Origin of the sequence: Kitasatospora sp. NPDC015120, from assembly GCF_043080305.1 — a bacterium.
GTDB lineage: Bacteria > Actinomycetota > Actinomycetes > Streptomycetales > Streptomycetaceae > Kitasatospora.
This window is the reverse complement of record NZ_JBIBVJ010000015.1, coordinates 1-57,671: the sequence shown is the minus strand read 5'-3', so window position 1 is coordinate 57,671 and position 57,671 is coordinate 1. Positions and strand designations below refer to the sequence as shown.

Annotated in this window: 42 protein-coding genes and 1 rRNA gene (1 of these 43 running past the window's edge); 11 read left to right on the top strand and 32 right to left on the bottom strand. The window is 74.6% G+C overall.

All coding sequences use genetic code 11. From position 1 onward, the window contains the following. The 5 genes in view from ACF1AK_RS27445 to ACF1AK_RS27425 are tightly spaced (at most 14 nt apart) and all read right to left on the bottom strand, a layout consistent with a single transcriptional unit that may run on beyond the window. Positions 1–407 carry the start of an ATP-dependent DNA helicase gene (locus ACF1AK_RS27445; protein WP_391501498.1) on the bottom strand. The gene continues 1,726 nt to the left of window position 1, outside the view, so the window shows 407 of its 2,133 coding nt (coding positions 1–407); the start codon lies at positions 405–407; its stop codon lies beyond the left edge, outside the window. Between the two features lie 12 nt (positions 408–419). Further along, positions 420–2,246: an IucA/IucC family protein gene (locus tag ACF1AK_RS27440; RefSeq protein ID WP_391501497.1), complete on the bottom strand. Its 1,827-nt coding sequence runs from the start codon at positions 2,244–2,246 to the stop codon at positions 420–422. After that, positions 2,224–3,612, bottom strand: coding sequence for a lysine N(6)-hydroxylase/L-ornithine N(5)-oxygenase family protein (locus tag ACF1AK_RS27435; protein ID WP_391501496.1), 1,389 nt, complete (start codon positions 3,610–3,612; stop codon positions 2,224–2,226). The genes ACF1AK_RS27440 and ACF1AK_RS27435 overlap by 23 nt, the downstream gene beginning before the upstream one ends. A 14-nt stretch (positions 3,613–3,626) precedes the next feature. Next, complete coding sequence (locus ACF1AK_RS27430; protein WP_391501560.1) at positions 3,627–4,328, bottom strand: GNAT family N-acetyltransferase; 702 nt, start codon at positions 4,326–4,328, stop codon at positions 3,627–3,629. Next, positions 4,220–6,061 (bottom strand): IucA/IucC family protein, encoded by a 1,842-nt coding sequence (locus ACF1AK_RS27425; RefSeq protein ID WP_391501495.1) that lies wholly within the window; start codon positions 6,059–6,061, stop codon positions 4,220–4,222. The genes ACF1AK_RS27430 and ACF1AK_RS27425 overlap by 109 nt, the downstream gene beginning before the upstream one ends. 327 nt (positions 6,062–6,388) lie before the next feature. On the opposite strand from ACF1AK_RS27425, the gene ACF1AK_RS27420 reads away from it, so the two are divergent. Next, positions 6,389–7,579: a trypsin-like serine peptidase gene (locus ACF1AK_RS27420; RefSeq protein ID WP_391501494.1), complete on the top strand. Its 1,191-nt coding sequence runs from the start codon at positions 6,389–6,391 to the stop codon at positions 7,577–7,579. A 78-nt stretch (positions 7,580–7,657) separates the two neighbouring features. Here the strand turns inward: ACF1AK_RS27420 and hflX are convergent, their stop codons facing one another. From hflX to miaA, 5 genes are all read right to left on the bottom strand, one after another. Further along, positions 7,658–9,166: a GTPase HflX gene (hflX, locus tag ACF1AK_RS27415; RefSeq protein WP_391501493.1), complete on the bottom strand. Its 1,509-nt coding sequence runs from the start codon at positions 9,164–9,166 to the stop codon at positions 7,658–7,660. Positions 9,167–9,316: 150 nt separating this feature from the next. Next, on the bottom strand, positions 9,317–11,617 hold the full coding sequence (locus tag ACF1AK_RS27410; RefSeq protein WP_391501492.1) for a RelA/SpoT family protein: 2,301 nt from the start codon (positions 11,615–11,617) through the stop codon (positions 9,317–9,319). A gap of 262 nt (positions 11,618–11,879) precedes the next feature. Continuing rightward, positions 11,880–12,791 (bottom strand): diaminopimelate epimerase, encoded by a 912-nt coding sequence (gene dapF / locus ACF1AK_RS27405; RefSeq protein ID WP_391501491.1) that lies wholly within the window; start codon positions 12,789–12,791, stop codon positions 11,880–11,882. A gap of 70 nt (positions 12,792–12,861) precedes the next feature. Then, positions 12,862–13,347: a hypothetical protein gene (locus ACF1AK_RS27400; RefSeq protein WP_391501490.1), complete on the bottom strand. Its 486-nt coding sequence runs from the start codon at positions 13,345–13,347 to the stop codon at positions 12,862–12,864. Between the two features lie 230 nt (positions 13,348–13,577). Beyond that, the gene (miaA, locus tag ACF1AK_RS27395; RefSeq protein WP_391501489.1) at positions 13,578–14,537 is read right to left on the bottom strand and encodes a tRNA (adenosine(37)-N6)-dimethylallyltransferase MiaA; all 960 of its coding nucleotides are present in this window, start codon (positions 14,535–14,537) and stop codon (positions 13,578–13,580) included. Positions 14,538–14,673: 136 nt separating this feature from the next. Between miaA and ACF1AK_RS27390 the strand changes: the two genes are divergently transcribed. Next, positions 14,674–14,949: an antitoxin gene (locus tag ACF1AK_RS27390; RefSeq protein WP_391501488.1), complete on the top strand. Its 276-nt coding sequence runs from the start codon at positions 14,674–14,676 to the stop codon at positions 14,947–14,949. A 51-nt stretch (positions 14,950–15,000) separates the two neighbouring features. Here ACF1AK_RS27390 and ACF1AK_RS27385 read toward each other — a convergent pair whose 3' ends face one another. Continuing rightward, entirely contained in the window at positions 15,001–15,699 is a 699-nt protein-coding gene (locus ACF1AK_RS27385; RefSeq protein WP_391501487.1) for a class III extradiol dioxygenase subunit B-like domain-containing protein, read from the bottom strand. A 91-nt stretch (positions 15,700–15,790) separates the two neighbouring features. Then, positions 15,791–17,293: a tRNA (N6-isopentenyl adenosine(37)-C2)-methylthiotransferase MiaB gene (gene miaB, locus ACF1AK_RS27380; RefSeq protein ID WP_391501486.1), complete on the bottom strand. Its 1,503-nt coding sequence runs from the start codon at positions 17,291–17,293 to the stop codon at positions 15,791–15,793. Positions 17,294–17,367: 74 nt separating this feature from the next. On the opposite strand from miaB, the gene ACF1AK_RS27375 reads away from it, so the two are divergent. Beyond that, a complete protein-coding gene (locus ACF1AK_RS27375; RefSeq protein WP_391501485.1) occupies positions 17,368–18,375 on the top strand; it encodes a TAXI family TRAP transporter solute-binding subunit in 1,008 nt (335 codons plus the stop codon). A gap of 14 nt (positions 18,376–18,389) precedes the next feature. Here the strand turns inward: ACF1AK_RS27375 and ACF1AK_RS27370 are convergent, their stop codons facing one another. Beyond that, positions 18,390–19,802 carry a sensor histidine kinase gene (locus ACF1AK_RS27370; protein ID WP_391501484.1) on the bottom strand — a complete coding sequence of 471 codons (1,413 nt, stop codon included), beginning with the start codon at positions 19,800–19,802 and terminating at the stop codon, positions 18,390–18,392. A 6-nt stretch (positions 19,803–19,808) separates the two neighbouring features. Then, the gene (locus tag ACF1AK_RS27365; protein ID WP_391501483.1) at positions 19,809–20,564 is read right to left on the bottom strand and encodes a response regulator transcription factor; all 756 of its coding nucleotides are present in this window, start codon (positions 20,562–20,564) and stop codon (positions 19,809–19,811) included. 440 nt (positions 20,565–21,004) lie between these two features. On the opposite strand from ACF1AK_RS27365, the gene ACF1AK_RS27360 reads away from it, so the two are divergent. The 5 genes from ACF1AK_RS27360 to ACF1AK_RS27340 all read left to right on the top strand — a co-directional run bounded on the left by ACF1AK_RS27360 (position 21,005) and on the right by ACF1AK_RS27340 (position 26,249). Next, on the top strand, positions 21,005–21,778 hold the full coding sequence (locus ACF1AK_RS27360) for an amino acid ABC transporter ATP-binding protein (protein ID WP_391501482.1): 774 nt from the start codon (positions 21,005–21,007) through the stop codon (positions 21,776–21,778). Between the two features lie 148 nt (positions 21,779–21,926). Continuing rightward, on the top strand, positions 21,927–22,832 hold the full coding sequence (locus tag ACF1AK_RS27355) for a glutamate ABC transporter substrate-binding protein (protein WP_391501481.1): 906 nt from the start codon (positions 21,927–21,929) through the stop codon (positions 22,830–22,832). A 59-nt stretch (positions 22,833–22,891) separates the two neighbouring features. Further along, positions 22,892–23,542 carry an amino acid ABC transporter permease gene (locus tag ACF1AK_RS27350; protein WP_387681133.1) on the top strand — a complete coding sequence of 217 codons (651 nt, stop codon included), beginning with the start codon at positions 22,892–22,894 and terminating at the stop codon, positions 23,540–23,542. Next, positions 23,539–24,390 carry an amino acid ABC transporter permease gene (locus ACF1AK_RS27345; RefSeq protein ID WP_391501480.1) on the top strand — a complete coding sequence of 284 codons (852 nt, stop codon included), beginning with the start codon at positions 23,539–23,541 and terminating at the stop codon, positions 24,388–24,390. Before ACF1AK_RS27350 ends, ACF1AK_RS27345 begins: the two co-directional genes overlap by 4 nt. Positions 24,391–24,524: 134 nt before the next feature. Continuing rightward, on the top strand, positions 24,525–26,249 hold the full coding sequence (locus ACF1AK_RS27340) for an FAD-dependent monooxygenase (RefSeq protein ID WP_391501479.1): 1,725 nt from the start codon (positions 24,525–24,527) through the stop codon (positions 26,247–26,249). Positions 26,250–26,295: 46 nt separating this feature from the next. On the opposite strand, the gene rny is transcribed toward ACF1AK_RS27340, so the two are convergent. The 7 genes from rny to ACF1AK_RS27305 form a co-directional block, all read right to left on the bottom strand. Then, positions 26,296–27,747: a ribonuclease Y gene (gene rny, locus ACF1AK_RS27335; RefSeq protein ID WP_391501478.1), complete on the bottom strand. Its 1,452-nt coding sequence runs from the start codon at positions 27,745–27,747 to the stop codon at positions 26,296–26,298. A 220-nt stretch (positions 27,748–27,967) separates the two neighbouring features. Then, the gene (locus ACF1AK_RS27330) at positions 27,968–29,050 is read right to left on the bottom strand and encodes a regulatory protein RecX (protein WP_391501477.1); all 1,083 of its coding nucleotides are present in this window, start codon (positions 29,048–29,050) and stop codon (positions 27,968–27,970) included. Between the two features lie 4 nt (positions 29,051–29,054). Beyond that, positions 29,055–30,167 (bottom strand): recombinase RecA, encoded by a 1,113-nt coding sequence (recA, locus tag ACF1AK_RS27325; protein WP_391501476.1) that lies wholly within the window; start codon positions 30,165–30,167, stop codon positions 29,055–29,057. A gap of 201 nt (positions 30,168–30,368) precedes the next feature. After that, positions 30,369–31,649: an AI-2E family transporter gene (locus ACF1AK_RS27320; protein WP_391501475.1), complete on the bottom strand. Its 1,281-nt coding sequence runs from the start codon at positions 31,647–31,649 to the stop codon at positions 30,369–30,371. Between the two features lie 78 nt (positions 31,650–31,727). Beyond that, positions 31,728–31,922 carry a DUF3046 domain-containing protein gene (locus ACF1AK_RS27315; RefSeq protein ID WP_350551423.1) on the bottom strand — a complete coding sequence of 65 codons (195 nt, stop codon included), beginning with the start codon at positions 31,920–31,922 and terminating at the stop codon, positions 31,728–31,730. Positions 31,923–31,964: 42 nt separating this feature from the next. After that, positions 31,965–32,516: a GNAT family N-acetyltransferase gene (locus tag ACF1AK_RS27310; protein ID WP_391501474.1), complete on the bottom strand. Its 552-nt coding sequence runs from the start codon at positions 32,514–32,516 to the stop codon at positions 31,965–31,967. Between the two features lie 54 nt (positions 32,517–32,570). After that, positions 32,571–34,118, bottom strand: coding sequence for a S8 family serine peptidase (locus tag ACF1AK_RS27305; protein ID WP_391501473.1), 1,548 nt, complete (start codon positions 34,116–34,118; stop codon positions 32,571–32,573). A gap of 246 nt (positions 34,119–34,364) precedes the next feature. On the opposite strand from ACF1AK_RS27305, the gene ACF1AK_RS27300 reads away from it, so the two are divergent. Further along, a complete protein-coding gene (locus ACF1AK_RS27300) occupies positions 34,365–39,050 on the top strand; it encodes an ATP-dependent helicase (protein WP_391501472.1) in 4,686 nt (1,561 codons plus the stop codon). Positions 39,051–39,113: 63 nt separating this feature from the next. On the opposite strand, the gene ACF1AK_RS27295 is transcribed toward ACF1AK_RS27300, so the two are convergent. The 9 genes from ACF1AK_RS27295 to ACF1AK_RS27255 form a co-directional block, all read right to left on the bottom strand. After that, on the bottom strand, positions 39,114–39,350 hold the full coding sequence (locus ACF1AK_RS27295) for a hypothetical protein (protein WP_391501471.1): 237 nt from the start codon (positions 39,348–39,350) through the stop codon (positions 39,114–39,116). Between the two features lie 100 nt (positions 39,351–39,450). Then, on the bottom strand, positions 39,451–39,819 hold the full coding sequence (locus ACF1AK_RS27290) for a helix-turn-helix transcriptional regulator (protein WP_350551437.1): 369 nt from the start codon (positions 39,817–39,819) through the stop codon (positions 39,451–39,453). A 384-nt stretch (positions 39,820–40,203) separates the two neighbouring features. After that, on the bottom strand, positions 40,204–40,734 hold the full coding sequence (locus tag ACF1AK_RS27285) for a CinA family protein (protein WP_391501470.1): 531 nt from the start codon (positions 40,732–40,734) through the stop codon (positions 40,204–40,206). A gap of 94 nt (positions 40,735–40,828) precedes the next feature. Beyond that, positions 40,829–41,467 (bottom strand): CDP-diacylglycerol--glycerol-3-phosphate 3-phosphatidyltransferase, encoded by a 639-nt coding sequence (gene pgsA / locus ACF1AK_RS27280; protein WP_391501469.1) that lies wholly within the window; start codon positions 41,465–41,467, stop codon positions 40,829–40,831. Next, positions 41,464–42,936: a 30S ribosomal protein S12 methylthiotransferase RimO gene (rimO, locus tag ACF1AK_RS27275; protein WP_391501468.1), complete on the bottom strand. Its 1,473-nt coding sequence runs from the start codon at positions 42,934–42,936 to the stop codon at positions 41,464–41,466. Before rimO ends, pgsA begins: the two co-directional genes overlap by 4 nt. A gap of 96 nt (positions 42,937–43,032) precedes the next feature. Further along, positions 43,033–43,914: a helix-turn-helix domain-containing protein gene (locus tag ACF1AK_RS27270; protein WP_391501467.1), complete on the bottom strand. Its 882-nt coding sequence runs from the start codon at positions 43,912–43,914 to the stop codon at positions 43,033–43,035. A gap of 286 nt (positions 43,915–44,200) precedes the next feature. Then, positions 44,201–46,891, bottom strand: a complete 2,691-nt coding sequence (locus ACF1AK_RS27265; protein WP_391501466.1) for a DNA translocase FtsK — start codon at positions 46,889–46,891, stop codon at positions 44,201–44,203. A 122-nt stretch (positions 46,892–47,013) separates the two neighbouring features. Continuing rightward, positions 47,014–47,652: a response regulator gene (locus tag ACF1AK_RS27260; protein WP_380288360.1), complete on the bottom strand. Its 639-nt coding sequence runs from the start codon at positions 47,650–47,652 to the stop codon at positions 47,014–47,016. Positions 47,653–47,996: 344 nt separating this feature from the next. Continuing rightward, the gene (locus tag ACF1AK_RS27255; protein ID WP_391501559.1) at positions 47,997–52,607 is read right to left on the bottom strand and encodes a HAMP domain-containing protein; all 4,611 of its coding nucleotides are present in this window, start codon (positions 52,605–52,607) and stop codon (positions 47,997–47,999) included. 542 nt (positions 52,608–53,149) lie between these two features. Between ACF1AK_RS27255 and ACF1AK_RS27250 the strand changes: the two genes are divergently transcribed. Both ACF1AK_RS27250 and ACF1AK_RS27245 read left to right on the top strand, forming a co-directional pair. Then, entirely contained in the window at positions 53,150–55,708 is a 2,559-nt protein-coding gene (locus ACF1AK_RS27250) for a SpoIIE family protein phosphatase (protein WP_391501465.1), read from the top strand. Positions 55,709–56,007: 299 nt separating this feature from the next. After that, positions 56,008–56,571, top strand: coding sequence for an acetate uptake transporter (locus ACF1AK_RS27245; protein ID WP_391501464.1), 564 nt, complete (start codon positions 56,008–56,010; stop codon positions 56,569–56,571). Between the two features lie 81 nt (positions 56,572–56,652). On the opposite strand, the gene ACF1AK_RS27240 is transcribed toward ACF1AK_RS27245, so the two are convergent. Further along, on the bottom strand, positions 56,653–57,489 hold the full coding sequence (locus tag ACF1AK_RS27240; protein ID WP_391501463.1) for a phosphatase PAP2 family protein: 837 nt from the start codon (positions 57,487–57,489) through the stop codon (positions 56,653–56,655). Between the two features lie 95 nt (positions 57,490–57,584). Further along, a 5S ribosomal RNA gene (gene rrf / locus ACF1AK_RS27235) occupies positions 57,585–57,671 on the bottom strand; the annotation flags it as partial.

Below are 57,671 nucleotides of genomic sequence, written 5' to 3'. Positions count from 1 at the left end.
GAACGGCCCTTGAGCATCGCGAACAGCGGGCGGCGCCGCAGCACCGGGTGGAGCGCCTCCACGGTGCGCGGCAAGTCCCGCTCCACGAGCTGGCGTTGGAGCGCCAGGGTGGCGGTCGCGACCACCACGCGGTCCCCGTGGGCGAGCGCCGGCACCAGGTAGGCGAGGGACTTTCCGGTGCCCGTGCCGGCCTGCACCAGCAGGTGCTCGCCGTGGTCGACGGCGTCGGCGACGGCCTCGGCCATCCGGAGCTGACCGGGGCGCTCGACGCCGCCGACGGCCGCGACCGCGGCGTGCAGCAGCTCGGGGACGCGGGAGCGGGGGACGGCCTCGGCCGGGGCGTCCTCGGAGCTTCCGGCCGGGTCGGCGTCCTCGGCGGGGAGCTGGGATTCGGAGTCGTTCGTCATGACCCTCCCACCCTACGGGGCGGGGGTGACAATCCGGTCCCGTTGTCCGGGCAGCGGCGCCGTCCCGCCCTCGGCGAGCGGGTTGGGCACGGTGCCGTGCCGGGCGGCGTGCGGGCGGTGCGGGCGGTCCCCGTAGCCGTCCAGCAGCAGCCGGTTGCGGTTCAGGCAGAGCCGGTCGATCCTCGGCCGGAACAGGTCGAACAGCGCGAACCGGTCGCCGAGTTCCGGGAATCGCGCCTGGTGGCGCAGCACCTCGGCGCGCAGCAGCGCCCAGAACTCCGCCTCGGCCAGGCCGGTCCGCGCCTCCAGCAGCGGCGCCAGGTAGCGGAACACGCCGATGAAGAGCCCGGAGTGCAGGAACTGGCACAGGCCCTGCGGATCCTCGCGCAGCAGCACCTCGTCCACCTCGGCGGGCAGGCCGCGCAGCTCCGGGAGGTCCTGGTCGCTGAGGTTGACGTCGTCGACGAAGTCCTTGACCGCCAGCCGCACCGGCACGTCCCGCTCGTCGAAGACGACGATGGCGTTCTCGCCGTGCGGGGAGAAGACCAGGCCGTACCGGTAGAGGAAGTGCAGCAGCGGCGGCAGCAGCGCGGCGAACAGCCGGGCGGTCCACACGGCGGGGGCGAGCCCGGAGCGGGCGATCAGCTCGGCGGCGAGCGGCCGCCCGTCGCGGCCGGTCTGCAGCAGCGCCGCCAGGGTGCGGGCGCGTTCGCCGGGCGCCAGCGCGGGGCCGAGCGGCTCGCGCCAGATCGCGCCGAGCAGTTCCTTGTACTGGTACGGCGCCTCGGGCAGCTCGCGGTAGAGCGGGTGGTCGACGGTGACGGAGGCGATCTCGCCGAGCAGCACCACCCGGCACTCGTCGCGCAGGAACGGGTCGGCGTCGCGCAGCCCGTGGATCCAGGCGGTGACGGCGGGCGCGGCCCGGGTGCGCTCGGTGGGCAGGCCGCGCCAGACCAGGGTGTTGAGGATGGCGAGCGGCAGCTTGACGGTGCAGCGCTCGGGGTGGCTCTCGTTGAAGAACGAGCGGATCGACTGCTGGGGCAGCCGCAGGTCGCCGTCGGTTCCGAGCGGGACGATCTCCCCGGAGGCGATCCACGGCGCGAACAGCGGCAGCACGGTCTCGTCCCACTGCCAGGGGTGCACCGGCAGCAGCAGGTAGTCGTCGGCGGCGGCGCCGAGCGGGGCGCGCAGCGCGTCCGGGTCGTCGAGCTCGCGGCGGTACAGCGAGGCGGGGTCGGCCAGGCCGGCCACGCCCCGGTACTCGGCGAGCCGGCGGTGGACGGCGATCCAGGGCAGGGGGCGCGGAGCGCGGGCCTCCGGGGCCCAGCGGGCGGCGTCCGCGGCGGAGAAGCCGATCCGGCCCTTGTTGGGGACGATCCACGGGTGGCCGCCCTGCCGGCCCTCCAGCTCGGTGTGACCGAGGTCGGCGAGTTCGGCGGCGGTGAGCCCGGTGGCGAGCAGGTGGGCGTCGGCGGTCAGCGTGGCGGTGAGTTCGCGCAGCAGGTGGCCGGTGGTGTCGCCGCGCAGGCCGAGGGCGTGCCGGGCGTGGATGAGGAAGCGCAGCGGGTCGGGGCCGCCGGGCGCGTCGCAGCCGACGGAGCCGGGGTCGACGCGCCAGCTGTCGTAGGCGCCGCGCCGGGCGGTGAAGCGGTACTCGGCCCCGGGCAGCGCGAGCGCGTAGCCGTCGGGGGCGCCGGTCCCGACGGGGGTGACGAGCTCCTCGTAGGCGAACTCGCCGAGCATCTTGGCCAGCAGCGCGCGGCCGGCCCGCTGCCAGGGCCCGGCGGTGAGCTGCGGCGGCAGGTACAGCGGCGGTTCAGCGGCCGGCGGTTGCGGCACGGGTCGGCTCCTGGGGTCGGGGAAGAGCGGGGAGGGGAACGGGTGCGGCCGGCGGCGCGAAGCCGGTCCAGGCGGTGCGCTGCGGCAGCCGGTGGACGGTCCGCCCGGTGACGGCGTTGAGGATCACCGCGGCACGGTGCGCGCCGAGGCCCAGGTCGGGGGTGCCCACCCCGTGGGTGTGCAGCTCGCCGTTCTGGACGTACAGCCCGCCGGTGACCTCCGGCAGGGTGGCGACCCGGTGGTCCAGGCCGACCCGGTAGCGGCCGGCGGCGTCCCAGTCGACGAGGTGGGCGAGCGGCTCCAGGGCGGCCGGGCGGGCGGCCCGGTAGCCGGTGGCGAGCACCACGGCGTCGGTGCGCAGCACGTGACCGGTGCCGGAGTCGGTGTGCCGGCAATCGAGTTCGAGCCCGCCGCAGGGCCCGGAGCGGGCGTCGGTGACGGCGGTGCCGGGGGTGATCTCGACCGGTGCCTCGCCGACCGCCCGGCCGACGGTGCGCGCGTAGAGGTGGTCGTGGATCTCGGCGAGGGTCTCGGCGGAGGCGGCCTTGTGCAGCTGCCACTGGGCCTCGACCAGGCCGTCGCGCACCGCCGGCGGCAGGCCGTGGAAGTACCGGGTGTAGTCGGGGGTGAAGTGCTCCAGGCCGAGTTTGGAGTACTCCATCGGGGCCAGCGCCCGGGTGCGGGTGAGCCAGCGCAGCCGCACGCCGTCGCCGTCGTGGCGGCGCAGCAGGTCGAGGAAGACCTCGGCGCCGGACTGCCCGCTGCCGACGACGGTGATGTCCCGGGCGCCGGCCAGGGCGCCGCGGCGGTCGAGGTAGTCGGCGGAGTGGAAGACCCGGGGGTGGCCGTCGAGGGCGGCGAAGGCGGCGGGCCGCACCGGCAGGGTGCCGACGCCGAGCACGACGTTGCGCGCCTCGACGGTGCGCAGCCGCCCGCCCGCGCTCTCGCGCAGCTCGGCGCGGTACCGGTCGCCGGTCCAGTGCAGGGCGGTGACCTCGGTGCCGAAGCGGCAGTTGGCCAGCCGTTCGGCGGCCCAGCGGCAGTAGTGGTCGTACTCGTGGCGGGTGAGCTGGAACCGCTCGGTGAAGTAGAAGGGGAACAGCCGGTCCTGCTCGCGCAGGTGGTTGAGGAAGGACCACCGGCTGGTCGGGTCCACCAGGGAGACCAGGTCGGCGAGGAACGGCACCTGCATCCGGGCGCCGTCGACGAGCATCCCGGGGTGCCAGCGGAACTCCGGGCGCCGGTCGCAGAAGAGGGTGCGCAGGCCGGGGACGGGCTCGGCGAGCGCGGCGAGCGAGAGGTTGAACGGGCCGATGCCGACGCCGAGCAGGTCATAGGGCCCGGGCGGGGGTGCGGGGGTGTCCATGAGGCGGTGCAGTCCTAGGCGGGGTGCGGGGTGCGGTCGCGGACCATCAGGGCGGCCCGTTTGCCGGGCAGGTCGAGTTCGGCGGCGAGCCGGAAGCCGGCCCGGCGGAAGGCGTGGACGGAGCGCCGGTTGCGGACGTCGGGTTCGGCGACCACCCGGGCGCAGCGCGGCCGTTCCCGCAGGAGGCGGTCGGCGAGGGCGGCGAGCAGGGTGGTGCCGAGGCCCCGGCCGCGGCTGCCGGCGGGGCCGAGCAGCAGGTGGAGGCCGGTGTCGTGGGGCAGGGCCGGGTAGTGGGCGGCGAGCGGGTCGAGGTCGGCCCGGTAGACCTCCCAGTAGCTCATCGGGGTGCCGTCGAGCAGGCCGAGGCAGGGCCGGCTGTGCCCGTCGCCGTCGAGTTGGCCGCGCAGGTGCCGTTCGGTGACGGCGGGCGGGCCGGCGAGTTCCCAGAAGGCGGCGACCTCGGGGTCGTTCATCCAGCCGGTGAGCAGGGCGAGGTCGGCGGGGAGCCGGACGCCGCGCAGCCGGAACTCCCCGGCGGCGGTGGGCATGGGGCCCCACCCGGCCGGGTCCTCGGCCGTGCCCGGCCGGGCCGTCGTGCCGGTGGTGCTCATGCGCCGGCCACCGGGTTGGGGATGTCGACGTACACGGACTGGGTGGCGACCGGGCCGACCAGTTCGTCCAGTCCGTGGATCCGGGTGAGCAGGTTGGCCTTGCAGGGCAGGGTCGGCGCGTCCAGCAGCAGGCCGGGCAGCGCGGAGCCGGTGGCGGTGGCGGCGGGCCCGGCGAGGAAGCCCCGGAGCGCGGCCAGCAGCACGGTCTCGTCGGCGAGTTGCTGGGAGCCGAGCGCGCCGACCAGTCCGAGCACGTGGTTGATGCCCAGGTAGTAGGCGAAGTGGTGGTCGATCACCGGGTCGTCGAGGAAGGTGTCGCTGTGCGTGCCGAGGCCGGGCAGCCGGGCGGCGAGCCGGTCGGCGGCGCTCCGCCGGTAGTAGTAGCCCTGGTTGTCGCGGTAGCGGCCGCCCTGCGGCCAGCCGGCGGCGTCCAGCAGCACCAGGCTGTTCTGCTGGTGGGCCTCCAGGGCGATGCCGGCCACGCCGTCCAGCCACAGGACGGGCAGGACGACGGCGTCCAGGTAGCGCAGGAACCACTCGGCGGTCACCGTGGGCAGGGGGCGTCCGGTGCGGACGGCGAGCCTGCGCAGCAGGTCGCCCAGCCGGGAGGGGACGGCGGCGTCGGTGCCGCCGCGGGCGGTGTGCGGCCGTTCGGCGACCAGCCCGGCCACGCAGTAGGCGCGGTCCCCGGGGGCGAAGGGCTGGGCCCGCAGCACGGTGTCCAGGCCGCCGGGGTCCCCGAGCGCGGGGTGGTCGACGCCGATCCAGGCGGGGTCGCGGACGACGTCGAAGCCGGGGTGGACGGCCCGCCACTCGGCGCCCAGGCCGCTCTCCAGCAGCCGGTGCATCTCCAGGCCGCGGTGCAGCTCCTTGCGGAGGTTCTCCCGGCGGGAGTTGGTGATCCGCAGGCCGAGTGAGAGCTTGAGCATCCAGGGGGTGCCGGGCCGGTAGACGGTGCGCACCGAGGAGGTGGGGTACCAGGGGTCGCCGGCCGGGCCGAGGTCGTGCAGCCGGCCCTCGGCGAGCAGCGCGGCGACGGCGGGGCGGTGGGCGAGTTCGCGGGCCTGCCAGGGGTGCAGCGGCAGGGCGGCGGTACCGGGCGGCAGCAGGCCGGGGTCGTCGAGCAGCCGGGCGGTGATCCGGTCGGCGTCCTCGGCGACGGCGGAGCCGGCGGCGAGCAGGTCGCGGTCGACGGCCCACCAGTGCAGTTGGAAGGAGCCGTGCAGTTCGGGCGAGTAGGCGGCGCTCTGGGCGGGGCCGAGGCCGTCGCGGCTCTTCGGGGTGGGGTGCATCGGGTGGCCGAGCAGCAGGGACTGCTCGGCGGCGAGGAACTCGGAGCGCTCCGGTCCGCCGGGCACCGGGGCGGTGGCGGCGCGGTGGTGGGCGAGGATGTCGGCGGTGCGGACCGCCGAGTCGGCGACCCGCGCGGCGAGGTCGGCGATCTGCCCGGGGTCGGGCCGCTCGGCGGCCGCGGCGGCGAGCAGGGCGGCGGCGGTGACGGCGTCCACCGGGGCGTCGCCGAGGTCCCCGGCCTCGGCGGCCTCGCCGGCCGCGAGGGTGGCCGGGCCGAACCGGTGCCAGCCGGCCGGCGACCAGTGCCGGACCGGGGCGGAGAGCCGGGCGGCGCCGCCGAGGACAGCGATCCGCAGGTACCCGTCGGGGCCGGGGGCGGCGCCGGTCTCGCGGGCCCAGCAGCGCAGCAGGGCCTCCAGGGCGGCCTGTTCGGCGGCGACGGCCGGGTCCGGGTGGAGCAGCCGGTCGCAGGGGGCCGGGGCCGCGGTGGCGGCGGGCCGGCGGGCCGGGAGTCGGGGCGGGGCTCCGGTCAGGGCGGTGCTCAATGCTGCTCCTTGAGACGCGTGGAGTGCCGACGCGCAGGGGGTGGAGGGAACTGCCGGGCGCTCGCACCGTCGCGTCAGGTAAGGGTTACCTATCCCTGAGGGGTGATCACAAGGACCGCTCACTCGTCCGGGTGAAGATCGGTGATTGTTCCGCCCGGAAGGGAAGCGGGTGGTCCGCCGCACGACGGGCCGCCGGTGCGGGTCACGGATCGGTGACCTCCCTCCGGCAGCGGAACCCGGGGGCCGCCCGGGGCCGTCCTGGTCGCCAGTGGCAGACTCCAGGACGGCGGTCCGCCGCCCACACCGAACTACCAGGGGGACAGCACCATGCCAGCGATCCACCGGTCAGCCGCGGCGGCGCTCCTCGCCGCGGGGACCCTGTTCGCCGTCACCGCCTGCGGCCCGGACGGGCCTTCGGGCGGGAGCACCGCCGCGCCACCGCCCTCCGGCGGCTCCACCGGGTCCGCCTCCGCCACCGCCGCGGGGGGCGGCAGTGGCGTGATCGGCGGCATCACCCTGCCCTCGGGCCTTCCGACCGGCCTGTTGGAGGGCCTGCCCAAGAGCTGGGACGACCTGACGAAGTGGAAGTTCGAGGACTGGGACAACTGGGCGTCCAAGCACGTCTTCAACAACCCGATCGTCAAGGACTTCTGGAACCCGGACAAGATGGGCGACTCCAAGCCGGCCGACCCGGCGCCGCCCACCGCCAAGCCCGCCGACGACGCCGGGGTCACCGACCCCGAGCCGCCGGTGGTGAAGGCCGTGACGGTTCCGCGCCCGTACACCAAGCAGCCCTCCGGGAAGGTCTTCTTCTCGGCCGAGGGCGGCCGCGGCAACTGCTCGGCCACCGTGATCCAGGACCCGGCGCGCCCCGGGAAGAGCAACCTGGTCTGGACGGCCGGCCACTGCGTCCACCCGGGCAAGGGCGGCAACTACTTCAAGGACCTGGTCTTCGTCCCGGCCTACAACAACTCGGGCGCCTCCAGCGGCGGCAAGAAGGCCCCGCTGGCCGAGCTGGCGCCGCTCGGCACCTGGTGGGCCAAGGACGTGGTGACCTCGCCGCAGTGGCTGGTCGAGGGCGGCGGCACCGGTGACGCGGCGAACCAGTACGACTTCGCGATCATGCGGGTGAGCAACCAGAACGACACCGGCAAGTCGCTGGAGGAGACGGTCGGCGGCGCCGTCCCGGTCTGGTTCGACGCGCCGCGCGACAAGCTCGCCGTCACGGCGGTCGGCTACCCGCTGTACAAGCCGTTCGACGGCCAGGAGCTCTACAAGTGCGAGGGCGGGAAGCCGACCCGGCTCTCCTTCGACCCGAAGCGCCCGTCGATGCTCACCATAGGCTGCAACATGACCCAGGGCTCCAGCGGCGGCGGCTGGTTCGCGCCGATGCCGGACGGGAAGCTCGCGCTGGTCTCCAACACCTCGATCGGCACCCAGGAGCACACCTCGCTGAGCGGGCCCTACCTGGAGACGGTCGCCAAGCAGGCGCTGGACTGGATCGCGAAGAAGAAGTAGCCGGGCCGCCGGACACGGGACGGGCCCCGGTTCCCCCTCACGGGAGGGAACCGGGGCCCGTTCGCGCGCTGCGGCGGCTCAGCCCTGCGGCGTCAGCGCCACCGCGAAGTGCTCCAGCTCGGCGGCCAGCTCGGCCGGCACCTTGGCGTGCAGCAGGGTGCCCTCGCCGGTGTGCTCGGCGGAGAGCAGCTCGCCCTCGGCGTGCACCCGGGACACCAGCGCGCCCTGGGTGTACGGCACGAGCGCGTGCACCTCGACGGCCGGGCGCGGCAGCTCGTCGTCGATGAGCTTGAGCAGCTCGTCGATGCCCTCGCCGGTGCGGGCCGACACCACGATGGCGTGCGGCTCGCGGCGCAGCAGGCGCTGCAGGACGTGCGGATCGGCAGCGTCGGCCTTGTTGATCACCACGATCTCCGGCACGTTCTGCGCGTCGACCGAGACGACCACCTCGCGCACGGCGGCCAGCTGCGTCTCCGGCTCGGGGTGCGAGCCGTCCACCACGTGCAGGATGAGGTCGGCGTCGCCGACCTCCTCCATGGTGGAGCGGAACGCCTCGACCAGGTGGTGCGGCAGGTGCCGGACGAAGCCGACGGTGTCGGCCAGGGTGTAGACCCGGCCGCTCGGGGTCTGCGCCCGGCGCACGGTCGGGTCGAGGGTGGCGAACAGCGCGTTCTCCACCAGCACGCCCGCGCCGGTGAGCCGGTTGAGCAGGGAGGACTTCCCGGCGTTGGTGTAGCCGGCGATGGCCACCGACGGCACCTGGTGGCGCCGGCGCTCCTGGCGCTTGGTGTCGCGGCCCTTCTTCATGTCGGCGATCTCCCTGCGGAGCTTCGCCATCTTCTCGCGGATCCGGCGCCGGTCGGTCTCGATCTTGGTCTCACCGGGACCACGGGTCGCCATGCCGCCGCCGGACGAGCCGGAGCCACCGCCACCCATCTGCCGGGAGAGCGACTGGCCCCAGCCCCGCAGCCGCGGCAGCATGTACTGCATCTGCGCGAGCGAGACCTGCGCCTTGCCCTCGCGGGACTTGGCGTGCTGGGCGAAGATGTCCAGGATCAGGGCCGTCCGGTCGACGACCTTGACCTTGACCACGTCCTCCAGGTGGATCAGCTGGCCCGGGGTGAGCTCACCGTCGCAGACCACGGTGTCCGCCCCGGTGGAGGCGACGATGTCGCGCAGCTCCTGCGCCTTGCCGGAGCCGATGTAGGTGGCCGCGTCGGGCTTGTCACGGCGCTGGATGACGCCGTCCAGCACCTCGGAACCGGCCGTCTCGGCCAGTGCGGCGAGCTCGGCCATCGAGTTCTCCGCCTCCTCCAGCGTGCCGTCGGTCCAGACGCCGACGAGCACCACGCGCTCCAGCCGGAGCTGGCGGTACTCGACCTCGGTGACGTCCTGGAGTTCGGTGGAGAGGCCGGCGACACGGCGCAGCGCGGCGCGCTCGCTGCGGTCGTACTGGTCGCCGTCGAAGTGGTGGCCGAGGTCCTCGTCGATGGCCGCGAGGTCCTCGTCCATGAGGGCTTCCGCCCGCAGACCGTCGAGGCGGCGCGGGGCGTCGGCGTGGTCGCGGGTGTCGAACGTGGAGGTCATTCTGTCCTTCGGCTGCTGGGAACGGGTGGCCTGTGCGCGACCGTACGGACGGTCGTGCCCGGAGTCTGCCCAGCTGCCGCCCCGTCTACCACTCGGGCGAGGTGTGAGCTACCCCTCGGGGCCGCGGTCCGGGCTGAGACTCCAGCCCGGTCAACGCCGCGGTCCGGCCGTGAATTCCCCATGATGGTCGCACGCCGGGCGGGCGCGGGTCATCCGCATTTCCTCCGGCCGCGCCGGGGTGTCCGCCGGGACGTGCGGGGCGCGGCCCGGACCGCCGCCCGCCGGGGCGTGCGGGCGCTCCACGTCGTACACCCCGGAGACCCGCAGCATGGCCCGCAGCACGGCGGCCAGCGCGGCCGGGTCCGGCAGCTCGACGGTGTAGGTGTGCCGCACCCGCAGCTCCTGCGGCGGCTCCACCTCGGCCGCGACGATCCCGACGCCCTCCGCCGAGATGGCGGCCGTGAGGTCGGCCAGCAGCCGGGGCCGGTTCAGCGCCTCGGCCCGCAGGGTGGCCCGGTAGCCGTCCGCCGGGGCGCCGCCGGGCCGCCAGCGGACCTCCAGGGCGCCGCGCCCGTCGGCCCGCATCCGCTCCCCCGCCGGACAGCCGGACCGGTGCACGGCGACCGCGCCGCCGCGGATCGGGTAGCCGTCGATCTCGTCCGGGGGCACCGGGGTGCAGCAGCGGGCCAGCCGGACGGGCGCCCCGGGGCGGCCGGCCACGGTGACCGGGGCGGCGGGCCGGTCCCCGGGGACCGGGCGGCCGGGGGGCGCGGGCTGCCCGGCGGACGGTCCGGTGCGCACCACCGGGCGGCGCGGCGGGTGGTCGCCCGGGTGGTCGGCCAGCCAGCGCTCGATGGCGAGCCGGGCGGCCGGGGTGCGGGCGTGCGCCAGCCACTCCGGCGCCGGGCCGGCGGTCTCCTCCGTGAGGACGGCCACCCGGTCGCCGTCGTGGAGGACGGTGGAGAGCGCGGCGAGCCGGCCGTTCACCCGGGCCCCGATGCAACGGTGGCCTACCTGCTCGCCGAGCAGGTAGGCGGCGTCCACACAGGTGGCGCCGGCCCGGAGCTGAAGCGTTTCGCCACGCTCGGTGACCACGGTGATCTCGCGGTCCCCGGCCAGGTCGGCGGTGAGCGCGGACCAGAAGGCGTCCGGGTCCGGGGTCTCCTGCTGCCACTCCAGCAGGCGGGAGAGCCAGCCGGGCCGGGCCGGGTCGGTGCGGTCCAGCTCGTCGCGGCCCTGGTCGCCGCCGGTCCCGGGCTGGCGGGGGTCGCCGAGCGCGACCACCCCGGTCTCGGCGACCTCGTGCATCCGCCGGGTGCGCACCAGCACCTCGACCACCTCGCCGCCGGCCAGCGCCACCGCGGTGTGCAGCGACTGGTAGAGGTTGAACTTCGGCGCGGCCACGAAGTCCTTGAACTCCCCCGGCAGCGGTGTCCAGCAGGTGTGCAGCTCGCCGAGCACCGCGTAGCAGTCGGCGTTCTCCTCCACCACCACCAGCAGCCGCCCGAAGTCGGCCGGCTGCGGCTCCTGCGGCCGGCCGTCCGGCCCGGGGGCGGCGTGCCGCTTGAGCAGCACCCGGTGCAGCGAGACGCAGTGCCGGGGGCGGACGGTGACCTCGGCGGCGATCCCGGCCTCGGCGAGCTGGCGGGCCAGGATCCGGGCGAACGGCGCCAGCAGGGTGTCCGGGCCGGCCTCGTGCCGCCCGAGCAGGGCGCGGGTGCGGGCGTGCTCCTCGGGGTGCAGGGTGGCGAAGACGATGTCCTCCAGCTCCGCCTTGAGCACCTGGATGCCGAGCCGCTCGGCCAGCGGGATCAGTACGTCCCGGGTGACCTTGGCGATCCGCACCTGGCTGGCCGGCTTCATGTGCCGGATGGTGCGCATGTTGTGCAGCCGGTCGGCGAGCTTGATGACCATCACCCGGACGTCGTCCCCGGTGGCCACCAGCATCTTGCGGAAGGTCTCCGCCTCGGCCGCCGCGCCGAAGTCGACCTTCTCCAGCTTCGTCACCCCGTCGACCAGGTAGGCGACTTCGGGGCCGAACTCCTCGGCGACCTGCTCCAGCGTCAACTCGGTGTCCTCGACCGTGTCGTGGAGCAGCGAGGCGACCAATGTGGTCGTCCCGGCGCCGAGTTGGGCCAGGATCATGGTGACGGCCAGCGGGTGGGTGATGTACGGCTCGCCGCTCTTGCGCTTCTGGCCGCGGTGGCTCGCCTCGGCCAGCCGGTAGGCGCGGCCGAGCAGGCCGAGGTCGGCCTGCGGGTGGTGCCGGCGGTGGGCCTGGACCAGCGGTTCGAGGGCGTCCGGCACCGGCGGGCGGCCGGTGGCCAGCAGCGCGGCGCGCCCGGCGCGGCCGAGCGCGGCCCGGCCCAGCCCGCCGAGCGGGCGCCTGGGCCCGGCTTGCCGTGCGGACGTCGGCTGCCCCGCCAGGGGCTGCCCGGCTTCGATGGTCATCGGCACCTCCGGCAGCAGTACCGGGGGCGTGGGCCGACCCGGTGGTCCATGCTACCGAGCAGAGCACGTTCCGCGGGGCCCCGCTTCCCGTCCGTCAGAGGTCTCACCCGAACGGGGGGATTCGATCCCGGACGAATTGGGCAAACGCGGGCCGGTTGTTGACCCGGTCCGCACGGCCGTCCGGACGCCGCCGGGTGACGGCGGGTCAGCGGACCGGGCGGTCCGGCGGGCCGGGCCGGGCCGGGAGAGCAGGCCGGGAGGGTCAGGCCGGCCGGACCAGCGCCGACCAGGCCGGGTCCAGCTCGCCGCGGGCCACGATGACCGCCGGGCCGGTCTTCTCCACCCGGCCGTCCGGGTACTCGGTGATCGTCAGCCGGCCGCCCAGCACGTCCACCGTGTACGTCACCGCCTCGCCGGTGACCGCCGGGTCCACGCCGTCCCGGCGGGCGGCGGCCACCGCGACGGCGCACGCGCCGGTGCCGCAGGAGCGGGTCTCGCCGGAGCCGCGCTCGTGCACCCGCATCGCGACGTGCCGCGGGCCCCGGTCCACCACGAACTCGACGTTGACGCCCTCCGGGTAGGCCCCCTCGGGGCTCACCGGCGGCGCGGTCCGCAGGTCACCGGCGTGGTCCAGGCTCTCGACGAACGCGACCGCGTGCGGATTGCCCATGTTGACGTTCAGGGCCGGCCAGCTGCGCCCGCCGACCGACACCTCGATCCCGTCCGGACCGGGCAGCAGGGCCCGCCCCATGTCGACGGTGATCTCGCCGGGCGTGCCGTCCTCGGCGGTCTCGGCGACCCGCACGGTGCGCAGCCCGGCCCGGGTGGCCACCGGCAGCTCGCCCGGCTTCGCCAGCCCGGCGTCCACCAGGTAGCGGGCGAAGACCCGGACGCCGTTGCCGCACATCTCGCCGATCGAGCCGTCGGAGTTGCGGTAGTCCATGAACCACTCGGCCCGGTCGGCCTGGCCGGCCGCCACCGGGTCGGCGGCGGAGCGCACCACGCGCAGCAGCCCGTCGCCGCCGATGCCCGCGCGGCGGTCGCACAGCGCGGCCACGGCCTCGGGGCCGATGGCCAGCCGGCCGTCCGGGTCGGGGACGATCACGAAGTCGTTCTGGGTGCCGTGCCCCTTGAGGAAGGGGAGGCCGGCGGGCTGCGCGGAGGATGCGGTCACCCTCCCGATGGTACCGAGGAGCGAGGGAGCGGCGCCGTCCGGTTCCGGTCCGCGGACGAAGACCTCCCGCTCAGCCCCTGGAGAGCCGGACCACCCGGTACAGGGCCAGCGCACAGGCGGCCAGCACGATCAGCGTGTAGATCACGATCGCCTTCCACCCGGCCCGCTCGCCGGTGCCGCGGCGCGGCAGGCCCGGCCACTTGTACCCCGCGTGGCGGGCCGCCATCGCGCCCCAGCCGAGCGAGGCCGCGGTGAGCAGCAGGCCGAGCATCCCGATCATCGCGGACCCGCCCCCGGCCGAGCCGAAGGCCAGCGGGAAGGCGAACATCAGCGAGCCCGTGGTGGCCAGCAGGGCGATCGGCAGGGTCTGCCACCAGCGCAGCCGGCGGCGCGGCCGGATCTCCCGCTCGTGCACCGCGCCGGCGGGGGCGCGGGTGTCCAGGGCCGGCAGCCCGACCGCGTAGGAGGTGGGCGCGTCCAGGCCGGGCAGCACCGGCAGGTCGGGCAGCGTCGAGGCGTCGAGGCCGCCGGTTTCGGGGCCGGTACCCGTGGACACGCGGCCTCCCCTGACAGTTCGACACGAGCGCGGGACTCGCGGCCGGACACGGTCGGCCCAGCCGGGCCGCCCCTTACTGACATCGATGATGGCATGTCCAGCGTGGCGTTCCGGGCCTGACCGGGGCCGACGGGTGATCCGTGGCCATCACGTGATCCGGCCGTGACCGCCATGCCGTCCTGCACGCCCGTCTGCGCGCGCAACTGCACCGCCGGATGGCCGGAAAGCGCCTACCGGACGGCGGCTTCCTGACGGCCGATCAGCTCCAGCGAGCGGTCCAGCAGCTCCACCGGGTCGGTTCCGGCCGGCCGCGCCAGCCAGTGGATCCGGTCGTCGCGGCGGAACCAGGACTCCTGCCGGCGGGCGAACCGCTTGGTCGCGCGGACCGTCTCGGCACGCGCCTCGTCCTCCGTGCAGCCGCCCGCGAAGTGGTCCAGCACCTGCTGGTAGCCGAGCGCCCGGGAGGCCGTCCGCCCTTCGCGCAGTCCGGCCTTCTCCAGCTCCCGCACCTCCTCCAGCAGCCCGGCCCGCCACATCCGGTCGACCCGCAGGGTGATCCGCTCGTCCAGCTCGGGGCGCGGTACGGCGACGCCGATCTGCACCGCGTCGTACACGGCGGTGTTGCCCGGCAGGTTGGCGGTGAACGGCTGCCCGGTGATCTCGATGACCTCCAGCGCCCGGACGATCCGCCGCCCGTTGCTCGTCAGGATCGCCCCGGCCGCGGCCGGGTCCAGCCCGGCCAGCCGGCGGTGCAGCGCGTACGGACCGGCCTGCTCCAGCTCGGCCTCCAGCCGGGCGCGGACCGCCGGGTCGGTGCCCGGGAACTCCATCTCGTCGATCGCCGCCCGGACGTACAGGCCGGAGCCGCCGACCAGGACGGGGGTGCGGCCGGCCGCGAGCAGCCGGTCCATCTCGGCCCGGGCCAGCCGCTGGTACTCGGCCACGCTGGCGGCCTCGGTGACGGGCCAGATGTCCAGCAGGTGGTGCGGGATGCCGCCGCGCTCCTCCTCGGTGAGCTTGGCCGTGCCGATGTCCATGCCGCGGTAGAGCTGCATCGAGTCGGTGTTGATCACCTCGCCGCCGAGGGCGCGGGCCAGGGCGACGGCCAGGTCGGACTTCCCGGCGGCGGTCGCGCCGACGACCGAGACGACGCGGGGGCGGGCGGACGGGGCGGTGGTGGGGCTGCTCACCGGTCAAGTCTGCCAGGGAACGCCGGGCCGCCGGCGGCCCGGCCGGTTGCACCCGGTTTCCACCGGCCCGTCCCGTTGCGAACGGTTCCGCCCTGACGGACGTTGTGAGGAGGACAGAGAGGAAGGATGAGGCGTCATGGGTCTGATGGACAACCTCAAGGGCAAGGCCGAGGAGCTCAAGGGCAAGGCCAGCGAGTTCGCCGGCAAGCACAGCGACCAGATCGGGAGCGCGGTGGAGAAGGCCGGCGGCGCGATCGACAAGGCCACCAAGGGCAAGTACACCGAGAAGATCGAGCACGGCACCAGCAAGGCCAAGGGTGCCGTGGACGACTTCGCCCACAAGCCCGGCGAGCCCGGTGAGCCCGGCACGCCCGGCACGCCGGCGGGCGGCGCCCCGGGCCCGGGCGCCTGACCCGTTCGGCGGGCCGCGGGCCGGGCTCCTGGCGGCCGGGGCCCGGCGGGCTCAGCTCCAGGAGGCGACCAGGTACCCCACGCCGTACGGCGCGTCCTGGTACCCCAGCCGCGCGGTGAGGCCGGCGCCCTCGGCGGCGCCGGCCAGCACCTGCCAGGGCGCCCGGCCCTCGGCCTTGAGCTCGGCGGCCAGTCCCGCGTCCAGGGCGGCCAGCGCGGCGGTGTCCGCCGAGCCCAGCGCCCGGGCGATCCCGGCGTCGAATCCCTCGGCACGCTCGTCCAGGTAGCCGGGCGCCTTCAGCGAGCGGCAGGCGCTGCCGTCCCCCATCACCAGCAGCCCGACCCGGTCGGCCAGCCCGGCCAGGCCCTGGCCCAGCCCGAGCATCCGGTCGGCGGGCGCGTCGGCGGGCACCGCGCAGGCGTGCGTCGGCAGGGTCGCCCCGGCCCGCCCGAGCAGCCAGGCACCGACGGTCAGCGAGGGCGCCAGCTCCGGCCCCTCGGCCCGGCCGCCCGGCAGCGCGGCCACCAGCGGCACGCCGTACCGGTGGAACGAACCGGCTCCGCCCTCGGTCCACACCTCGGCCTCCGCCCCGGTGCCGACCACCACCAGCAGCTCCGGCGCGGCCGCGAGGACCACCCCGAGCGCCTCGTCGCAGGCCGCGCGGAGCGGCTCCAGCTCGGCCGCCGCCCCGGCGGCGACCTCCGGGACGAGCAGCGGCGGACAGGGGCAGACGGCGGCGGCAACCAGCATGTGGATCACTCTAGCCAAGAACGCCGGACGGCCCGGCAGGACCGGAAGGTCCCGCCGGGCCGCACCCGCGCCACGGCGCGGCCGGCCGGGGTCAGTCCCCGCAGCAGGCGCCACCGGCCGGGGCGGCGAGCGGGAGGGCCGCCGGGGCGCCGATCGACGGCAGGCCCAGCATCACGCCGGCCGGCTTGGCGGCGGGCGCGGCCTGGCGCTTCTCCCAGGCGTCACCCGCGCGGGTGCGGCGCACCGCGAGCGCGGGGCCCTCGGCCAGCAGGTGGTGCGGGGCGGCGTAGGTGATCTCCACGGTGACCATGTCGCCCGGGCGGACCGGCTCGGCGGGCCGGGTGAAGTGCACCAGCCGGTTGTCCGGGGCGCGCCCGGAGAGCCGGTCGGTCCTGTCGTCCTTCTTGCCCTCGCCCTCGGCGACCAGGATCTCCAGGGTGCGGCCGACCTGCTTCTTGTTCTCCTCCCAGGAGATCTCCTCCTGGAGGGCGATCAGCCGGTCGTAGCGGGCCTGGACGACCGCCTTCGGGACCTGGCCGTCCATCTCGGCGGCCGGGGTGCCCGGGCGCTTGGAGTACTGGAAGGTGAAGGCGTTGGTGAAGCGGGCCTCGCGGACGACCTTCATGGTCTCCTCGAAGTCCTCCTCGGTCTCGCCGGGGAAGCCCACGATGATGTCGGTGGAGATGGCCGCGTCCGGCATCGCCTCGCGCACCTTGCGGATGATGCCGAGGAAGCGCTCCTGCCGGTAGGAGCGGCGCATCGCCTTGAGGACGGTGTCGGAGCCGGACTGCAGCGGCATGTGCAGCTGGTGCATCACGTTCGGGGTCTCGGCCATCGCGGCGATCACGTCGTCGGTGAAGTCGCGCGGGTGCGGCGAGGTGAAGCGGATCCGCTCCAGGCCCTCGATCTGCCCGGCGGCGCGCAGCAGCTTGGAGAACGCCTCGCGGTCGCCCAGGTCGGAGCCGTAGGCGTTGACGTTCTGGCCGAGCAGGGTGACCTCGATGACGCCCTCGTCGACCAGCGCCTCGATCTCGGCGAGGACGTCGCCGGGGCGGCGGTCCTCCTCCTTGCCGCGCAGCGCGGGGACGATGCAGAAGGTGCAGGTGTTGTTGCAGCCGACCGAGATCGCGACCCACGCGGCGTAGGCGGACTCGCGGCGGGTGGGCAGCGTGGAGGGGAAGGTCTCCAGCGACTCCAGGATCTCGACCTGCGCCTTGCGCTCGACCGCGGCCCGCTCCAGCAGGGCCGGCAGGTGGCCGATGTTGTGGGTGCCGAACACCACGTCGACCCACGGGGCCTTGCGGACGATGGTGTCGCGGTCCTTCTGCGCCAGGCAGCCGCCGACGGCGATCTGCATGCCCCGGTGCCGGCTCTTGACCGGCGCCAGCTGCCCGAGGTTGCCGTACAGCTTGTTGTCGGCGTTCTCCCGCACCGCGCAGGTGTTGAACACCACCAGGTCGGGGTCGCCGTCCTTCTCCGCCTTGACGTACCCCGCGTCCTCCAGCAGCCCGGAGAGCCGCTCGGAGTCATGGACGTTCATCTGGCAGCCGTACGTGACGACCTTGTAGCTCTTCGATCCGCTGTCACCGCTCACCCGACCAGGGTACGGGCAGCCGTGGAGCAACTTTCCCCTCCCGTTCTCCCCGGGCACCTGGCACTATCCCTTCCATGGCCCCCCGTCCCCCCTCCCGCCTCCGCGCCGCGGCCCGCCGGCCGCTGTGGCGGATCGTGCTGGCCCTGGTGCTGGTGCTCACGGCGCTGGGCGGCTGGTGGCTGTCGGAGACCGGCTCGACCGGCCGCCCGCGCGGCGAGACCAGGCTGGCCACCGGCGTCAAGCAGGGGGTGTACGACCGGTACGGGCAGCTGCTGGACGCCCACCTCGCCGGGGCGATGCCCGGGGTGCGGCTGGAGCTGGACAACTCCGAGGGCTCGATCGACAACCTGGCCCGGGTCACCTCGGGCCGGGACGACTTCGCGATCGCCACCGCCGACTCGGTGGCCCAGTACACCGGCCCCGGCCGGGAGAAGCTGCGGGCCATCGCCCGGCTCTACGACGACTACCTGCAGCTGGTCGTGCCGGCCGACTCCCCCGTGCAGCGCGCCGCCGACCTCAAGGGCCTGCGGGTCGGCGTCGGCCAGTCGCTCTCCGGCGTGAACCTGGTGACCCGCCGGCTGCTGGCGGCGGCCGCGCTGGACCCGGACCGCGACATCAAGCCGGCCTTCCTGGGCATCGGCGACGCGGCGAACGGGCTGCGGACCGGGCAGCTGGACGCGTTCTTCTGGTCCGGCGGCCTGCCGACCAGCGCGCTCACCGAGCTGTCCGAACACGTCCGGATCCGGATCGTGCCGCTGGGCGACCTCGCCGAGGCGGTCCACCAGGTCGAGGGCGGCGGGACGGACGCCTACCGGGCGGCCACCATGCCGAAGGGCACCTACCCCAACGCCGAGCCCAAGGACGCGGTCGCCACCGTGGCCGTGCCCAATCTGCTGATCACCCGGGCCGACGTGGACGACGACCTGGTCCAGGGCATGACCCGGGCGGTGATCGACAGCCGCGACCAGATCGGCGCCCAGGTGCACGCCGCCCAGCTGGTCGACCTGCGCACCGCCGTCTACACCGACCCGCTGCCGCTCCACGAGGGCGCGGCCCGCTACTACCGCTCGGTGAAGCCCTAGGGTCCGCCTCAGCGCTAGGTGCGGCCGGCCCGGGGCACCGCGAGGGTGACGGCGAGGCCGGAGGGGGTGGCGGTGCCGAAGGAGAGCGAGCCGCCGGCCGCCTGGAGCAGGGTGCGGGCGATCGACAGCCCGAGGCCCGAGCCGTCCACGTTCTGGTGGCGGGCGCTGCGCCAGAAGCGGTCACCGGCCCGGGCCAGCTCCTCCTCGGTGAGGCCGGGCCCCTGGTCGGAGACGGTCACCGCGACCTCCTCGCGCCGCACCGCGACCAGCACCCGCACCCGGCTCCCCCCGGGGCCGAACTTCAGCGCGTTGTCGAGCACCGCGTCCAGCGCGCTGCCGAAGCCGATCGGGTCGGCCAGGCCGAGCGCCAGCGCCGGGCCCTCCCAGACCAGCTCGATCCCGCGCTGCGCGGCCAGCGGCCGCCAGGCGTCCACCCGCTCCAGGGTGAGCACGGCCAGGTCGGTGGGCTCGGGTTCGGGCCGGGCGTGCTCGGCGGTGGCCAGCCCGAGCAGGTCGTCCAGCACCCGGGCCAGCCGCACGCCCTCCTCGCGGACCCCGCCGAGCTCCTCCTCGTGCCCCTCCGGCAGCTCCAGGCCCAGCACCTCGACCCGCAGCAGCAGTGCCGCCAGCGGGTTGCGCAGCTGGTGCGAGGTGTCGGCGACGAAGGCCTTCTGCTGGTCCAGGGCGAGCACCACGTGGTCGGCCATCTCGTTGAACGAGCGGGCGAGCCGCTGCAGCTCCGGCGGCCCGCCGCCGGGCGCCACCCGGGCGTTCATCCGGCCGGTGGCGATGTCGTGGGTGGCCCGGTCCAGGGTGCGCACCGGGCGCAGCACCCATTCGGTGAGCCGGGCGGCGAGCAGCACCGCGACGATCATCGCGGCCGCCTCGCCGGCCCCGATCACCAGCCACTTGCGCACCACCCGGGCCCGCAGCGCGCCGGTCGGGGACTCGCTGAGCACCACGGCGACCACGTCGCCGTCGCGGACCACCGGGGTGGCGACGGTGAGCGTGCGGTCCGGGGTCCACGGCCAGACCTGCGGCGGGTTGTGGCTGCGCCGGCCGTCCAGCGCCTCCTGGAAGGCCTGCTCGCCCCAGCCCTCGGCGGGCACCCGCCAGTCGCCCGGGGCCACCGCGATCGGGGCGCCGTCGCGCTGGAAGATGCCGATCCGCACCCCGTAGAGCTCGTGGTAGCGCGCCACCTCGGCGTCCAGCGCGTGCCGGCGGCTGAGGTCGCCCTTGAGCGCCGACTCCAGGCCGGAGAGGCCGGAGGTCGGCAGGTCCTGGGCGAACCGGGCGGCGTCGTCGAGCCGGTCGACGACCACCCGGCTCTGCTCGGCGGCCGCGAACGCCGCCGCGAGCGGCAGTCCGAGCGCGGCGAGCACGCAGAGCATCAGCGAGAGCAGGATGCCGAGCAGGCGGGTGCGCACGTGCGGTCAGTGCTCCGCGCGGGCCGGGGGCACGGTGCCGGCGGCGGGGGCCGGGCACTCGGGTATCAGCCGGTAGCCGACGCCCCGGACGGCCTCGACCAGGCCGGGCAGGGCGAGCTTGGTGCGCAGCGAGCCGATGTGCACTTCCAGGGTGCGGCCGTTGCCCTCCCAGCCGCTGCGCCAGACCTCGCTGAAGATCTGCTCGCGGCGGTAGACCACGCCGGGGCTCTGGGCGAGCAGCGCCAGCAGGTCGAACTCCTTGCGGGTGAGCGGCACGTCCCGGCCGTCCACGCTGACCCGGCGGCGCTCGCGGTCGATCACGATGCCGCGGGACTCCAGCGGGCCGCGCTGCTGCGGGACGGCGTCCGGGGCGGGCACGGCGACGGCGGCGGGCGCGGCGCCGCGGCGGGCCACCGCGTGGATCCGGGCGAGCAGTTCGCCCATGTCGTAGGGCTTGGTGACGTAGTCGTCGGCGCCGAGGTTGAGGCCGTGGATCCGGGAGCGTATGTCGGCGCGGGCGGTCACCATGATCACCGGCACGCCGCTGCCGGCCCGGATCCGGCTGCAGACCTCGAAGCCGTCCCGGTCGGGCAGGCCGAGGTCGAGCAGGACCACCCGGTAGGGCTCGTTGCCGTCCGGCACCAGGGCGTCCAGCGCCTCGTGGCCGCTGCGGGCGTGCCGGACCTGGAAGCCGTGCCGGCCCAGGACCGCGACCAGCGCGGCGGCCACGCGTTCGTCGTCCTCGACGAGCAGCAGTCGCATGTGTCTCCTCCTCTCCCGGACGGTGCTCCGGGGGTCTCTCCCGCGGCCCCTGCCGCGGCCGTCGTGCGATCGTGACGGCTCCCCCTGCCGGGCAGGTCCCGGTTCTGCGCAGTATGGGCCAGGGACGGCCCGGACGCCAGGGACGGCCGGTGGCGGCGGCGGGGGCGCCGGGCCCCGCCGGGGCTCCCGCGATCAGGCCCGCCGCGGCCTCGGACGCTGCCACTGTGCCCGGATCGGGGCCCGGTGAACAGCACCCGCCGACCGTGTGACGGGATCGTGATCCTCAAGTTCCGCTCAGATCGGCTGACGTGGCACCGTCAGCCCTCCTATGGTCGCCCCACCGAGGGCCGCGACTCCGCCGGTTGCGGCCCTCGGATTCCTACCACCACTGCCGCCCAAGGGAGTTCACCCCTGCGGGCCGACCCGAGGGAGCCGGCGCGATGACCACGAGCCTCGACAAGGACTCCCGTGCCGGTGCCGCCCCGCTGGTGGTCCTGAGCAACGTGAACAAGCACTTCGGCGCGCTGCACGTGCTCCAGGACATCGACCTGGAGATCCGGCAGGGCGAGGTGGTCGTGCTGATCGGCCCGTCCGGTTCCGGCAAGTCCACGCTGTGCCGGACGATCAACCGGCTGGAGACCGTCGACTCCGGAACGATCACCATCGACGGCCGCCCGCTGCCCGCCGAGGGACGCGAGCTGGCCCGGCTGCGGGCCGAGGTCGGCATGGTCTTCCAGAGCTTCAACCTGTTCGCCCACAAGACCGTGCTGGAGAACGTGGTCCTCGGCCAGGTGAAGGTCCGCGGCATCGCCCGGGACAAGGCCGTGGCGACCGCCCAGGAGCTGCTGGACCGGGTCGGCGTCGGCGCCCAGGCCGCCAAGTACCCCGCCCAGCTCTCCGGCGGCCAGCAGCAGCGCGTCGCGATCGCCCGGGCGCTGGCGATGAACCCGAAGGTGATGCTCTTCGACGAGCCCACCTCGGCGCTCGACCCCGAGATGATCAACGAGGTGCTGGAGGTCATGCGCCGGCTGGCCGCCGACGGCATGACGATGGTCGTCGTCACCCACGAGATGGGCTTCGCCCGCTCCGCCGCCAACCGGGTGCTGTTCATGGCCGACGGCCGGATCGTCGAGCAGAACACCCCGGAGGCCTTCTTCACCGCGCCGCGCTCCGAGCGCGCCAAGGACTTCCTCTCCAAGATCCTCCACCACTGATCCCCCCGGGGCCGGATCCCGGCCGACGGCGGCGAGGGCGCCGCCGCGCGCCCGCCCGTCCGCCTGCTCGTCCGCTCGTCCGCCCGCCCGCCAGAACTTCCCTTCGCCAGAGCCCGGTTGACCCGTGGCACAGCCCGAGGAGACCCCCATGAGGACCCGTCGCACCCTTGCCGTCGCGCTCTGTGCCGTCGCGCTCACCGCCACCGCCGCCTGCGGCAAGGACGGCACCCCCGGCGCCGCCCCCAGCGCCGGCGGCAGCGCCGCGCCGGCCCTGCCCACCTACACCGTGAAGACCGACGTCAAGGTGGACTCGGCGGTGCTGGCCGCCGCCAAGCAGCGCGGCCAGCTGATCATCGGCGCCAAGGCCGACCAGCCCTTCCTCGGCTTCGAGGACCTCGCCAGCGGCGACCGCAGCGGCTTCGACATCGAGATCGCCAAGATGGTCGCCGCCGACCTCGGCTTCACCCCGCAGCAGATCAAGTGGCAGACGCTGGTCTCCTCGCAGCGCGAGCCGGCCATCTCCAAGGGCCAGATCGACTTCTACGTCGGCACCTACAGCATCAACGACGAGCGCAAGAAGACCGTCTCCTTCGCCGGCCCGTACTACATCGCCGGCCAGGACCTCCTGGTCAAGGCCGACAACACCACGATCACCGGCCCGGACTCGCTCAACGGCAAGAACGTCTGCACCGCCACCGGCTCGACCTCGATCAAGAACATCGAGAAGTACTCGCCGAAGATCACCCAGTTCGACACCTACTCGGCCTGCGTCGAGAAGCTGCTGTCGGGCGAGGTCGACGCGGTCACCACCGACGACGCCATCCTCAAGGGCTACGCCTCCAAGTACGCGCCCAAGCTCAAGGTGATCGGCCAGCCCTTCACCAAGGAGAACTACGGCGTCGGCCTGAACAAGGACGACAAGGCGCTGCGGGACGCGATCAACGACGCGATCAAGGCCCACCAGGACAACGGCGACTGGAAGAAGGCCTACGACGCCACCCTCGGCCTCTCCGGCTCCACCGCGCCGCAGCCGCCGGCCCTCGACCGCTACTGACCCGCCCGCTCCCGGGTCGACGGACCCCTGGGACCAACCCCTGAGAGGAGGGCCGCCGGATGGGCTTCCTGTTCGAGGACGGCAACTTCGCGCTGTTCCGCGACGGCTTCCTGCAGACGATCGAGCTGAGCGCGCTCAGCGCGCTGCTCGCCCTGCTGCTGGGCACCCTGCTGGCGGCCTTCCGGGTCTCCCCGATCCCGGTCCTGCGGGCCTTCGGCACCGGCTGGGTCACGCTCTTCCGCAACACCCCGCTGACCCTGCTGTTCTTCGCCGTGACCTTCGGCCTCCCGCCGCTCGGCGTGCACTTCGGCCACCTCACCTTCGCGGTGCTGGCGCTCGGCGGCTACACGGCGTCCTTCGTCTGCGAGGTGCTGCGCTCCGGCATCAACACGGTGCCGCTCGGCCAGGCCGAGGCCGCCCGCAGCCTGGGCATGACCTTCGGCCAGACGCTCACCCTGGTCGTCCTGCCGCAGGCCGCCCGCACCGTGCTGGCGCCGATGAGCAGCGTCTTCATCGCCCTGCCCAGGAACTCGGCGATCGCCGGCGCCTTCAGCGTCAGCGAGCTGTACAGCACCCAGCAGACCTTCTCGGAGCGGGGCTACTCGATCTTCGCGATCTTCTTCTGGGTGGCCTGCGCCTACCTGCTGATCAGCGCCGCCGTCTCCCTGCTGTTCCGCTTCCTCGAAGACCGACTGGCGGTGGCCCGATGAGCTCGCTGTTCAACCGCTCCGCCGCACCGGGCGTCCTCTACGACGCCCCCGGCCCGCGGGCCCGCGCCCGCTACCGGCTCTTCGGGGTGCTGTCGCTGGCCGGCATCGCCGCACTGCTCTGGTACGCGTACAGCGCGCTGAACGACAACGGCCAGTTCGACCCCGGGCTGTGGGACGCGTTCCAGTACACGACCGTCCAGCAGCGGATCGTCGACGGCCTGATCTCCACCCTGGAGGCCTTCGGGCTGGCCGCGGTGTTCTCGCTCGCGCTGGGCGCGCTGCTGGCCGCCGGGCGGCTCTCCGACCACCGGCACCTCCGCTGGGCGGCCACCGCCTTCGTCCAGTTCTTCCGGGCGATGCCGCTGCTGATCCTGATCGTCGCCCTCTACTACGCGTTCTTCGCCAAGCAGCCGATGTGGGCGCTGGTGCTCGGCCTCACCCTCTACAACGGCTCGGTACAGGCCGAGATCATCCGCACGGGCGTGAACGCGGTGCCGCGCGGCCAGGGCGAGGCGGCGTACGCGCTCGGCATGCGCAAGACCCAGGTGATGACGGCCATCCTGGTCCCGCAGGCGGTCCGCTCGATGCTGCCCTCGATGATCGGCCAGCTGGTCGTCACGCTCAAGGACACCTCGCTCGGCTTCATCATCACCTACCACGAGCTGCTCTTCGTCGGTAAGGCCATCGCCAGCCAGCCGATCAACGCCGCGGGCTTCCCCTACATCCCCGTCGTCCTGGTGATCGGGCCGATCTACATCGCGATGTGCCTGGTCCTCACCGCGCTCGCCCGGTGGATCGAGGCACGCGGCCGGGGCGGCGCGAACCGGCGCACTTCACCTGCTGCTTGACGGACACGCAGGCGAACTGTTGCATTGCTGTTCGTGACACCATCCGGGAGCATCCACACGGCATATGACGGCAGCCTGACGGCCGACCCGTGCTCCGGCCTCCGCGGCACCCGCCCGGGCCCGAAGGGTGCGTCATGGACCCGGTGATCGTGGTCGGGGCCGGGCCGGTCGGTCTGGCCCTGGCGCTCGCGCTCGCCCGGCAGGAAGTGCCGACCGTCGTCCTCGACGAGGGCTCCGGGCTCTGCCCCGAGAGCCCGCGCAGCGTCGTCCTCGGCACCGACACCGCCGCCTTCCTCAGCAGGATCGGCTACCCCCGGGCGGTCGCCGACGCCGCCCGCTGGGACGCCTTCACCATCTGGCGCCGCCGCCAGGAGGTGCTCCGGATCGACCTCGCCGACACCCCCGTGCTGCACCTGCCCCAGCACCGTCTGCAGCGCGGGTTGCAGGACGCCCTCACCGGCACCCCGCTGGTCCGGCTGGTCCCGCTCAGCCGGGTCACCCGGCTCGAACAGGACCGCGACGGCGTCAGCGTGCTCACCCGCAGCCCCAAGGACGGCACCGAGACCTGGTGGCGCGGCAGCCACCTGGTCGGCTGCGACGGCGCCCGCTCGGCCGTCCGCAAGCTGCTGAAGATCCGTTTCCCCGGCCGGCCCGCCGTCGACCGCAGCGCCGTCGCGACCGTCCGGGTCGACCTGCCGTTCACCGAGCCCCGGCTGCACCGCGAGCCGCCGTGGCGCGGCGACCGCGAGGCCACCGCCCGCCCGCTGCCGCACGGCGTCTGGCGGCTCGACTGGCGGCTGCCCCCGGGCCGGCCCGCGGTCACCGAACCGGTCGACCCGCACGCCACCTGGCCCGGCATCGTCACCGGCGACACCCTGCTCACCCGGGTCACCGCCACCCTCACCGGCTGGTGCGGCGAGCTCCCGACGTTCGACCTGCTCGCCGCCGCCGACCACACCGCCCAGCAGCGGCTGGCCGCCCGCTTCCGGGTCGGCCGCTGCTTCCTGGCCGGCGACGCCGCCCACCTGCACGGCGCGCTCGGCATGCAGAACCTCGCCGACGGCCTGCGCGACGCCGACAACCTGGCCTGGCGGCTCGCCCTCGCCTGGCACCTCCACTCCGGCGGCCCGCAGCCCGGCGGCTCACTGCTCGACGGCTACGAGGCCGAGCGGCGCGGCGCGGTCGGCGCCCGGCTGCGCGCCGTCGACCAGTCCATGCCGCTGCTGCGCCCGCTGCGCGGCTGGGCGCAGACCCGGCGCTCGCTGTTCACCGGATCGTTCCGCAAGCACGCGCCGCTGCTCGCCGACGGCCACCTCGGCTCCGGACGCTTCGGCGGCGCCCCCGCCTACCCGGCCACCCCCTCCGGCGTGCCCGGGCGGGTCCCGGTCCAGCGCGGTGCGCGCAGCGCCACCTCGCTCAGCGAACTGCTGCCCGCCACCGAGCCCGGCGTGCTCGTCCCGGACCTGCCGGTGCTGGCCACCGACGGCACCCCGGACCAGCTGCACGCCCGGCTCGGCTCCGGCTTCCTGCTGCTGCTGGTCGCCCCCGGCACCGCCGTGTGGTCCGCGGAACGCTGGCTGGGCGCCGGGCTGATGCCCCGGCTGGCCGAGGTCGCCGCCGCGCTGCCGGTGCCGGCCGAGGTCCTGGTCACCGAGGCCTACCCGGGCGCCGGCCCGCACACCGTGCTGCTGATCCGGCCCGACGGCCACCTGGTCGGGGTCACCCGGGGCGTGGACGCCGAGGACCTCCAGACACTGGCCGACCGGGCCCGCGGCGGTCCGGCCTCGCTGACCGGCGGGCCCGAGCCGGAGCCGCCGGCCGCCCAGCCGGCCGGGGCCCAGGGCGCCGAGGCGCCGTAGGGCGGGCGCCTCCGACGCCCGGTGGGGCGGCTCCGCCGAACGCGCCCTACCGGGCCACCTCGGTGACCCGGCTCTCCCGGACCACCGTGACCCGGATCTGGCCCGGGTAGGTCAGCTCCTGGGCGACCTGCTTGGCGACCTCGCGGGCGATCACCTGCGCCCCGAGGTCGTCCACCACCTCCGGGCGGACCATCACCCGCACCTCGCGGCCGGCCTGCATCGCGTAGACGTCCGCCACGCCGTCGTGCGCCCGGGCGATCTCCTCCAGCCGGGCCAGCCGGCGCACGTACGTCTCCAACGACTCCTTGCGGGCGCCCGGCCGCCCGCCCGAACAGGCGTCGGCGGCCTGCACCAGCACCGCCTCCACGGTCTGCGGCTCCACCTCGCCGTGGTGCGCGGCGATCGCGTGCACCACGTCCGCCGGTTCGTCGTGCCGCCGGGCGAAGTCCGCGCCGACCGCGGCGTGGCTGCCCTCGACCTCGTGGCTCAGCGCCTTGCCGATGTCGTGCAGCAGCGCGGCGCGCCGCACCGGCTCCGGGTCCACGCCGAGTTCGGCGGCCATCATCCCGGCCAGGTGCGCCGACTCCACCAGGTGGCCGAGCACGTTCTGCCCGTACGAGGCCCGGTAGCGCAGGGTGCCCAGGGTGCGCACCAGGTCCGGGTGCATGCCGCCGATCCGGGTGGCGAGCAGCGCGTCCTCACCGGCCCGCACACAGCGGCGCTCGACCTCGGCGCGGCTGCGCGCGTGGACGTGCTCGATCCGCAGCGGGTGGATCCGGCCGTCCTCGACCAGCTGCTCCAGGGTGAGCCGCGCGGTCTCCCGGCGGACCGGGTCGAAGCAGGAGAGCTGCACCACCGCCGGGGTGTCGTCGATGATCAGATTGACGCCGGTGACGGCCTCGAAGGTCTTGATGTTGCGGCCCTCGCGCCCGATCACCCGGCCCTTCATCTCCTCGGTGGGCAGCCGGAACACCGACACCGCGGTCTCCGCGGTCTGTTCGGCCGCCAGCCGCTGGATCGCCCCGGCCACGATGCCCCGGGCCCGCTGCTCGCCCTCCTCCCGGGCGGCGCGCTCGATCTCCCGGACGGTGACCGCCGCCGCGCGGCGGGCCTGCGCCTCGGCCGCGCGCAGGAGTTGGGCTCGGGCCTGGTCCGCGGTGAGTCCGGCGGCCCGCTCCAGCTCGGCCGCCCGGCGGCGGACCAGGTCCTCCGCCTCGGCCCGGGCGCGCGCCACCTCGGCCGACCGCTCGGCCAGTTCGCCCTCACGGACGCGCAGCCGGTCGAGCTCGCCCGCCAACCACTCCTCGCGCCGGTCGAGTTCGGCGCGCAGCCGGTCCGCCTGCCGCTCGCTCTCCCGCCGGGCCCGCTCGGCCTCGGCGGCGGCCCGGCGCTGCGCGCCGCGGAACCGCCGGGCCAGCAGCCAGGCCGTCACCAGGGCCACCAGCACGGCCGCCGCCAGCAGGGAGGCGGCCGGTCCGGCGCTCACCGCGATCCTCATGCTGCCCACTCCCCGTCCCGCCGCGGCACGCCGCCCGGGACCGTCGCGCGCCAGGCCCCGAACCGCCCGGTCGCAGGCATGACCGGGAGCGCGGCCGGGGGTGGCCGAGGGGTGATCGAGGTGCTCCCGCACTGAGTGCGAGGCTAAGCGCGGGTTACGAAACGGTCAAGACTGGCCAGGCAGTTGACCAACCCTCGGGTAACCCCCGGTGACCCGGGCGTCAGTCCTCGTACGCCGTGTCCCCGTACGCCGCGTCCTGGCCCGAAGCCCCCGCCTCCTCCTCGTCCAGCGCCTCCCGGACCACCCGGAAGGCCAGCCCTTCGGAGTAGCCGCGACGGGCCAGCACGCCGACCAGCCGGCGGGTGCGGGTCTGGCGCTCCAGGCCCCGGGTGGTCCGCAGCCGGCGCTCGACCAGCGCGCGGGCGGCCTCGGTCTCGTCGTCCGGGTCGAGCTGGGCGAGGGCCCGCTCGGCGAGCTCCCCGGCGATCCCCTTGGTCCGCAGCTCCTGCGCCAGCGCGCGCCGGGACAGGCCCCGGACGCTGTGCCGGGACTCCACCCAGGCCGAGGCGAAGGCCGCGTCGTCGACCAGCCCGACCTCCTCCAGCCGGGTCAGCACCTCCTCGGCGACCTCGTCCGGGATCTCCCGCCTGCGCAGGGCGTCGGCGAGCTGCTTGCGGGACTTCGCCGCGCCGGTGAGCAGGCGCAGGCAGATGTCCCGGGCCAGGGTCTCCGGGTCGGCCGGTTCCTCGGCCCGGCCGCGCCGGGAGGCCCCGGCGGCCCGCTCCGGGAGGCCGCCGCCGTCCGCGTCGTCCGTACCGTCCGCACGGGCCGCGGCGGCCGTGCCGTCGCGGCCGGCGCCCTCCCGGTCCGCGCCGCGCCGGGTGCGCCCGGCACGGCGCCCCGTCCGCTCCGGCGGGAACGCCGGGGCGGAGGCGGCCGCACCCCCGTGACCGGCCGCTCCCGTCCCGTCGTCCCCGCCGCCCTCACCGGCCGGCCGGCCGGGGGGCTGCTCCGCCGCCAGCGCCGAGCGGCGCCGGCGCCGGCCCGGGGGCAGCTCGGAGGCGGAGACCAGCCCGAGCTCCCCGACGTCCGCCGGGCGTGCCGCGGGCCGTCGCGCGGACCGGGCGCGCTCCGGCGCGGCCGCCCGCGCGGATCCGCGCGCCCGTCCTGGGCCCGGCCCCCGCTCCGGTGCGGACCCGGGTCCCGGTGCGGCCTGCGGTGCCGGTTCCGCCACGGCCGCGAACCAGTCCGGCGGCCCGTGCTCGTCGTCCTCGGGGCCGGCCGGCCCACTGTGCTGCGTCAACGGCTCAGGCCTTGGCGGCCGCCGCGGTCTTCTTCGCCGCGGCCGTCTTGGCGGCGGTCGCGGTGATCGGCTTGGCGGCCGCGCCCTCGGCGGCACCCGCCGGCTCGGCCGGCTCCTCCACCTTCGGGCCGATGCCGAGCTTGCCCTTGATCTTCCGCTCGATCTCGTCGGCGAGCTGCGGGTTGTCCCGCAGGAAGTTGCGGGCGTTCTCCTTGCCCTGGCCGAGCTGGTCGCCCTCGTAGGTGTACCAGGCGCCCGACTTGCGGATGAAGCCGTGTTCGACGCCCATGTCGATCAGGCCGCCCTCGCGGCTGATGCCCACGCCGTAGAGGATGTCGAACTCGGCCTGCTTGAACGGCGCGGCGACCTTGTTCTTCACGACCTTGACGCGGGTGCGGTTGCCGACCGCCTCGGTGCCGTCCTTCAGGGTCTCGATCCGGCGGATGTCCAGGCGGACCGAGGCGTAGAACTTCAGCGCCCGGCCACCGGTCGTGGTCTCGGGCGAGCCGAACATCACGCCGATCTTCTCGCGCAGCTGGTTGATGAAGATCGCGGTGGTGTTCGACTGGTTCAGCGCACCGGCGATCTTCCGCAGTGCCTGGCTCATCAGCCGGGCCTGCAGACCGACGTGCGAGTCGCCCATCTCGCCCTCGATCTCCGCGCGCGGGACCAGCGCCGCGACGGAGTCGATGATCACCAGGTCGATCGCGCCGGAGCGGATCAGCATGTCGGTGATCTCCAGGGCCTGCTCACCGGTGTCCGGCTGGCTGACCAGCAGGGCGTCGGTGTCCACGCCGAGCTTCTTGGCGTACTCCGGGTCGAGGGCGTGCTCCGCGTCCACGAAGGCGACCGTGCCGCCGGCCTTCTGGGCGTTGGCCGCCAGGTGCAGGGTCAGCGTCGTCTTGCCGGAGGACTCGGGGCCGTAGATCTCGATCACCCGGCCGCGCGGGATGCCGCCGACCCCGAGGGCGACGTCCAGGGCGGTGGACCCGGTGGAGATCACCTCGACCGGCTCGTTGGCCTTCTCGCCGAGGCGCATCACCGAGCCCTTGCCGAACTGCCGCTCGATCTGGGCGAGCGCCGTCTCAAGGGCCTTCTCGCGGTCCGTACCTGCCATGGCTTCCACCCTCGGGTTCTGTGCTGTGCGCTTCATCGTCCTCGACGCTAGCGCGTCCCACCGACAATCGGCTCCGACCCGGCTCTGCCTGGGGAGAACTCTGCGCCGGAGAGTACAAAGAACAAGTGTTCGAATCAAGCCCGGCCCGTTCGAACCATGATCGGCCCCGGACCGGACCGCCGCCTCCGGACGCCGCCCCGGCTACTGCTGCTGCTCCGAGTCCCCGCCGACCATCCGCCGCAGCCGGCGCGCCGCCTCCCGGCGCAGCTCCCGCCGCCGGCGGCGCTGCTCGCCGCGGTCGACCCGCGGGTCGGTCACCTCGTAGCGCCGGACGTACGTGCCGACGAAGCCCTGGAGGGTGGCCGCCGCCGGGATGGCGATCAGCGCGCCGACCCCGCCGAGCAGCGCCGCGCCGGCGATCACCGCGCCGAACGCCACCGCCGGGTGCACGTCCACCGTCTTCGCGGTGATCCGCGGATGCAGCAGGTAGTTCTCGATCTGCTGGTAGACGGTCACGAACACCAGCACCCAGAGCGCGTCCACCGGCTCGTCGGTGGTGAGCGCCACCAGCACCGGCAGCGCCCCCGCCAGATAGGTGCCGATGGTCGGCACGAACTGCGACATGACGCCGACCCAGACCGCCTGCGCGGCCGCGTAGGGAAGGTCCAGCAGGGCGAACATCACCCAGTGCGCGAACGCCGAGGCGACCGCGAGCAGGGCCCGGGAGTAGAGGTAGCCGCCGGTCTTGGCCAGCGCGATCTCCCAGGCCCGCAGCACCTCGGCCTGCTTGGCGGGCGGCAGCATCGAGCAGACGGTCCGCCGCACCCGGGGACCGTCGGCGGTGAAGTAGAAGGTGAAGAGGCCGACGGTGAACGCCTGGAACAGCCCGCCGATCAGGGTCGAGGAGACGCCCCAGACGTTGTCCGCGGCCTGCTGGGCGTAGGTCTCGATCGCCCCGGAGTCCTTGAGCAGCTTCTGCTGCAGCTCGTCCAGCGAGAGTTCCTGGTGGAAGGTGCTGTTGATCCAGGCGATCAGGTTGTCGAGCAGGTGCGGGAGGTCGCTCGCGATCTTCGCCACCTGGTCGACCAGCAGGGTGCCGAGCGCGGTCAGGAAGCCGCCGACGGCGATCGCCACCGCGACGAAGACCAGGAAGGTGCCGACCCCGCGGCGCACCCCGCGGGCGGCCATCCGGTCCACCGCCGGCTCCAGCGCCAGCGACAGGAAGAAGGAGACCAGCAGCATCACGAAGAGGTCGATCAGCTCGTGGAAGGCCCAGTCGGCGAGCTGGAACAGCCCGACCATGACCAGCGCCAGCACCATCGCCCGGGGCAGCCAGCGCGGCATCCCGGAACCCCAGAGGCCGTCCCCCGCGGTGCGGGCCGGCGCCGGCCCGGGCGGCGGGGAGGCGGACGTAGGGCCCGCGGCCTCGTCGGCGACCTGCGCCGACCTGTCCGGATTCTGCTGTTCTGCACTGCTTGCCACCCGCACAGTCTGACCCATGTCCGACGCGCGTTCGAGTATCGGGCGGGGTCGCCGTGCGGCCGCCGGGGCCGGACCCGGTCAGCGGAGCACGGAGGAGACGCCCTGGGTGTCGCAGACCACCCGCCAGACGTCCTTGGCCTCCCAGCCCGCCTCCAGCGCCTGGCGGACCGTCCGTCCGCCGAGCTCGCTCATCACGTGGTCGCTCGCGAAGGACTCCGCGTACGCCTCGCCGAAGTGCGCGTACATCCGCCGCCAGAACTCCGTCAGCCTCATGCCCCCAGTATCCCGGACCGCCCGGCACGGCCGCCCCGCCCGCTACGGGTGCCAGTCGCCCGCCGTCACCGCGTACTCGACCTCGCCGTGCTCGCTGCCCGGGACCGGATCCGGGTACTCCTCGTGGAAGGTCCGCACGTACGAGAGCCCGGACTTCTCCATCACCCGCCGCGAGCCGCGGTTGACCGCCATGGTGTACGCCACCACCCGCTCGACGCCGAGCCCGGTGAAGCCCCGCCGGATCAGCGCCCGGGAGCCCTCGGTCGCGTAGCCCCGCCCCCAGGCCGGGCGGCGCAGCCGGTAGCCCAGCTCGGCCTCGGTGCGGTCGCCGGCCGGCGGCCGGAACTCGAACCAGCCGAGGAAGGCCCCGCCGGCCCGCTCCTCGGCGGCCCACCAGCCGAGGTCGCCGTAGCGCCGGTAGTGGTCGAGGTAGAGCGGCAGCAGGGCGGACTCCACCACCTCGCGCGGAGTGGGGCGCCCGCCGGTGAGGTAGCGGGTGACCTCCGGGTCGGCGTCCAGCTCGACGAGGGCGTCCACGTCGTCGGCGGTGAAGCGGCGCAGCACCAGCCGCTCGGTGGTGAGGAAGACGTCCATCCCCCGATCCTCACCCGTCCGCCCCGGCGCGTCACCCGGTTTTCCCGGCCCCGCTCAGCGCGGCAGGACCAGCGCCCCGGCGCCGGCGTACTCGTGGTCGGCGCAGGCGTGCGGGCCGGGCGGGCAGGCGGCGTCCGCGGCGGCGGCCAGCAGTGCGGCGAGCCGGTCGGAGTCCCAGTCCGGGTGCAGCGCGGCGGCGACCGCGACCGCGCCGGTGACGTGCGCGGCGGCCATCGAGGTGCCGGCCAGCGCGGCGTACCGGTCACCGGGCCAGTCGGAGACCACCGCCCTCTGCGTGCCGCCGTCCGGGTCCCCGCCGGGGGCGGCCAGCGAGACCCGGCCGCGCCCGTGGTTGGTGTAGGCGGACGGGCGGCCGTCGCGGTCGACGGCGGTCACCGTGACCACGCCGGGCAGTTCCCCGGGCAGCCGGACGCACTCGGGGCCCAGGGAGCGGGACTGCGGTGCTCCGGTGGTGCGGTCGTTGGGGCTGCGCTCGTCGGTGCGGACGGCGCCGAGGTCCTGCGCGTCGTTGCCGGCCGAGGCGACCACCACCGCGCCCCGCCGGCGGGCGTAGTCGACGGCCCGGCCGACGGCGGCGGTCAGCGCGGCCTGGTCGGGGTCGTCGGGGCAGTTGTACTTCCAGGGGTCGGCGAAATAGCTGTTGTTGACCGCCCGGGCGCCGTGGTCGGCGGCCCAGAGCAGACCGCAGACGATGTTCTCGGCGTAGTACTGGCCGAGCGGGCCGAGCAGCCGGACGGCGGCGATCCGCACCCCGGGGGCGACCCCGCTGACGCCGTGGCCGTCCCGGGCGGCGCCGACGATCCCGGCGACGTGCGTGCCGTGGCCGCTCTCGCCGACCCCGCTGTCGGGGCGCCAGGAGCCGGTGCGGGCGTCGGGCCGGCCGTCGGCGCAGGAGGCGGAGCTCTTCGGGTCGACGGCGGCGCGCAGGTCGGGGTGGGTGTCGTCGACGCCGGAGTCGAGGACGGCCACCAGCACCTTGCGCAGGGCCGCGGCGCCGGGCGCGTCCGGCGCGCGCGGCGGGCCGGGGGCGGTGCCGGCGGCACCGAGCAGCGCGAGGTTCCAGGCGTCCTGCTCGCCCGGGTCGGGGACCGTGACGGTGGTGTCGCCGTCCGCGCCGCCGGGGCCGCCCGCGCGGTCCCCGCCGTCCGTCCCGGTCCGGAAGTCGCCGGCGCCGTCCACCGACCGCGGCGGTCCCGGCACCGGAGAGGTGCGGGTGGCGCCGACCGCCGCCACCCCGGGCCGCCCGCGCACCCGCTCCGCGAATCCCCCGGCGGCGTACGCGAGCACCGCGCCGATCTGCGGGTACTCCTGGACGACCTGCCCGCCGGCCGCGCGGGCCTCCTGCGCCGCGCGGCCGGCCCCGCCGGGATCCGCCCGCTCGGCGAGGACCAGGTAGCTGAGGTAGGCCCGCCCCGGCCCGGCGACGTACGGCACGGCGCCGCCGGCGACCAGTGCGGTGAGCAGCATCGCGAGCAGGACGCGCAGCGGCCCCCGGCCGCGGCGCCGGGCGCCCCCGGCCGGACCGGCCACCCGGACGAGGACCGGGGCGGGACCGCGGCCGGACGGGTCCGCCTGCGCCATGGCACGGTCTCCGCTCGTCGGGCCCGGCGGCCGCGCCGGGGCGGCCGGCCGCGGGAGGGCTGGTCTTCACAGGGGCATCACAATGACTGAATCATCACCATATGATCCGCTTGTCCGTTCTGCCTTCCCGGTTGCCCCGAACGGCCAACGCCCCGGACCACCGCCGCCGCGGACGGCGCCCTTCCCGGACCACCACCGCCCCGCCGGACCAGCCCCCTTGTCGGTGCCACCCGGCACCATGGGGGCATGGCGACCGCGCACCCGACCCCCTCCCCGGCCGACCCGATGGACGGCTTCGCCCCCGCCACCCGGGCCTGGTTCAGCGGCGCCTTCTCCGCGCCCACCACCGCCCAGGCCGAGGCCTGGCGCGCCATCGCCCGGGACAACGACGTCCTGGTGGTCGCCCCCACCGGCTCCGGCAAGACCCTCGCCGCCTTCCTGTCCGCCCTGGACCGGCTCAGCAGCACCCCGCCCCCCGCCGAGCCCGGGCGCCGCTGCCGGGTCCTCTACATCTCCCCGCTCAAGGCCCTCGCGGTGGACGTCGAGCGCAACCTCCGCGCCCCGCTGACCGGCCTGCGCCAGGCCGCCGTCCGGCTCGGCCTGCCCGAACCCGACGTCCAGGTCGGCATCCGCTCCGGCGACACGCCCGCCGCCGACCGCCGCCGCTTCGCCACCCATCCGCCGGACATCCTCATCACCACCCCCGAGTCGCTCTTCCTGCTGCTCACCTCCGCCTCCCGGGACGCCCTGCGCGGCATCGACACGGTGATCCTGGACGAGGTGCACGCCGTCGCCGGCACCAAGCGCGGCGCCCACCTCGCGCTCTCCCTGGAACGGCTGGACGAACTGCTCGACCGCCCGGCCCGCCGGATCGGCCTGTCCGCCACCGTCCGCCCGGTCGAGGAGGTGGCCCGCTTCCTCAGCCCCAGGCGCGGCGCCGAGGTGGTCCAGCCGCCCGCCGCCAAGGAGTTCGACCTCTCGGTGGTCGTGCCCGTCCCGGACCTCGACGACCTGCCCGCCGCCCCCGCCGCGGCCGGCGCCGCCGACGGCGACCCGCAGCGCCAGTCGTCCATCTGGCCGCACGTCGAGGAGCGGATCGTCGACCTCGTCCAGGCCCACCGCTCGACCATCGTCTTCGCCAACTCCCGGCGCCTCGCCGAGCGGCTCTGCAACCGGCTCAACGAGATCGCCCACGAACGCGCCACCGGCGCCGCGCTGTCCGAGGCGCACGCCCCCGCCCTGCTGATGGGCGGCTCCGGCGCCGCCAGGGGCGCCCCGGCGGTGATCGCCCGCGCCCACCACGGCTCGGTCTCCAAGGAGCAGCGCGCCCTGGTCGAGGAGGAGCTCAAGGCCGGCCGGCTGCCCGCCGTGGTCGCCACCTCCAGCCTGGAGCTGGGCATCGACATGGGCGCCGTCGACCTGGTGGTCCAGGTGGAGTCCCCGCCCTCGGTCGCCTCCGGCCTCCAGCGGGTCGGCCGGGCCGGCCACCAGGTCGGCGCGGTCTCCACCGGCGTCGTGTTCCCCAAGTACCGGGGCGACCTGGTGCAGTCCGCCGTGGTCACCGAGCGGATGCGGGCCGGGCGGATCGAGGCGCTGCGCATCCCGCGCAATCCGCTCGACGTGCTCGCCCAACAGCTGGTCGCGATGACCGCGATGGACACCTGGCAGGTCGACGAGCTGCTCACCACGGTCCGCCGGGCCGCGCCGTTCGCCACCCTCCCGCAGTCCGCGTTCGACGCGGTGCTCGACATGCTGGCCGGCCGCTACCCGTCCGACGCCTTCGCCGAGCTGCGCCCCCGGCTGGTCTGGGACCGGGTGGCCGGCACCGTCAGCGGCCGTCCCGGCGCCCAGCGGCTCGCCGTCACCTCCGGCGGCACCATCCCCGACCGCGGCCTGTTCGGCGTCTTCATCGCCGGCACCGACCCCAAGAAGGGCGGCGGCCGGGTGGGAGAGCTGGACGAGGAGATGGTCTACGAGTCCCGGGTCGGCGACGTCTTCACCCTCGGCACCACCTCCTGGCGGATCGAGGACATCACCCACGACAAGGTGCTGGTCACCCCCGCCCCCGGCGTCCCCGGCCGGCTGCCGTTCTGGAAGGGCGACAGCCTCGGCCGCCCGCTCGAACTCGGCCGCGCCCTCGGCGCCTTCACCCGCGAACTCGGCGCCCTCGACCCGCAGACCGCCACCGCCCGGCTGAAGCGGGCCGGCCTGGACGACTGGGCCGCCGGCAATCTGCTCGACTACCTCGCCGAGCAGCGCGCCGCCTGCGGCCACCTCCCCGACGACCGCACCATCGTGGTCGAACGCTTCCGCGACGAGCTCGGCGACTGGCGGATCGTCGTGCACTCCCCCTTCGGCGCCCAGGTGCACGCCCCCTGGGCGCTCGCCCTCGCCGCCCGGCTGCGCGAGAAGCACGGCCTCGACCCGCAGGTGATGCACGCCGACGACGGCATCGTGCTCCGGCTCCCGGACGCCGACCTGCTGGCCCCCGACTTCGACTTCGCCGGCCCCGCCGCCAAGCCGGTCACCGACGACGCCCCGGTCGGCGCCGACGCCGCCCTGTTCGACCCGCAGGAGATCGAACAGCTGGTCACCGACCAGGTCGGCGGCTCCGCGCTGTTCGCCTCCCGCTTCCGCGAGTGCGCCGGGCGCGCCCTGCTGCTCCCCCGCCGCAACCCCGGCAAGCGCACCCCGCTCTGGCAGCAGCGCCGGCGCGCCGCCCAACTGCTGGAGGTCGCCGCCGAGTACGGCTCCTTCCCGATCGTGCTGGAGGCCGTCCGCGAATGCCTCCAGGACGTCTTCGACGTCCCCGGGCTGGTCGAGCTGATGGGGGACCTCGAATCCCGCGCCGTGCGGCTGGTCGAGGTCACCACCCCCGAGCCCTCCCCGTTCGCCCGCTCCCTGCTCTTCGGCTACGTCGCCCAGTTCCTCTACGAGGGCGACTCCCCGCTCGCCGAACGCCGCGCCGCCGCGCTCTCGCTCGACTCCCGGCTGCTGTCCGAACTCCTCGGCCAGGCCGAACTGCGCGAACTGCTCGACCCGCAGGTCCTCGCCGAGCTGGAGGCCGAGCTCCAGCGACTCACCCCCGAACGCCGAATCAAGGACGCCGAGGGCGTCGCCGACGCGCTGCGCCTGCTCGGCCCGCTCAGCGAGGCCGAGCTGACCGCCCGCGGCGCCGAACCCCTCTGGGCCCTGGAACTGGAGGCCGCCCGCCGGGTGATCCAGGTCCGGATCGCCGGCGAGCAGCGCTGGGCCGCCGTCGAGGACGCCGGCCGGCTGCGCGACGCCCTCGGCACCCCCCTGCCGGTCGGCGTGCCGGAGGCCTTCACCGAACCGGTCAAGGATCCGCTCGGCGACCTGCTGGCCCGGCACGCCCGCACCCACGGCCCGTTCACCGCCGCCGAGGCCGCCGCCCGCTTCGGCCTGGGCTCCGCCGTGGTCACCGGCACCCTGCACCGCCTCACCGCCACCGGCCGCCTGGTCCAGGGGGAGTTCCGGCCGGTAGAGGGCCACACCGCCACCGTCGAGTGGTGCGACGCGGACGTCCTGCGCCGCCTGCGCCGCCGCTCGCTGGCCGCCCTGCGCCAGGAGGTCGAACCCGTCCCGCCGCGCGCCCTGGCCGCCTTCCTCCCCCAGTGGCAGCACCTGGCCGGCCACCGGCTGCGCGGCCCGGACGGCCTGCTGCGGGTCGTCGAACAGCTCCAGGGCACCGCCCTGCCCGCCTCCGCCCTGGAGAAGCTGGTCCTCCCGGCCCGGCTCGCCGACTACTCCCCCGGCCTGCTGGACGAACTGATGGCGGCCGGCGAGGTCGGCTGGGCCGGCGCCGGGGCACTGCCCGGCAAGGACGGCTGGATCAGCCTGCACCTGGCCGAGAACGCCCACCTGCTGCGGCCCGAACCGGTGCCGCCCACCGTCACCCCGGTGCACACCGCACTGCTGGAGGCGCTGAGCGGCGGCTACGGGCTGTTCTTCCGCCAGCTGGTAACCCAGCTGCCGCAGACGCCCGAGGCGGAGGTCGTCGAGGCCCTGTGGGACCTCGTCTGGGCCGGATACGTCAGCAACGACACGCTGGCCCCGCTGCGCGCCCTGCTCGGCTCCGGCCGGACCGCCGGCGCCACCGCCCACCGGGCACCCCGGGCCACCCCGCGCGGCCGCTTCGGCGGCGCCGGGCGCCCCTTCGGCCGGCCGGGCGGCGCGCTGCGCGGCGGCCCGCCGACGGTCGGCGGCCGCTGGTCGCTGCTGCCCCCGTTCGCCGCCGACCCGACCGTGCGGGCCACCGCCCAGGCGCAGAACCTGCTGGACCGGCACGGGCTGCTCACCCGGGGCACGGTCGCCGCCGAGCGGATCCCGGGCGGCTTCGCCGGGGTCTACCGGGTGCTCGCCGCCATGGAGGAACGCGGCCGCACCCGCCGGGGCTACTTCGTCGAGGGGCTGGGCGGCGCCCAGTTCGCCATGGAGGGCGCGGCCGACCGGCTGCGCTCGGTCAGCGGCCGGCTGGAGCGGGCCCGGGGCGCCGAGTGGCCGGCCGCGCCGTCCGCCGAGCCGCCGCAGGCCCTGGTGCTGGCCGCCGCCGACCCGGCCAACGCCTACGGCGCCGCCCTGCCCTGGCCCGAGCCGCCCGCCGGGTCCGCCGAGGCGGCGGGCAAGGCGCACCGGCCCGGCCGGAAGGCCGGCGCCCTGGTGGTGCTGGTCGACGGCGAGCTGTGCCTGTACGTCGAGCGCGGCGGCAAATCGCTGCTGGCCTGGGCGCAGGACGGGGCCACCCTCGCCGCCGCGGCCGAGGCGCTGGCCGGGGCGGCCCGGGCGGGGGCGCTGGGCAGCGTCACCGTCGAGCGGGCCAACGGCGAGCCGGCCCTCGGGTCGGCGCTCGGCACCGCGCTGGAGCAGGCCGGTTTCCACGCCACCCCGCGGGGTCTGCGGCTGCGCCCCTGAGCCGGTGGAAGGACGACGAGGGCCGTGGGACCGATCGGTCCCACGGCCCTCGTCCGCGTCGATTCACCCGGCCGGAGGCTCCGCCTCCCACCGCGGCTCCGCCCGTGCCGGCTCACCCGTGCGGCGTCGCACCGGTCCGGTGGACCGCCGGTCGGCGTGGACCGGGATCAGCCCGAGCCCCCAGCCGCCGGCCGCGAGCAGACCCAGCACGGCTCCGCCGGGCAGCCTCCCGGGGCCGGCCGTCAGCCACCAGCCGAGCCCGCACGCCAGGACCACCAGGACCCCCGGGCCCAGCCGCACCCGCCGGGACCGTATTCGGGCCCCGGCACACGTCGCCGCCGCACTGCGCACGACCGCCTCCTTCGCTCAACCGGGCCGCAGGGCCCGTACCGAGGCCAGGTCAGGCGGCGACCACGTCCATCGCGGCGGCCTTGGGCGACATGTTCGCCCGGTCGGTGCCGGGGGCCGGCAGCGGAACCGGTTCGAGCACCGGCCTCAGCAGTTCACCTTCGGAGAGGGTGGCCATCGCCGCAAGTTCGGCGAGCGACAGTTCGTCGCTGACCTCGCGCATGACCTCGGACATCCGGACGTCGAGTGCGTCGCAGATGGCGGAGAGCAGCTCCGAGGAGGCCTCCTTCTGTCCCCGCTCGACCTCGGAGAGGTATCCGAGCGAAACCCTGGCGGCCGCCGACACCTCGCGGAGTGTGCGGCCCTGGCGCTGGCGCTGCCGACGCAGTACATCGCCCAGTAGGCGACGGAGCAGGATCATCGGTGCCTCCCTCCTCGGACTGCGGATCGAGATGTCACGCCCCCACCGTACCGCCTTGCCCGCTTCGCGTGCGGGGACCATGGTCGTGTTCACTCTGGGCTGCAAGGCTGTCCCCTCCCCAATTTCGGTGTCGCACCCGGGTCCGCGGGCACCTCGTCGTACCCTCCGGGCGGCACTCGGCCACCGCCACGCCACTCGTTCGCCACCTGGTTTCTGCCCAACCAGGCCCTCCGATGTAACACGATCCTCCAGGTCTGCGATGCCCGCACGCCAGTTCGGCAGATCTCGGTTCGGTGGAGATCTCGGCGGGCGGCCCCCGGCGGACGCCGGGGAGCGGGGTGACGGGTGGCTGGCGGGGCGGACGGCGAGGGGGCGGACGACGGCTCAGTGCGGCACGGGCGTACCGGACGGGAGCCGCCCGACGAGCAGCTCCAGAGCGGCGGTCACCGCCCTGTGACGGATTGTGGCACGCCCTCCCGACAACCGTGGCGAACTGACCAGAGTTCCCCCCGGACCGGCCACGGCGAGGTGTACCGTGCCGACCGGCTGCCCGTCCTGCGGTTCCGGGCCGGCCACCCCGGTCGTCGCGACCCCGTAGGTCGCCCCGAGCAACTGGCGCACGCCCTCGGCCATCTGCCGCGCCACCACCGGGTGCACCGGGCCGTGGACGTCCAGCAGCCCCTCGTCCACGCCGAGCACCGAGGCCTTCAGCTCGGTCGCGTAGGCGGTCACCGACCCCCGGAAGGTCGCGGACGCCCCCGGGACGTCCACCAGCGCGGCCGCCAGCAGCCCGCCGGTCAGCGACTCGGCGACCGCCACCGTGCCGCCCCGGGCCCGCAGCGCGGCGTGCGCCCGCTCCGCCAGCCCGTAGTCGCCCCGCCCCTGCTCCGGGCCGGCCTCGGATCCAGCACCCATCCGGTGTCCCTCCCTCGCGCTCCCCGGGCCCGCCCCGGGGTCCCCGCCATTGTGCGCGGCCCGGGGACCGCCCGGGGCCGGCATCCGCGCGGTTTCACCCCTGCGGGCGTTGCGCGGCCAGCCCCTCCCGGCGCAGGCGCAGCGCCTGGCCCACGTAGTCCAGCGCGGTGCCGATGGTCAGCACCACCGCGACGCCCATCAGCACGGCCCGGGCGGTGGCCAGCCAGCCGGTCAGCTCCAGGACGTACATGCCGACGGCGATGCCCTGGGTGAGCGTCTTGAGCTTGCCGCCCCGGCTCGCCGGGATCACGCCGAAGCGGATCACCCAGAACCGCATCAGCGTGATGCCGAGCTCGCGGGCCAGGATCACCACGGTGATCCACCACGGCAGGTCGCCCAGCACCGAGAGGCCGATCAGCGCCGCGCCCATGATCGCCTTGTCGGCGATCGGGTCGGCGATCTTGCCGAAGTCGGTGACCAGGCCCTTGCGCCGGGCCAGCTCGCCGTCGAACAGGTCGGTGATCATCGCGATCGCGAAGGAGGCCCAGGCCACCGAGCGCCACTTGGGGTCGTGGCCGCCCTCGGCGAAGAGCAGGCCGACGAAGACCGGGACCAGCAGCAGCCGGACCATGGTCAGCACGTTGGCGATGTTCCAGATCCCCGGCGCCGGGGGCACCGCGGCCGCCGGTCTGCCCGGGTGGGCCGCGGTCGGGGCGCCGGGCCCCTGGGTCATTCGCCGGCTCCCGGTGCCCGGCGGACCCGCACCTGCTCCAGCGCCTCGGCGACGAGGTCGACGCCCTCGCTGGCGACGACCTTGGCCCGGTAGAACCGCCCGACCTCGGCGTCCTCGACGCCGGTGAGCGTGGTGAGGCCGTCCGTCTCGGGCGCCTGGTGGGCGGCCCGGCCCTCGACGACGTCGCCGTCGACCGACTCGACCAGCACCTCGACCTCGGTGCCGATCCGCTGCTCGGCCCGCTGGGCGGTCATCTCCTCGGCGAGCCTGCTGAGCCGGGCCAGCCGGTCGGCGACCACGTCCTCGGGCAGCTTGTCGCCGTAGGTGGCGGCCTCGGTGCCCTCCTCGTCGGAGTAGCCGAAGACGCCGATCGCGTCCAGCCCGGCGTGGGTGACGAACCGCTCCAGTTCGGCGAAGTCCTCCTCGGTCTCGCCGGGGAAGCCGACGATGAAGTTGGACCGGGCGCCGGCCTGCGGGGCCTTGTCGCGGATGGTCTTCAGCAGCTCCAGGAACTGGTCGGTGGAGCCGAAGCGGCGCATCCGGCGCAGCACGGCCGGCGCGGAGTGCTGGAACGACAGGTCGAAGTAGGGCAGCACGCCCTCGGTGCCGGTCATCGCGTCGATCAGTCCGGGGCGCATCTCGGCGGGCTGCAGGTAGGAGACCCGGACCCGCTCGACGCCGTCGATCCCGGCGATCTCGCCGAGCAGGGTCTCCAGCAGCCGGATGTCGCCGAGGTCCTTGCCGTACGAGGTGTTGTTCTCGCTGACCAGGACGACCTCGCGGACGCCCTGCCCGGCCAGCCACTGGGCCTCCTGCAGCACGTCGGAGGGGCGGCGGGAGATGAACGAGCCGCGGAAGGCCGGGATGGCGCAGAACGAGCAGCGCCGGTCGCAGCCGGAGGCGAGCTTGACCGAGGCGACCGGGCTGTCGTCCAGGCGCTTGCGCAGGGTGCGCGGCCCGGAGGCGGGCGCGAGGCCCTCCGGCAGGTCCTCGGGGGCGCCGTGGCCGGGCAGCGCGACCTCGCCGGCGGCGGCCTGGCGCTCGACGGGGCTCAGCGGCAGCAGCTTGCGGCGGTCGCGCGGGATGTGCGGGGCGTGGTGGCCGCCGGACAGGATGGTCTGCAGGCGGTCGGAGATGTCGGCGTAGTCGTCGAAGCCGAGCACGCCGTCGGCCTCGGGCAGCGCGTCGGCGAGCTCCTTGCCGTAGCGCTCGGCCATGCAGCCGACCGCGACCACGGCCTGGGTGCGGCCGTGGTCCTTGAGGTCGTTGGCCTCCAGCAGGGCGTCGACGGAGTCCTTCTTGGCGGCCTCGACGAAGCCGCAGGTGTTGACGACGGCGACGTCGGCGTCGGCGGCGTCGTCCACGAGCAACCAGCCGTCGGCTTCCAGTCGCCCGGCGAGTTCCTCGGAGTCCACCTCGTTGCGGGCGCATCCGAGCGTGACAAGGGCGACAGTACGGCGTTCAGGCATAGGGCCAAGATTAACGCGCGCCCGCCGGAGCCGTTCGCCCCGGAGGCCGTGCGCGCCCTCCGGCCGGTTCCGCCCGGGGGCGGCCGGCCCCGCCGATCAGCCCGCCTGCGGGTCGCCGGGGGTGTACGTGACGTGCACCACCTGGCCGTTCTTGCCCGCCGGGCCGAGGTCCTTGCCGTTGACGTACACGTGCACGGCGCCCGCGTTGCCGATCACCAGCTTGATCTGCTTCGGGTCGGTGAAGGTCTGGTCCTGGCCTTCCTCGATGTTGTTCTGGAACAGCGACTTCCCGTTGCCGTCCACCGCCGAGACCCAGCTGGTGTCCTTCTCGGCGACCAGCTTCACGGTCACCTTGTCGGCCGGGGCGGCGGCGATCGCCGGGGCGCTGGGCGCCGGGGCGGGCGGCTGCACGGCCGGGGTGGCGGGGGCCGCCGGGGCGACCGAGCCGGTGCCGGAGCCGGAGGGCAGCGGGGCGCTGGCCGAGCCGGTGGTGCCGGTCCCGGTCGTGCCGTTCACGAGGTTGAAGCCGATGATCCCGACCACCGCGACGATCGCGGCGACCATCGCCACCGTCCAGTTCGGCCGGCCCCGGCCGGGGACCTTGATCGGGCCGCTCTCGATCAGCTCGGTGGGCCGCTTGGAGGCCGGCGAGCCGCCGTGCGCGGCGTCGTAGCGGGCCACCAGCGCCTCGCCGTCGACGCCGACCAGCTGGGCGATCGCGCGGATGTGGCCACGGGCGTAGAAGTCGCCCCCGCACCGGCCGAAGTCGTCCTCCTCGATGGAGTGCACGATCGGCACCCGGACCCGGGTGGCACTGCTCACCTGATCCACCGTGAGTCCGGCCGCGATCCGGGCGGCGGACAGCACCCGGCCGATGCTCGGGGCATCGGCCGCCGGTTCCGCGGCGCCGGCGGGCGGGGCCGAGGCCGGGGCGGAGGTCGGGGCGTTCTCGCGGTCGGGGGACTTGCCGATGGTCACGGTGCACGCCTTTCGAGCGGTGGGCCACCTGCTGGGGAACAGTCTAGGGGCGCGGGCGGATCGTTTCTCAAGCGGAACAGGCCCGAATGCGCTCGGCCGCCCCGGGCCGGGGCCGGGCGTGCACTGACCGCCCGTCAGTGCGGCGGGCCGCCGTCCCCGGGGCCCCCGCACCGCCGCCCGCGCGTCCGGTGTCGCTCATGGGACGCGGTGCGCACCCGATCGGTTCCCTGCCCGGCCGCCTACCCCCCTCCGGGCGGGTGAACACCCGTCAACGGCCACGGCCGCCTCAGCCGCGGATGGAGACGATCACCCCGTCCAGCTCGTCCGGCTTCACCAGGACGTCGCGGGCCTTGGAGCCCTCGCTCGGGCCGACGATGCCGCGCGACTCCATGAGGTCCATCAGCCGCCCGGCCTTGGCGAAGCCCACCCGCAGCTTGCGCTGGAGCATCGAGGTGGAGCCGAACTGGGTGGAGACGACCAGCTCGGCCGCCTGGATCAGCAGCTCCAGGTCGTCGCCGATCTCCTCGTCGATCTCCTTCTTCGGCCCGCCGCCGACCATCACGTCGTCCCGGTAGACGGCGGACAGCTGGTCCTTGCAGTGCTTCACCACGGCGGCGATCTCGGCCTCGGTGACGAATGCGCCCTGCATGCGGATCGGCTTGCTGGCGCCCATCGGCAGGAACAGCGCGTCGCCCTTGCCGATCAGCTTCTCGGCGCCGGGCTGGTCCAGGATGACCCGGGAGTCGGCCATCGCCGAGGTGGCGAAGGCGAGCCGGGAGGGCACGTTGGCCTTGATCAGACCGGTGACCACGTCGACCGAGGGCCGCTGGGTGGCCAGCACCAGGTGGATGCCGGCCGCGCGGGCGAGCTGGGTGATCCGGACCACCGAGTCCTCGACGTCGCGCGGGGCGACCATCATGAGGTCGGCCAGCTCGTCGACGATCACCAGCAGGTACGGGTACGGCGTCAGCTCGCGCTCGCTGCCGAGCGGCGGGGTGACGGTGCCGGCCCGGACCGCCGCGTTGAAGTCGTCCACGTGCCGGAAGCCGAACGCGGCGAGGTCGTCGTAGCGCATGTCCATCTCGCGGACCACCCACTGGAGGGCCTCGGCGGCCTTCTTCGGGTTGGTGATGATCGGCGTGATGAGGTGCGGGATGCCCTCGTACGCGGTCAGCTCGACCCGCTTGGGGTCGACCAGCACCATCCGCACCTCGTCCGGGGTGGCCCGGGCGAGGATCGAGGTGATCAGGCAGTTGATGCAGGACGACTTGCCGGCGCCGGTCGCGCCGGCCACCAGGATGTGCGGCATCTTGGCGAGGTTGGCCATCACGGTGTGGCCCTCGACGTCCTTGCCCATGCCGACGACCATCGGGTGGGTGTCCTCGGCGGCGGTGCGCGAGCGCAGCAGGTCGCCGAGGTTGACCATCTCGCGGTCCCGGTTGGGGATCTCGATGCCGACCGCGGACTTCCCCGGGATCGGGCTGATGATCCGCACGTCCGGGCTGGCCACCGCGTAGGCGATGTTCTTGGCGAGCGCGGTGATCCGCTCGACCTTGACCGCGGGGCCGAGCTCGACCTCGTAGCGGGTGACCGTCGGGCCGCGGGTGAAGCCGGTCACCCGGGCGTCCACCTTGAACTCGGAGAAGGTGCCGGTGAGCTGGGCCACCACCTCGTCGTTGAGGGCGCTGCGGGCCTTGGCGGGGCCGCCGCGCTCCAGCAGGTCGAGCGAGGGCAGGGCGTAGGTGAGGCCCTCCGCGAGCTGGAGCTGCTCCATCCGGACCGGCGCGGGGCCGTGCTCCTCGGGCGCCGCGGCGCCGGCCCCGCCGGCGCGGGCGGCCGGGACGGCGGGCTCCTCCGGCGGGGCGGTGCGGTCCTGCACCTGGTGCATCATGTCCGCCACCGCCGAGGAGGCGGGCACGCCGTAGACCAGCGCGCCGTCCAGGTCGGCGGCGGCGCCGGCGGCCAGGTTGCGGGTGGTGTACGGGTCCAACGGCTCCTTGGCGAACATGTCCGGCTCGTCCGCGGGCGCCTCGTCGGGCTGCTTGCGCCGGCGGCGGCGCCGACGGGCCGCCACCTCGTCCGAGGGGTCGTCACCGTCCGTGTCCACGGTGAACGGCAGCGCGGAGGGGTCGGCGTCCTCGGGGGGTTCGTTGGAGAGTTCGCGCTCCGGCGCACGCCCCCCGGCGAGGTCCTGCGGTCCGGGTTCGACCACGCCCAGCCGGACACCGGCCGCGCGCATCCGCTCGGGGATCCGGTTGACCGGGGTGGCGGTGGTGACCAGCAGGCCGAAGAAGGCCAGCAGCAGGAGCAGCGGCACCGCGAGGGCCGGCCCGGCGGCGGCCATCATCGGGGTGGACGCGGCCCAGCCGATGATCCCCCCGGCCGTCCTGATCCGGGTCGCGCCGCTGCCCATCACGGGCGCGCCGCAGCCGATGTGGACCAGGCCGAGCACGCCGACCAGCAGGGTGGTCAGGCCGATCATGATCCGGCCGTTGGCCTCCGGCAGCTCCGGGTGGCGCATCAGCCGGACCGCGACGGCGGCCAGCAGGAACGGCACCAGGACGTCGAGGCGGCCGAACAGGCCGGAGACCACGTTGGTGGCCGCCTCGCCCAGCCAGCCCTGCGGGCTGAACCAGGTGCCGGCGGCGGTGACCAGGGCCAGCGCGAGCAGCAGCAGGCCGAGGCCGTCCTTGCGGTGCGCCGGGTCCAGGTTCTTCGCGCCGTCGCCGAAGCCCCGGAACACCGCGCCGATCGTGTGCGCCGCGCCGAGCCAGACGGCCCGCACGGCGCGCAGGAGTATCGGCCGGGGAGCGGGAGGCGGTGCGGCGGCCTTCCCGGCCGCCGTCTTCTTCGCCGGGGCGGCCTTCTTCGCGGCCGCCTTCTTGGCGGGCGGCTTGGCCGGAGCCTTCGCCGCGGCCTTCTTGGACGGTCCCGGACTCGAATTGCGTGCCGCGCTTCCGGGCGTACGTGTGGCCATGGGTCAGCAGCCTACCGGGGCGCACGAGCTGTGCCCACGTCGTGCGACCGGGGCCCGGAGCGTGTCGCCGACACACCGTCACCCCGTCCGGGTTCACCCGGACGGGCGAACCCGGACCGCGCTCAGTCCGTGCCGGGGCGCAGCGCGTCCAGCGCGCGCCGCAGACCGGCGAGCTTGCGCTCCAGGTGCGCCGCGGTGGCCGCCGCCCCGCCGTCCTCGGTGCCGTCCAGCTGCTTGGTCAGCGACTCCGCCTGCTCCTCGACCGCCGCCAGCCGGGCCGACAGCTCGCCGAGCAGCGCGCCGCCGATGGCCGGCTCGTTGCCGCTCGCCTCCAGCTGCAGCCGCAGCAGCGCGGCCTGCTCCTTCAGCTGGCAGTTCTTCATGTAGAGGTCGACGAAGACGGAGACCTTGGCGCGCAGCACCCAGGGGTCGAACGGCTTGGAGATGTAGTCCACCGCGCCGGCCGCGTAGCCGCGGAAGGTGTGGTGCGGACCGTGGTTGATCGCGGTCAGGAAGATGATCGGGATGTCCCGGGTGCGCTCGCGGCGCTTGATGTGGGCGGCGGTCTCGAAGCCGTCCATCCCGGGCATCTGGACGTCCAGCAGGATCACCGCGAAGTCGTCGGTGAGCAGCGCCTTGAGCGCCTCCTCGCCGGACGCCGCCCGGACCAGGGTCTGGTCCAGCGCCGAGAGGATCGCCTCCAGCGCCAGCAGGTTCTCCGGCCGGTCGTCGACCAGGAGGATCTTCGCCTTCTGCATCACGACGCGCCCTCCTGTCGCCTGCCTACCTGGGGAAGGCACCCGCGTACTGCCCACCACTACCCCGGTCATGCTAGCCGCACCCCCTCGCCCGGCACATCGCTCCGTCGCGTCCGGATCCGGAGCGGCGCGCAGTCAGTGCACCGGCGCACGCTCACCAGCGAGTCGCCACTCGGTCACTGTTCGCAACGATCGGTGACCCTACCCGGTTCCCGGCCCTCCCCGCCAGCAAACCGCCCGCCCCACCGGCGTGAATCCCGGAGCGTACTCCGGGATTCACGCCCCCGTCATCCGATCGGTTCCGACCCGGGCGGGTCCGGGGAGCGGTGGGCACCGTCCGGGGGCCCTCAGGACTTCCGGGGGGTGAGCCGTTCGTGCATCACCGACAGCAGGTGGTCGGTCTCCACCGGCTTGGTGATGTGGTCGGTGGCCCCGGCCGCCAGGGACTTCTCCTTGTCGCCCTTCATCGCCTTGGCGGTCAGCGCGATGATCGGCAGCCCGGCGAACTGGGGCATCCGGCGGATCGCCTCGGTGGTCGCGTAGCCGTCCATCTCCGGCATCATGATGTCCATCAGGACCAGCGCGACGTTCTCGTGCTGCTCCAGCATCTCGATGCCCTCGCGGCCGTTCTCCGCGTACAGCACGGTCAGGCCGTGCTGCTCCAGCACGCTGGTGAGGGCGAACACGTTGCGCACGTCGTCGTCGACGATCAGCACCTGCTCGCCGTCGAAGCGGGTGTCCGTGCGGCCGGACGGACGGGCCGGGGCCGCTTCGGGCGTCCGCCCCTGCGCCGTCCGTCCCGCGCCCCCGCGCCCCTCGGCGGGCGCGCCGGCGCCACCGCGGCCGCCGGCCGGGCGGGTGTCCGGCCGCGCCGCGTCCGCGCCCTCCTGGCGGCGGCGCTCGACGGCGCCCCGGCGGCGCACCTCCACCAGCTCGCGCACCTCCTGGGCCCAGTGGTCGGCCGGGCTCTCGCCCACCGGCACCGGCGTCCCGACCGGAGTCACCCCGACCGAGGCGCGCAGCGCGCCCGGGTTCGCCCCCGGCTGCCCCGCGGCGTCCGGCGCCTCGGCGCGCAGCGGCAGGTACAGGGTGAAGGTCGAGCCCCTGCCCAGCTCGCTCTCGGCGTGGATCTCGCCGCCGAGCAGCCGGGCGATCTCCCGGCTGATCGACAGCCCGAGGCCGGTGCCGCCGTACTTGCGGCTGGTGGTGCCGTCGGCCTGCCGGAACGGCTCGAAGATCTCCCGCAGCTTGTTGCCGGGGATCCCGATGCCGGTGTCGGAGACCGTGAAGGCGATCAGCGGGTCGTCCGGGCCCTTGATCGCGCCCGCCTCCAGCAGCTGCTCGCGCACGTGCTGCGGCGTGTCCCGGCCGGCCGGGGCGATCGAGAAGTCGACGGCGCCGGTGTCGGTGAACTTCACCGCGTTGGAGATGAGGTTGCGCAGCACCTGCTGGAGCCGCTGCTCGTCGGTGTGCAGGGTGACCGGCAGGGCCGGCGAGACCCGCACCCCGAACTCCAGGTTCTTGTCCAGCGCGACCGGCTGGAAGGTCGCCTCGACGTAGTCGACCAGCTGGACCAGGGCGATCCGGGCCGGACGGACGTCCATCTTGCCCGCCTCGACCTTGGACAGGTCGAGGATGTCGTTGATCAGCTGGAGCAGGTCGGACCCGGCGCCGTGGATGGTGTCGGCGAACTCGACCTGCTTGGGCGAGAGGTTGCCCTCGTTGTTGTCGGACAGCAGCTTGGCCAGGATCAGCAGCGAGTTCAGCGGGGTGCGCAGCTCGTGCGACATGTTGGCCAGGAACTCGCTCTTGTACCGGGAGGCCAGCGCGAGCTGCTCGGCGCGCTCCTCCAGGACCTGCCGGGCCTCCTCGATCTCGCTGTTCTTGATCTCGATGTCCCGGTTCTGCTGGGCGAGCTGCTCGGCCTTCTCCTGCAGCTCCTCGTTGGTGCGCTCCAGCTCCTCCTGGCGCGCCTCCAGTTCGGCCGAGCGCATCGAGAGTTCGGCGGTCAGCCGCTGGGACTCCAGCAGCAGGCCCTCGGTCTTGGTGTTGACGCTGATGGTGTTGACGGTGACGCCGATGAGGTCGGCGATCTGGTTGAGGAAGTCCAGCGCGACGGTGGTGAAGGAGCTGAAGGTGGCCAGCTCGATCACGCCCAGCAGCCGGCCCTCGAACAGCACCGGCAGCACCACGATGTGGGCCGGGGAGGCCTCGCCCAGGCCGGAGGCGATCTTCAGGTACCCGGGCGGCGCCTCCTTGAGGATGATCGCCCGCTTCTCCACCGCCGCCTGGCCGATCAGCGACTCGCCGGGCCGGAAGGTGGTCGGCATCGCCCGCCGCTGGTAGCCGTAGCTGCCGATCAGCCGCAGCACGGTGTCGTTCTCGTCGTCGTCCTCGGTGATCAGCTCGGCGGTGCGGCCGGCCGGCTGGGCGAGGAAGAAGGCGCCGTGCTGCGCCGAGACCACCGGGGTGAGCTCGGTCATGATCAGCGAGGCCACCGCCTCCAGGTCGCGCCGGCCCTGCAGCAGGCCGGAGATCCGGGCCAGGTTGGTCTTCAGCCAGTCCTGCTCCTGGTTGGTGCGGGTGGTCTCGCGCAGGTTGGCGATCATCTGGTTGATGTTGTCCTTGAGCTCGTCGAGCTCGCCGGCGGCGTCCACGTCGATCCGCAGCGACAGGTCGCCCCTGGTCACGGCGGTGGCGACCTGCGCGATCGCGCGCACCTGCCGGGTGAGGTTGTTGGCCAGCTCGTTGACGGACTCGGTGAGGTCCTGCCAGGTGCCGTCCACGCCCGGCACCCGCGCCTGGCCGCCGAGGCGGCCGTCGGTGCCCACCTCGCGGGCGACCCGGGTGACCTCGTCGGCGAACGCCGACAGCTGGTCCACCATCGTGTTGATGCTGGTCTTGAGCTCCAGGAACTCGCCGCGCGCGTCGACGTCGATCTTCTGCGACAGGTCGCCGCGGGCCACCGCCGTGATCACCAGCGCGATGTTCCGCACCTGACCGGTGAGGTTGTTGGCCATCAGGTTGACGTTGTCGGTCAGGTCCTTCCAGATCCCGGCCACGCCCGGCACGCTCGCCTGGCCGCCCAGGGTTCCGTCGGTGCCCACCTCGCGGGCCACCCTGGTGACCTCGACCGCGAAGGCCGACAGCTGGTCGACCATGGTGTTGAGCGTCCCGGCCAGGGCGGCGACCTCGCCCCGGGCCTCGATGCTGATCTTCTTGGAGAGGTCGCCGGAGGCCACCGCGGCCGCCACCTCGGCGATGTTCCGCACCTGGCTGGTCAGGTTGGACGCCATGAAGTTGACGTTGTCGGTCAGGTCCTTCCAGATGCCCGACACCCCGCGCACCCGGGCCTGGCCGCCGAGGTTCCCCTCGGTGCCCACCTCGCGCGCCACCCGGGTGACCTCGTCGGCGAACGCCGACAGCTGGTCCACCATGGTGTTCACGGTGGTGACCAGTTCGAGGATCTCGCCCCGGGCGTCGACGGTGATCTTCTTCGAGACGTCACCGCGGGCCACCGCCGTGGTCACCTCGGCGATGTTGCGGACCTGGCTGGTCAGGTTGTTGGCCATCAGGTTGACGCTGTTGGTCAGGTCCTTCCAGGTGCCGGACACCCCCGGCACGCTCGCCTGACCGCCGAGGATGCCCTCGGTGCCGACGTCCCGGGCCACCCGGGTCACCTCGTCCGCGAAGGCGCCCAGCTGGTCGACCATCGTGTTGATGGTGTTCTTCAGCTCCAGGATCTCCCCGCGCGCGTCGACCTGGATCTTCTGCGAGAGGTCGCCCCGCGCGACGGCGGTGGTCACCTGGGCGATGTTGCGCACCTGGTCGGTGAGGTTGTTCGCCATGAAGTTGACGTTGTCGGTGAGGTCCCGCCAGACGCCGGCCGCCCAGGGCACCTGCGCCTGGCCGCCGAGCCGGCCCTCGGTGCCCACCTGACGGGCCACCCTGGTCACCTGTTCGGCGAAGCCCGAGAGCTGGTCGACCATCGTGTTGATGGTGTTCTTCAGCTCCAGGATCTCCCCGCGCGCGTCCACCTCGATCTTCTGCGAGAGGTCGCCGCGCGCCACCGCCGTGGTCACCTGCGCGATGCTGCGGACCTGGCCCGTCAGGTTGTCCGCCATGAAGTTCACCGAATCGGTGAGGTCGCGCCACACCCCGGCGACGCCCGGCACCTGCGCCTGACCGCCCAGCCGGCCCTCGGTGCCGACGTCCCGGGCCACCCGGGTCACCTGCGCCGCGAAGCCGTTCAGCTGGTCCACCATCGTGTTGACGGTGTTCTTCAGCTCCAGCATCTCGCCGGCCACCTCGACCGTCACCTTGCGCGACAGGTCGCCCTTGGCCACCGCGGTGGTCACCTGCGCGATGTTGCGCACCTGGGCGGTCAGCCGGCCGGCCATGGTGTTGACCGAGTCCGCGAGGTCCTTCCAGCTGCCGGAGACGCTGCGGACCTTCGCCTGGCCGCCCAGCTTGCCCTCGGTGCCGACCTCGCGGGCCACCCGGGTCACCTCGTCGGTGAACTCCGACAGCTGGTCCACCAGCCCGTTGACGGTCCGGCCGATCTTCAGGTACTCGCCGCGCAGCGGGTGGCTCACCCCGTTGCTGTGCAGCGAGCGCAGCTCCATCTTCTGGTCCAGGTCGCCCTCGGCGATCGAGGTCAGCACCCGGCCCACCTCGGACATCGGCCGCGCCAGGTCGTCGATCAGCGCGTTGCAGTTGTCGACGGCCGCCATCCAGGCGCCCTCGCCGGCGCCGGTCTCCAGCCGCTCGTTCAGCCGGCCCTCGCGGCCCACCGCCCGCCGCACCCGGGCCAGCTCCCCCGTGAGGTGCTGGTTGCGCTCCGCGACCTCGTTGAAGACCGCGGCGATCTCCGCCAGCGGACCGTCCCCGGGCACCGTCAGCCGGCGCCGGAAGTTTCCGTCCCGCATCGCCGTCAGCGCGGCGAGCAGCTTGCGCAGCTCGGCCGGCTCGGCGCCGCGGTTGTGGTTGACACGCCGGCCGGCCGCGCTCCGCGGCGCGGCCCCGGGGCGCCCGCCACGCTGAGCGGGCGGCGTCGTACCGGTTGCGTCCTTGGTGGCCGAACTCAACGGGCCCCTCCCAGATCGTGAACTGTCCGGCGCCCGCACCGCGCGCCCCGCCGGGCCCGCCGCACAGCACCGTCCTGGCGCTACCGTCCCGGCAGCCGGTCGGGCCGGCCGGGACCCGCGACGACGGTACTGCTCGGACCGGACATCGCGGACCCCCCAGTCTGGCAGCACTCGCGCCCGGTACAAGCGCGGTTGCACTCGGTTGGTGCCGACCGGTCCGAAACGGGTGGGCAGAATCACCCTCCGGTGCCTGTTTCGACTCCCCGCCCCCACGGGGAACCAAGCGGAAAGTAGGGTGGAGCGCTGCACCGGGCCACAACCGCCCCGGCGGCGCCGCCCACACCGCCGGCGCGCACCGGGATTCGGCGCCGCACCCCGGACAGCCAGGGCCAGAGCAGAGGAGACGTGGCAACGTGGTCACCGCGCGCGCAGCCGCCACCTTCGAACCCGTGGGCCGGTCGGCCGGGGCCGCCCGTTCCTTCGTCCGGGACGCGCTGCTGGGCTGGGGCCTGCCCGAGGTCGTCGACGACGCCGTGGTCCTGGTCAGCGAGCTCGTCACCAACGCGGTCGTGCACGCCGGCACCGCCGCCGAGGTCTGCTGCCTGCGCGAGGACGGCACCGTCCGGATCGAGGTGACCGACCACCACCCCGAGCGCGGTCTGCCCAGCTTCCCCGACATCCCCGCCACCGCGTCCGACCACTACGCCGACGCCGACGGCGAGGGCGGCCGCGGCCTGCTGATGTGCGCCGCGCTCGCCGAACGCTGGGGCGTCGAGTACGGCTCCGGCCGCAAGACCGTCTGGTTCCGGCTCGCCCTGCCCGCGCACACCGCCGGCACCCGCTACGCGCTGCCCGCCGCCCCCGGCGGCGAACTGCCGCACAGCCACGGCCCGGTGCGCGTCGCCGTCGTCCAGCTCGACGACGACGGCCGGGTGCTCGCCTGGAACCCCGACGCCGAGGCCCTCTTCCAGCACCCCGCCGACACCGTGCTCGGCCGCCCCTGGGCCGACCTCGCCGTCTGGCCGCAGGACGCCGACGGCGGCCTCGGCCTCGCCGCCGTGCTGCGGCTCGCCCGCTGGGAGGGCGGCTACGCGCTGCGCCGCGCCGACGGCACCGCCGTGGACGTCTACGGCGTCCAGGTCCGCCTGCGCGACACCGCCGGCACCCCGAGCACACTGTGTCTGCTCGTCCTCGACGACGACCGCACCGTCCTGCGCTCCCCCGCCCGCGCCCTGCCCGGCGACCGCGGCGAACCCGCCGGCCGGTTCGACCTGCTGGCCGGCCTGGGCACCGGCGAGGACCTCGACACCCTGCTCCAGCACACCGTCGAACGCGCCCGCGACCTGCTCGACGCCGACGCCGCCTACCTGCTGCTCACCACCGACGACGAGGCCGAGTTCGAGCTGCGCGCCAGCGCCGGGCTGCCCGCCGCGCCGCGCCCGCACAGCCGCTTCCCGGTCGACACCGGCAACCGCTACGACTCGCCCCGCCTCCCCTCCGTCCACGAGGACCTCGCCGCCCGGCCGACCGGGCTGCCCGTCCTCGACGACAGCGGACTGCGCTCCCTGCTCACCGTCCCGCTCAAGGTCGAGGGCCGGCTGATCGGCTCGCTCGGCATCGCCACCGGCACCCCCGGCCGCTACGACAACGAGGACGCGCTGCGCCTCCAGTTCGCCGCCGACCGGCTCGCCCTGGCCGTCGAGTCCACCCGGCTCGCCGAACTCGAACGGCTGCGCCGCGGCTCGCTCTCCTTCCTCGTCGAGGCCTCCGACCTGCTCGCCGGCACCCTCGAACACGAGCAGACGCTCGCCCTGATGGCGCAGATGGCCGTCCCCATCCTCGCCTCCTGGTGCGCCGTCTACACCAACGGCGACCACGGCGCCCCCGCTTCGCTCGCCTTCGTCCTGCACGAGGACGAGGACCGCATCGACCCGCTGCGCGCCCTGCTCGACAAGACGCCCGCCCCGGAGGCCGGCCCCACCCACGGCGCCCGCTTCTGGAGCGCCCCCGCCGAGACCGCCGGCGGCAGCGGCTTCGCCCACGAACCCGGCCTCACCGGTCTGCTCGGCGAGACCGTCGTCCTGCCGCTGACCGCCCGCAACCGGGTGATCGGCCTGCTCGCCCTCGGCACCTCGGCCGGCGTGCGGTTCCGCCAGGAGGTGCTGGAACTCGCCGAGGACCTCTCCCGCCGGGCCGCCCTCGCCCTCGACAACTCGCGCCTCTACTCCGAGCGCACCGCCACCAGCCAGGCCCTCCAGCGCAGCCTGCTGCCCCCGGAGCTGCCCGACATCCCGGGCGTCGAGGTGGACGTCTTCTACCAGGCCGCCGGCGAGGGCAACGAGGTCGGCGGCGACTTCTACGACCTCTTCCCGATCCGCGAGGGCACCTACGGCTTCGCCATCGGCGACGTCTGCGGCACCGGCCCGGAGGCCGCCTCGGTCACCGGCCTCGCCCGGCACTCCCTGCGGCTGCTCGCCCGCGAGGGCCTGGACGCCCCGCAGGTCCTCAGCCGGCTCAACGCCGCCATCCTGGACGAGGGGGCGCGCAGCCGCTTCCTCACCCTGCTGTACGGCGAACTGACGCCCCGTCCGGACGGCAGCACCGAACTCTCGCTGGTCTGCGCCGGCCACCCGCTGCCCCTGCGCCTGCGCACCGACGGCCGGGTCGACCGGGCCGCCACCCCGCAACCGCTGCTCGGCGTCATGGACGACCTCGACCTCACCGCCGAGCGGCTGGTGCTCCACCCCGGCGAGGTCCTGCTCTGCGTCACCGACGGCGTCACCGAACGCCGCGAGGGCCGCCGGATGCTGGGCGACGACGGCCTCGCCGAGGTGCTCACCGGCTGCACCGGCCTCACCGCCGGGGCGGTCGCCCTGCGCATCCAGCGCGCGGTCGAGCGCTTCGCCCCGGAGCCGCCCTCCGACGACATGGCGATCCTCACCCTGCGGGTGCCGACCCAGCGGAACGCCTGACCGCAACGGTGCGACACCTGTCGCACCGGCTGTCGGAGCGTGACCGAACCGTGTCTGACAGCGTCACAAAATGTGCGATTCACAAGGGTACAAGCCCGCTCACCCTGGGTAGACCGATCTCACCGGGGAATCCCCCGGAGGGGACGTGACCAGCGGCTCTCCCGCTGGCCCAGCACTCGGACCGCCGCCGCCGCACGCTCCAGCCGTGCGCGCCCGGAGCGGTCACGCGCCTTCACCTCATCGACACTCACCCGCGTTCACTGCGCCCTGCGCGCGCCCATGAGTGAAAGGAGCCTCCGGTGAGCAACGAAGCTACCGGGGCACTGAACGCCCGCTCGACCGGCGCCGACGCGGGTAACCTCGGTTACCTCGCGCTCGGCCTGACCCTGCTCGCCTACGGGCTGCTCTCCACCGGCATCCTCAGCGGCACCGCCGCCGGGAACTCGGCCCACCTCGCGCACCTCCTCGGCGGCCTCACCCTGTTCATCGCGGGCCTCTGGCAGTTCCGCGGCGGCGAGGGCTTCACCGGCACCGCCTTCACCAGCCTCGGCGCCTTCTGGGCCACCTGGTCCACCGCCTCCGGAGCCGGCAAGAACGCGGCCGGCCTGTTCCTGCTCCTGTGGGCCCTGCTCGCCCTCACCCTGACCGTGGCCGGCTGGAACGCGGGCCTGTTCAGCCGCGTCGTCTACGGCCTGCTGACGCTCTCCCTGGTGCTCTCCGCGATCGCCACGTTCAGCACCACCGCCGGCCTCGCCAAGACGGCCGGCTGGATCGCCGCCGCCTCCGGCCTGGCGGCCTGGTACTGGGCCACCTCCGCGCTGACCAACAGCGCGTGGGGCCGCGAGGTCCTGCCGGTCAGGTAACGGCGGGTGCACCGGCGGGCCGGACCCTCCCCCCACGGGGCCCGGCCCGCCGTCCTGCCGTGCCGCTCCCCCGCACCGCCGTCAGCCGCGGACGGCGAGGTCCTCCCGCTCCGGCGCCGGCCGGACCTCCCCCGCCCGGCGGGCCCGCCACCGGGCCGCACCGCGCTGCGCCGCGTAGGCCAGCAGCAGGATCGCCACCGCGACCAGGCCGTCCGCCCAGAAGTGGTTGGCCGTCACCACGACGACCGTGATCGTCAGCACCGGGTGCAGCACGATCAGCCAGCGCAGCGGACTCCCGGACACCCGCACCACCGCGACCGCCACCAGCACGCACCACGCGACGTGCACCGACGGCATCGCCGACAGCTGCGCGGCCTTCACCACCCCTCCGACCGCATTGCCGTACACCGACTGCCCGTACTCCGCCGCGACGTCGACGAACCCGTTCTCCGGCAGCATCCGGGGCGGCGCCACCGGGAGGAACTGCACGGCCAGGCAGACCGCCGTCGTGATGACCACCGTCGTCCGCACCCATGCGTACCGTTCGCGGTGTCTCAGGAAGACCCAGAGCAGCACCGCGATCATCACCGTGAAGTGCATCGACGCGTAGTAGTAGTTCGCCAGCTTCACCAGAGCCGGGTACGGCGTCACCGCGGCCTGCCAGGAGGCCTCGTCGGGCAGCCCGAAGGCCAGCTCCGTCCGGTGGATCCAGCGCGCCCGGTCCAGCGCGTGTTCGGTGCTCATCAGCGAGAGGCGGCCGACCAGCTGCCAGAGCGCGAACAGCGCGAGCAGGGTGCCGGCCTCCCGCAGGACCGCCGCGAGACCCGCCCTCCGCACCCGGGCGGCCGCGTAGGAGCCACCGTGGAGAGCGACCGCGGCGCCCCCTGCGGACTGCCAGGTCAGGGTCAGGTTCTGCAACGGTTCGCGCCTCTCCACCGAGCTCCGATGTGGTGGGGAGACGTTAACGCAAAAAGACCCCCTCCTGAACCGGAGGGGGTCTTTTTGGAATGATTGTTCGGCGGCGTCCTACTCTCCCACAGGGTCCCCCCTGCAGTACCATCGGCGCTGTGAGGCTTAGCTTCCGGGTTCGGAATGTAACC

Bases quoted from the DNA above. Each gene is read 5' to 3' on its own strand.
- rny (WP_391501478.1), bottom strand. From the start codon at position 27,747: ATGAGGATCGCGGTGAGCGCCGGACCGGCCGCCTCCCTGCTGGCGGCG.
- rimO (WP_391501468.1), bottom strand. From the start codon at position 42,936: ATGCCTGAACGCCGTACTGTCGCCCTTGTCACGCTCGGATGCGCCCGC.
- ACF1AK_RS27340 (WP_391501479.1), top strand. From the start codon at position 24,525: ATGGACCCGGTGATCGTGGTCGGGGCCGGGCCGGTCGGTCTGGCCCTG.
- ACF1AK_RS27420 (WP_391501494.1), top strand. From the start codon at position 6,389: ATGCCAGCGATCCACCGGTCAGCCGCGGCGGCGCTCCTCGCCGCGGGG.
- ACF1AK_RS27385 (WP_391501487.1), bottom strand. From the start codon at position 15,699: ATGCTGGTTGCCGCCGCCGTCTGCCCCTGTCCGCCGCTGCTCGTCCCG.
- ACF1AK_RS27285 (WP_391501470.1), bottom strand. From the start codon at position 40,734: ATGGGTGCTGGATCCGAGGCCGGCCCGGAGCAGGGGCGGGGCGACTAC.
- ACF1AK_RS27290 (WP_350551437.1), bottom strand. From the start codon at position 39,819: ATGATCCTGCTCCGTCGCCTACTGGGCGATGTACTGCGTCGGCAGCGC.
- ACF1AK_RS27410 (WP_391501492.1), bottom strand. From the start codon at position 11,617: ATGACCATCGAAGCCGGGCAGCCCCTGGCGGGGCAGCCGACGTCCGCA.
- ACF1AK_RS27390 (WP_391501488.1), top strand. From the start codon at position 14,674: ATGGGTCTGATGGACAACCTCAAGGGCAAGGCCGAGGAGCTCAAGGGC.
- ACF1AK_RS27265 (WP_391501466.1), bottom strand. From the start codon at position 46,891: ATGGCCACACGTACGCCCGGAAGCGCGGCACGCAATTCGAGTCCGGGA.
- ACF1AK_RS27310 (WP_391501474.1), bottom strand. From the start codon at position 32,516: ATGGACGTCTTCCTCACCACCGAGCGGCTGGTGCTGCGCCGCTTCACC.
- ACF1AK_RS27315 (WP_350551423.1), bottom strand. From the start codon at position 31,922: ATGAGGCTGACGGAGTTCTGGCGGCGGATGTACGCGCACTTCGGCGAG.
- ACF1AK_RS27375 (WP_391501485.1), top strand. From the start codon at position 17,368: ATGGCCCCCCGTCCCCCCTCCCGCCTCCGCGCCGCGGCCCGCCGGCCG.
- ACF1AK_RS27300 (WP_391501472.1), top strand. From the start codon at position 34,365: ATGGCGACCGCGCACCCGACCCCCTCCCCGGCCGACCCGATGGACGGC.
- ACF1AK_RS27350 (WP_387681133.1), top strand. From the start codon at position 22,892: ATGGGCTTCCTGTTCGAGGACGGCAACTTCGCGCTGTTCCGCGACGGC.
- pgsA (WP_391501469.1), bottom strand. From the start codon at position 41,467: ATGACCCAGGGGCCCGGCGCCCCGACCGCGGCCCACCCGGGCAGACCG.
- ACF1AK_RS27365 (WP_391501483.1), bottom strand. From the start codon at position 20,564: ATGCGACTGCTGCTCGTCGAGGACGACGAACGCGTGGCCGCCGCGCTG.
- recA (WP_391501476.1), bottom strand. From the start codon at position 30,167: ATGGCAGGTACGGACCGCGAGAAGGCCCTTGAGACGGCGCTCGCCCAG.
- ACF1AK_RS27345 (WP_391501480.1), top strand. From the start codon at position 23,539: ATGAGCTCGCTGTTCAACCGCTCCGCCGCACCGGGCGTCCTCTACGAC.
- ACF1AK_RS27305 (WP_391501473.1), bottom strand. From the start codon at position 34,118: ATGGCGCAGGCGGACCCGTCCGGCCGCGGTCCCGCCCCGGTCCTCGTC.
- ACF1AK_RS27355 (WP_391501481.1), top strand. From the start codon at position 21,927: ATGAGGACCCGTCGCACCCTTGCCGTCGCGCTCTGTGCCGTCGCGCTC.
- hflX (WP_391501493.1), bottom strand. From the start codon at position 9,166: ATGACCTCCACGTTCGACACCCGCGACCACGCCGACGCCCCGCGCCGC.
- ACF1AK_RS27360 (WP_391501482.1), top strand. From the start codon at position 21,005: ATGACCACGAGCCTCGACAAGGACTCCCGTGCCGGTGCCGCCCCGCTG.
- ACF1AK_RS27435 (WP_391501496.1), bottom strand. From the start codon at position 3,612: ATGGACACCCCCGCACCCCCGCCCGGGCCCTATGACCTGCTCGGCGTC.